We start from the raw sequence: 51,061 nt of genomic DNA on the forward strand, positions 1-51,061 counted from the left end.
GCGACGCCGCGGATCGTCACCGGGGTGGGGAATTCGGCTTCTCGGAAGCTTTCCGGCTGGTGCTTGAGTTCCAGCTTCAGCCGGGTGCCGGCAGGCATCTCGATGCCTCCGAGGCGGGTAGGGCGCTCGAGCACGGCGCTGTGCGCGGCTTCCTCGCGTGCACGTTCGCGCTCGTACTGCCAGAGACCGATCTCCAGCCAGGCGCGCAGTCCCAACGGGATCAGCAGGAGCAGCATCAGCAGGCCGCGGCTCGGCCAGCGGCGGCGCAAGCGCTGGCGCGCGCGCGGGCTGAAGGCCAGGAGCGATAGCCAGACCAGCAGCCAGATGCCGGCGACGAACGACGACAGGTAGATGAGCGGGACGATCAGGGGAATAGGGGCGACGGGGATCACGCGGGCGTCCTTGCGGGTTGGGTTCCATGACGTCTCCGGCGCGGCGTGCCGGGTACCTGCCAGAGTTTACAGGGCGCGTCCCGATGCCGCAGCGGCAAACTGTCTTCAGGCCTTGTCCGCCGGGGGCCACGCCCTGGAGAGGGAGGCGCTCGGGGATGGAGTCGGCGAAGTGCCGATTCAAGCCCAGGCGCGACGGGCCGATGGGGTGGTTATCGGTTTCTGTAGTCCAGTGGGGAAAAACCAATGAACGAAAGCGTCGCCAGGGTGTTCGATCGGATTCTACGGGGGCTCGGGTTGAAGACCCTGAACGCCCAGTTCCTGCTGTCCTATGCACTGATGTTCGGCCTGGCCGCCTGCGCCTCGGTGGCGTTGTACCTGAGCATGTCGATCTCGCCGGAAACCATCAACGTGGCCGGCGCGCAGCGCATGCTCAGCCAGAAGATGGCCCGCGAGGCGCTGCAATTGCGACTCGGCGCCGGCGACCCAAAGGCCCTGGCCGCGACCATCGCCCAGTACGAACGCTCGGCCGCCGATCTGGATGCGGGCAATGCCGAGCGCAACGTGAGCCGGATGGGCGCGCCGGAGATCGCCGCCCAGCGGCAGAAGGTGGCGCAGATCTGGGGCCGCTACCGGGCCATGCTCGACCAGGTGGCACAGCCTGCCAGTCAGGTCGATCTGCGCGGCTTCTCGCAGTATTCCACCGAGCTGTTGGGCGAGCTGAACAACCTGGTCTCGCTGATGAGCGCGCGCGCCGACAGTGTCCAGCACACCCAGATGTGGATCGCCTTCGGTTGCCTGTTGGCGATCCTGGTGCTGGTGGTGCTTGGCCGGCAGTTCGGCCTGGCGCCGCTGATGCGGCAGTTGCGTGGGTTGGAAGTGGCGCTGACCGAGGTCGGCGCGGCGAACTTCACCCATGCCCTGGCGGCGGGCCATGCGGACAACGAGATCGGCCGCATCGTCGCTGGCTACGAGCGGATGCGCCAGGACGTCAGCGGTTTGCTGGCGAACGTCAAGCGCAGCGCGGCAGAAACCGACAAGGACGTGGCCGAGGCCCTGGAGCAGGCACTCGGCGCCGGCGACCAGGTGGCGCGCCAGCACCAGGACCTGGACCAGGTGGCCACCGCGATGAACGAGATGAGCGCCACCGTGGCCGAGGTCGCCCGCCACGCCAACCATGCAGCGCATTCCACCCGCGACGCCGCGGCCCTGGCCCACGAGGGACGCCGTCTGGTGGAGCACGCCAGCAGCCAGACCGGTGCCTTGGCGGAGGAACTGGAACAGACCGCCCTGGCGCTGAACACCCTGCACCAGCACGCCGGCAGCGTCGGCCAGGTGCTTACGGTGATCAGCAGCATCGCCGAGCAGACCAACCTGCTGGCGCTCAATGCCGCCATCGAGGCGGCGCGGGCCGGGGAGGCCGGGCGCGGCTTCGCCGTGGTGGCGGACGAGGTGCGTTCGCTGGCCAACCGTACCCAGCAGTCGACCCAGGAGATCCAGGGGCTGATCGAGCAGTTGCAGGACGGCGCCAACGATGCGGTAGCCGCCATGCGCGGTAGCGCCAGCCATGCCCAGAGCAACCTCGCCGAGGCCGACAGCGCGGCCCAGGCGCTGGGGCGCATCGTCGCCACGGTGGAAGAGCTGGACGGCCTCAACCAGCAGATCGCGACCGCCGCCGAGGAACAGAGCCAGGTGGCCCAGGACATCGACCGCAACATCACTAACGTCTCCGGACTCTCCGAGCAGGCCCACGAAGGGACCGCCGCCGTGCTCTCGGCCAACCAGAGGGTCAAGGAGCACATGGCTGGCTTGCGCGTGGTGCTTGGTCGCTTCCGCACCTGAGGCTGGCTGCGGGCGTCGGCGCTAGTCGGCGGACAGCTCGCGGATCAGCGCCACCGTCAGGTACAGGCGCGGGGCGATGCTCGACAGTTCGAGGTATTCCGCCTCGCTGTGCAGGCCGGCGCCGACCACGCCGAGGGTTTCCAGCACCGCCGGCTTGTCGCTGCCGGGCACGTAGGCGTAGCCGGCGTCCGTGCCGAAGCGCATGGCGATCGGCTCGATGCGCTTGCCGATTCGGCCGTAGAGCGTCTGCGCGGTTTCCGCCAGGCGCTGCGAGGCGGGGTTCTTCACCAGGGGCGGACGACCCTTGTCGAGACGCAGATTGACTTCGGTATCGGCGATCAGGCGTTCGCCGGTCAGCTTCCGGGCGTCGGCCAGTACCCGCTCGCTCTCGGCCGGGTCCGAGTAGCGCATGTCGGCTTCCGCCGAAGCCTCGGCGGGAATGATGTTGCGCTTCTCGCCGCCCCTGGCGAGGGTCCAGTTCAGCGTGGTGCCTTTCGCCGGATCGCCGAGGTCCTTGAGACGCAGCAACTGGTGCGACAGTTCGAGAATGGCGTTGCGGCCTTGCTCGGGTGCCGAGCCGGCATGGGACGAGCGACCCTTCACCTCGAGCAGCAGGCCGTCGATGCCATTGGTGGCTACCGTCACTGCGTCCCGGTCCGGCGGCTCGTAGGAGAAGACGTAGTCCTGCTGCCGGGCCAGCTCGGCGATCAGTTGCTTCGAGCCGGCGGAGCCGGTTTCCTCGTCGGGATTGAACAGCACGGTGATCCGTCCGTAGTCCCTGAAGCCTTGCTGCCTGAGCAGCGCCAGGGCATGCAGCACCATTGCCACGCCGCCCTTGGCGTCGGCCACGCCGGGTCCGTAGGCGCGCTCCGCGTCCTCGCGGAACGGACGCTTCGCCGCGCTGCCGGCGGCGAACACGGTGTCGTAGTGAATCATCAGCAGGAAGCGCTTGCTGCCGGTGCCATCGAGGGTGGCCACCAGGTTGTCGCCGGCCGAGGGCGTCGCCGGTGCGCTGCGGACTTGCGCGCCGAGCGCCTGCAGGCGTTCGGCGAGCAGCGCGGACAACTGGCCGAGGCCTTCGGCCTGGCCGGTACCGCTGTCCACCGCGACCAGTTGTCGGAGCGTGTCGAGGTAGGCCGGGCGTTCGGCTTCGGCCTGGCGCAGCAGCTCGGCGGCTGGCGTGTCGGCAGCGAAGGCGGGGGGCGAAAGCAGGAAGGCGAGGGCGAACGGCAAGAGGCGGGGCAGGCGGCTGGCGTGCACGGAAGGTCCTCGTCTGGTGGGCGGAGGCGGTGCGGTTGTGCGCCGCGGTATCCGATTGACCTTAGGTCATGAGACGGTTTCCGCCAGCAGCGCCTCGACCTTGCGCCGCAATTCTTCCAGCAGGGCCCGTTCCTCGGCCGAATAGTCGCGCGGTCGGCTGTCGAGTACGCAGACGGTGCCGTACGGGGTGCCGTCGGGCGCATGAACCGGATAGCCAAGGTAGTTGCTCAGGCCGAACTCGACTTCATCCTCGTTGCCGGCCCATTCCGTCTCCTGGCGCGAGTCGCGCACGTGCAACGGGGCGTCGCGGTCGACCACGCGTTCGCAGTAGAGGGGTTTGGCGCCGTCTTCATGGACGCTCTTGCGGCCTTCGGCGCCGATCGGGTAGGTGTCCTCCAGGCGTCCGGCGGAGGCCTCGACGCGCATGTGCCGGGGCAGGGAACGCATGATCAGCACCGACGGCACGTCGAGCCGGCGGGCCAGTGCGTCGATATCCCGGCGCAGGGATTCGAATCGTTCGGAGGATTTCGCCATGCCCGGCCTCGCCCATGTCTGGTGGATGAACCGCGACTGTAGCGGCGAAAGGGGGCTTGGCCTAAATACCCTTTGGTGCGCTCCCCCTCGCTCGAGCGCATAAGCGCCCGGCTGTCACTCCTCGGTCGGACCGGGCAGGTACTCCAGCAGGTTTCCCGGCTGGCACGCCAGGTAGGCGCAGATGGCCTCCAGGGTAGCGAGGCGAATGCCCTTTACCTTGCCCTGCTTGAGCAGCGACAGGTTTTGTTCGGTGATACCGATGGCCTGGGCCAGGTCCTTGGACCTGGCCTTGCGCAGGGCGAGCATGACGTCCAGCCTGATTTCGATGGGCATGGCGGACCTCAGACGAACTGGCGGTTTTCCTCGGCGAGCAGGGCGGCCTTGCGCTGGATGCGCGCGATCACCATCACCGAGGCGGCGGCGAACAGGCTGACCAGTTCCGCCGAACCGAAGCTGAGACTGGCGATGCGTTGTCCCTGGGGTTGGAGGAAGGTGACCCAGACCGTCAGCAGCGGTTCCAGCAGGAAGTTCGCCAGCACCCAGCAAGCCAGGCACAGGCCGACCTTGCCGAGCAGCGCCGCGGCGTCTTCGCAGAAATACTCGCCGCGCCCGTAGTGCTGGAACAGCCTTCGCAGCGCCTGCAGTCCGCTGGCCAGGACCAGCAGCGGCAGGCTCGACAGGAGGATGCCGCCGAGGGCCTGCCAGAGCGGCATGTCCTGCGCCACAACGCCGAGGTCGCCGGCGACACCGGTGGCGGTGAGGGCGAAGCCGAGGCCGTGCTCGCTGGCGAGGTCGGGGAAGATCCAGCACGCGGCGTTGAGCAGCAGCATGCCGGCGATCAACAGCAGGGTCAGGGTAGCCATCAGGCGGCTGTAGCCGGCCAGGCGGTCGCTTGTCATCGGGGGTACTCCTGGGAAGGTGGGCAGGCCCCTCGGAAACGAGGGAAATTGGAGTGATCATAGTTTAATAATAAATTATCGTAAAACGATAATTTCATGATCGCTGCATCCAGCCTGGAGCGCTCCGCAAAATCCCCCCGTGCCTGCCGGGGGCACGGAGGGGAAGCGTCCTACTTCTGCAGCAACTGGACGTTGTCGATGAACATCGACTCCTGCTGGTTACCGCTGAGGATCATCAGTTCAGCACGCTTGATCGGCCCCTTCGGCAATTGCACCTGGCCGCGCAGGCTGGCCCAGCGGCCATTCTCGACCACCTTGTAGCCCAGGGGCAGGTATTCGCCGGGCCGACCCTGGCTTTCCAGGTAGAGGTAGGCATAGGTCATGGCCTGCGAGCCGCGACCGTCGCCGACCCGTACGTCCGCGCTGAACGCGTAGGTCCGGCCTGCTTCCAGGTTGCCCAGCAGGCTGGTGCTCGCGCCGGTGCCGGCGTAGCGCCGCTGGTAGGCTTCCAGGGCCAGCCGCCCGGCGCTGGCGACGCGCGTGGCGCGGGCGCTGGCATGCACGCCGCTCCAGCCGCCGATGCCGCTCTCGAAGTCGTAGGCGATGCGTTTCGGCGCCGGCGGTACGCTCGGCGGCGCGGCCTGGGCTTCCTGCAGGTTCATCTCGTCGACCAGCAGGCTGGCGCCGCTGTCGCTCCAGACCGCCACGTAGAGGTTGCGCTGGTCGGCGGCGGGACGGTAGTCGAAGGTCTTCTCCAGGCGACTGAACTCGTTGCCGCTGACCGACAGTTCGACGCTCTGCGCCGGGTTGTAGGCCAGGGCGCCATCGGCGCGTTCGCTGAGCAGCGCCATGCGCACGGTTTCACGGGTATTGGCGGCCTTGAGCATGACCTTGCCGCTCAGCCGGTAGCCGCTGCCGGCGCGCAGGGGGGCAATGGGGCGGACCAGCAGATCGAAGCCACGCACGTCGACCAGCAAGGCATTGTCGCGGCAGCCCTTGGCGACGTTCACCAGGCTCAGCTGGGCGTTGCCGGACCATGCGCGCCAGCCTTCCATGCTGGCGAACTCGCCATCGCCGAGCAGGCCGCCGAGCTTGGCTTTCGTGCACCATGGCAGGTCCGGCGGGGTCGGCGTGTCGCCGCCGGAGCCCGGGTTGAGCGTGCCGGGTACCTTGGTCGGGCGAAAGTCGGCGATCTGCGTGGCCATGCTGTTCAGCGCGCGTACGGCGTCGGCGTGTTCTTCGCGGCCGCAGGGCTGGTTGGCGCATTCGGCGTTGACCAGGCGCGGGTTGGCGAAGAACGGTGCCTGCTTGTTGGTGCCGAAGGCATGCGGGTAGGCCATCACGGTGGCGAAGCGCCCCTGCACGCCGTAGCCTCGGCTCCATTCGTAGGTGCCGCTGTGGGCGTAGCGCGGATCGTAGTAGCTGGACTCCAGGTCCTGCTCGTAGGAGTGGCGCAGGCCCATGTTGTGGCCGGCTTCATGGGCGAAGGTGTTGAGCCCGCAGTCGACCCCGGTGAGGTTGTAGGCAATGTCCTTGGCGTTGCCGTGGAAGCGCCCGCTGTTCTTATCGCCCGAGCCCATGTAGCCGATGCCGCAGGTGATGTAGCCGTTGCCGCTGTTCTGCGAGCGGTTGACCAGGCTGACCAGGTCGGCGCCGTACTGCTCGCGCAGGCGCTGCACCTGCGGGTCGCGCATGAAGCGATCGAGGTTGGTGCCGGTCACCGTCGGGTAGTCGGCCCAGTCCAGGCGCTGCTTGTGCACCAGACGCAGGCGCAGGTTGACGCCGCTCTTCTCGTAGGCGGTGTTGGCGAACTCGATGTAGCTGGCGATCCGCGCATCGATGTCGCGGCCATTTGCGGTCTGGGTCGCCGCGGGGGTGTAGAGGACCATGATGTCGACGGTCTTCGGCGCGGCCTGGGCGGCAGAGGCTACCGCCAGGGCTAGGGTGGAGCAGAGCAGGGATTTCTTCATGGGTTGCCTGTGTTCGGACAATAGGAAGCCATGGCGCCCCGAGGGCACCGCTGGGGAAACATGCTGGGAAGGTGGGCTCAGCCCTGGGCGGGCGGCGGCATCGGTGGCAGCTCGGCGAGCGGCGCGTCGACATGATCGCCATGCGGGTCGCTACGCGCGGCGATGTCGTTCTCGTCGATCACCCGGGTCTTGCCGCTGCGGTTGTCGACGATGATCGAGTAGCTGCCGTCGAGGGTGGCGACATTGATGTGGGTTTCCAGGCTGCCGCGCACCACGGTCAGGCTTTCCGCCTCGTCGCCGTCCACCAGGCCGCCGCGCCAGACCGGCAGGCCGGCGCTGTTATGGGTGCTGGCGAGGCGTGCCTGCAAGGGCCGCTCGCGACCCGGCAGGCTCATTTCCAGCACCTGGCCGAGCGCCAGCGTGTCGAGCAGGGCGGGTTCGACCTGCGCCAGGTATTCGGGAATGCCCTGGGCGCCTTCGCGGCTGCGCAGTTCGCCTTGCCAGAGCGTCACCCGCTCGCGTGGCGCGGGCGTCGTGACGGGGGGCGGGGCGAGCATGCGGGTAGCGTCCGCCGCCGGCGCCGCGAGCGCCGCTGTCGGGGCGGCGGCTGCCTGGGCGGCGGGGGACTGGCGGGCCTGCGGCGATGCCTCGGGCGGAGCCGGGTCGAGCAGCCAGCCGCCGATCAGCGCACCGCCGATGGCGGCGGCCGAGGCTGCGTAGATCCATGTCTTGGCCACGTTGTTTCTCCTCTGAGTGAACGTGGCGCGGAGTCTAGGAAGAAGCCTCTCCCAGCGTGGCGGCAACCGTTCACATTTGCGCCAGGCCGCGCGCCGGCGTGACGAAACTGCGAATCAGGCCGGAGCGCTGCGGGCGCCAGGTCACGTGCGCTCTGTGCGCTGCGGCAAGGCTGGCGTTCGGCCGCCATGCTGTTCGCGGCGGAAGGCTTCGGCGCACCTGGCCGTCCTCGCGCTTGAAGAACTGGACGAAGTTGCTCGGCTCGTCGAAGCCGATGCCATCGTCTACGGCAGCCCCACCTATATGGGCGGACCGGCCTGGCAGTTCAAGAAGTTCGCCGATGCCACCTCAAAGCCCTGGTTCGTCCAGCTGGCTTCGCTGACGCCTCGCGCCGGCTATGGGGTGTCGTCATCCCGGCCGAGGGTGGCATGTTCGCTCATCTCCAGGCAACCCGGTACGGCCTCTAGCCGCGCCGGGGCCTCAGCCTCGCGCCAGTTGCAGGAGACGGGCGCGCTCCTGCATCAGCGGCCGGCAACTGCGGATGCCTTCGACGATGCTGTAGAGGCTTTCGATCTGCTGCTGGCTGAGGCTGTTGTTCTGGGCCCAGCCGAGCAACTGCAGCCAGGTCCAGCGGGCGATGGTCTCGCTCTGCGTCTCGGCCTTCCTGCGGTCGTCCCCGTCGCTCTGTCCGACCAGGGTCTCCACCAGCCCCGAGGCGCACAACGGCAGCAGCTCCCGGTACTGCTCCGGGTGCGTGTCGCGTAGGCGACGCAGGGCCATTATGGCGGTGGTTATCGAGTCTGAATCCAAGCTTTTGTTCACAGTTCACTCCTTGTGCGTACAGGCTGGCGGCTGGTTGATCCCTGGGCCGCGAGCAACTGTTCGATGAAACGCGTCAGCTCTTTCTTGAACTCGGGTGTCAGGCTGGACACCTTGAGGATGAGCTCGGCCAGCTCGTCCTCGGGGCAATAGAGGTAGGCCATGGGGACCTGGAGGACCATGGCCAGCTGTTCGGAAGTCCGCATGTTGGGGGAGTGCCGTTCGCGTTCGTATTGGTTCATCCGTGCGCTGGCGGAAAACTCGTCCATTCCCACCAGCATGCCCAACTGTTTCTGCGAGTATCCCGCTCTGATTCTTGCGGCTTTTAGCCGGGTACCTAGCATCCATACAACTCCCGTCCCGTTGGCCCGCTCGCTCAAGGTTGGGCAAATCTGGACAAGATGGAAGCTCAGGAATCCTTAGTTTTCGCCGTGCCGGAGGCTCTGTCGTCCGGGGCGGCGCGCGGTTTCGACGCCGTGTACGAGGCTGCGGCGGGGATATGCGTCGATGTCGCCGAGATCGCGCATGCTCCGGTTTTCTCGCGGCGAGCCGGAGTATATGCGAATTGCATAAAGGCGGACGCCGTTTCGTCGCCTGGGGGCGGCGGGTCGTCGTCTCGCCAGAGGGGCGGGCATCGGCGCCGAGGCGGCGGAAAACGGCGATCGGGACGATACTCAGGAAAGGTGGGCGTTGCGGAACCAAGCCTCGCCTTCCAGGACTAATAGCCGGGTTTCACGCAGAGGTCATTCCCATGAGAACAACAACAAGCATCCGCCGTGTCGCTGCCGTCCTGGCAGCGCTGCACCTGCTCACCTTTGCCGAGGTTCCGCTCGCCCAGGCAGCGATGATCGGTACTGCGGAAGTCATGCAGCAACAACAGCACAACCTCGATCGCCAGCAACTGCTGAAGATGCTCGACGACCAGGGCGTCCAGAAGAAGCTGGAGGCCATGGGCGTGCCCCGCGACCAGGTGGCGAGTCGCATCAACAGCCTGACCAACGCCGAGCTGGCGCAGTTCAACCAGCAGCTGGACCAGGCGCCGGCGGGCGGCATCATCGGCATCATCGTGTTGTTCCTGGTGATCTTCATCATCACCGACATGCTTTGCGCCACGGATATCTTCAGCTTCATCAAATGCATCAATCGGTGAGGCGGCTGGCAGGGGCACTGCTGGTCTCCGCAATGCTCGGCGGCTGCGCGCAGCCGCCGAGACTGCCGCCGGAAAGCGCGGCGCTGCCCGCACGGGTGGAGCTGCGCGAAGTGCCGTTCTTCCCCCAGGAAGCCTACCAGTGCGGTCCCGCCGCGCTGGCCACGATGCTTGGCCAGCGCGGCCTGGCGTTGACGCCGGGGCAATTGAAGGACGAGGTGTTCATTCCCGGTCGCGAGGGTAGCCTGCAATTGGAGATGGTCGCCGCGGCGCGCCGCCACGGCATGCTGGTCTATCCGCTGCAAGGCGGACTGGAGAGCGTGCTCGAGGAGGTCGCGGCGGGCAACCCGGTGCTGGTGTTACAGAACCAGGCTTTCTCCTGGTGGCCGCGCTGGCACTTCGCGGTGGTGGTCGGTTTCGATCGGGAGCGCCGCGAACTGGTGCTGCGCTCGGGCATCACCCGGCGCTGGGTTACCGACTTCACCAGCTTCGAGTCGACCTGGAAGCGTTCGGGGCGCTGGGCGGTGCTGACCCTGCCGGGTGACCGCCTGCCGGCCACGGCAGCAGCGGTCCCGTGGCTCAAGGCCGCCAGTGACAGCGAGGAAACCGGCCACCCCAAGGTTGCCCGGCGCGCCTACGAAGAAGCCGTGCGACGCTGGCCTGAGGACGCCTTCGCCTGGTTTGCCCTGGGCAACAGTCGCTACGCCGCAGGCGATTCCGCCGCTGCCGAACAGGCCATGCTCACCAGCGTCGAGCGTCGCGTGGATTTCGCCGCGGGTTGGTTCAACCTGTCCCAGTTGCTGGCGGAACGCGGTTGCGCGGCGCCGGCGCGCCAGGCGCAGGCCTGCGCGCGGGCATTGCAGCCTGGGGAAGCCCGCTTCGCTGCGGCCTTGCCGCAGGCCGTCGCACCCGTGGCGCGGTGCGCCGAGCTGCCGGCCTGTCCCGTTGGCGCCCCGCCCCGCTGAGGCGGCCGAGCCGAAGGTTGTCGGAACCCCGTTCCAGCGAGACGGCTCTATACCTGGGAGGACCCCACTCAGGTGCAGAACATGGCCAACGACAAGCGGACTTCGCCCCCCACCCCCCGGCAACCGGCCAAGGGCGGTGCGGCGGGCAAGCGCCAGGGGCATGCGGCGGAGGGCGCGCGCAAGCCGCGTGCGCGCGGCGAGGAGCGGAAAGAGAAACCGGCCGACGGACGTTCGGCCACGGCGCTGACCGCCAACGAGCGGCGGGAGATCGACGACAAGCAGCCACCGCGCGCCGCTGTCCTGCACGAGGTGATTCGCGTCCAGGGCGAACACGAGTTGCAGCGCACGCTGGCGGCACTCTGGTGGTCGGCGGTGGCCGCGGGGCTGACCATCGGCCTCTCGTTGATGGGCATGGGCCTGTTCCGCGCTGCCTTGCCCGAGCAGGAGTGGGCGATCATCGTCAGCAGCTTCGGCTATCCCATGGGCTTCCTGGCAGTGATCCTCGCCCGCCAGCAACTGTTCACCGAAAACACCCTGACCGCCGTGTTGCCGGTGATGACCGAGCCGACCCTGGAAAAGGCCTGGCAACTGTTGCGTCTCTGGAGCGTGGTGCTGTTCGGCAATATCGTCGGTACGCTGCTGTTCGCCTGGGCGGTGCTGCATCTGCCGATATTCAATGAAGCGGCCGACGCGGCGTTCCTTGAGATCGGCCGCGAGGTGATGCACAACGACCTGGCGCAAATGTTCGCCAAGGGCATCGTTTCCGGCTGGATGATCGCCACCATGGTCTGGCTGATCCCGGCGGCGGAGGGCGCGAAGATCTGGATCATCGCGATGGTCACCTACCTGATGGCGCTGGGCAGCTTCACCCACATCGTGGTGGGCTCGGCGGAGGTAGGCTACCTGGCGTTCGCCGGGGAAATCGGCTGGACCGAGTTCCTGCTGAAGTTCGCCCTGCCTACCCTGGGCGGCAACATCGTCGGCGGTAGCCTGATCTTCGCCCTGATCAGTCATGCGCAGATCCGTAGCGAAGGTTGAGGAGCGGATGGAAAAAACGGCACCCCGGGGTGCCGTTCTGTCGACGCGGACTAGACCCCGAGCTTGTCGCGCAGGCTGTAGTACCAGGCGCCGATGGCGGTGAACGGTACGCGGAACAGCTTGCCGCCGGGGAAGGGGTAGTGCGGCAGGCCGGCGAAAGCGTCGAAGCGCTCGGCCTGGCCGCGCAGGGCTTCGGCCAGGACCTTGCCGGCGACGTGGGTGTAGGTCACGCCGTGGCCGCTGCAACCCTGGGAATAGTAGATGTTGTCGCCGATGCGGCCGACCTGGGGCAGGCGCGAGAGGGTCAGCAGGAAGTTGCCGGTCCAGGCGAAGTCGATCTTCACGTCCTTCAGTTGCGGGAAGGTCTTGAGCATCTTCGGCCGGATGATCGCCTCGATGTCCGCCGGATCGCGAGCGCCATAGATCACGCCGCCACCATAGATCAGGCGCTTGTCGCCGGAGAGGCGATAGTAGTCGAGCAGGTAATTGCAGTCTTCCACGCAGTAGTCCTGCGGCAGCAGGCTGTGGGCCAGTTCCTCGTTCAGCGGCTCGGTGGTGATCACCTGGGTGCCGCAGGGCATCGACTTGGCCGCCAGTTCCGGGACCAGGCCGTTGAGGTAGGCGTTACCGGCGACCACGATGAACTTCGCCTTCACCTTGCCTTGCGGGGTATGCACCACCGGGCTGGCGCCGCGCTCGATGCGGGTCGCCGGGCTCTGCTCGTAGATTCTGCCGCCGAGCGACTCCACCGCCGCCGCTTCGCCGAGGGCGAGGTTCAGCGGATGGATGTGGCCGCCGCTCATGTCAAGCATGCCACCTATATAGTTGTCGGTCGCCACCACCTCGCGGATGCGCTTGGCGTCCATGATCTCCAACTGGTTGTGGCCGTAGCGTTCCCACAACTGTTTCTGCGCGCGCAGGTGATCCATCTGCTTCTCGGTGAAGGCGGCGAACACCCCGCCGTCCTTCAGGTCGCATTGGATACCGTAGCGGGCCACGCGCTCGCGGATGATGCGCCCGCCTTCGAAGGCCATCTCGCCGAGCAACTGCGCTTCGCGCTTGCCGACGGTGCGCTCGATCACGTCGATGTCGCGGCTGTAGCTGTTGACGATCTGGCCGCCGTTGCGCCCGGAAGCGCCGAAGCCGACCTTGGCGGCTTCCAGTACGGTGACCTTGAAACCATTCTCCAACAGGAACAGGGCGGTGGAGAGGCCGGTATAGCCGGCACCGATCACGCAGACGTCGGTTTCGACCTCGCCCTGGAGTTCCGGGCGGGGCGGCGCGGGATTGGCCGACGCGGCGTAATAGGAGGAGGGGTAGGGGGTGTGCGGCATCTTGCACCTCTGTTTTTTATTTTTTACGGATGCCCGGATGCTACCCGAGTCGAAATCGGCCGGCTAGCCTCCGTGCAAAATTTTCAACGGACCCCCTGAAAATAAAAATTCCACTTTTTCAGAGAGTTAGCGAAAAAAAAGCTTGACGGTGTTTTTGGGGTCTGTAGAATGCGCGCCATCAGCAGGCACGTAGCTCAGTTGGTTAGAGCACCACCTTGACATGGTGGGGGTCGTTGGTTCGAATCCAATCGTGCCTACCAAACAAATCCCGCGCTGCTGGCGGGGCAAGAAAGGCGATCCGAAAGGGTCGCCTTTTTTCGTTTGCGCCCCGAAAAAGGCCGCTCGGCCCGTGCTCGCCTGGGCTCGCGCTTCATCGCATAGCCGCTATTGACAGCGGGGGCGGTCTTTTCCGACCCTAGCGCCTTCACGGATGATTCAGGCGACAAGGCTCATGACGTCCTCTTCCGGTTCGCGTATCGGCGGACTTCTTCACGCTTCCCTTTTTTCCCTGCTCGGACTCGGTCTCCTGCTCGCCGGCGGTTTCAAGACCGTCGATCGGTACCATTTCCTGCGTACTGCGCAGGAAGCCCAGGGGACGGTCAGCGCCTTGAATGCCGGCGGTTCGCATCCGCAGATCGATTTCACCAGCGTTTCCGGCGAGCGGATTTCCTATCCCCAGGGCGGCTTCATCTTCGGCTACCAGGTGGGCGAGTCGGTTCGCGTCCTCTACGAGGCTGGGCGGCCGGCGGCCAGCGCGATAGTCGACGATGCCGGCGCGCTCTGGGGAACCAGCGCTTTCCTCTGCGGCTTCGGCGCACTCTTCGGTATTGTCGGGTTCAGGGGATTGCTGGGCCTGCGTTCTTCCCAGCCGACCTCAAAAGGACATTGAAGTCATGTCGCAACTTCCCATTCCCTTGCCCCTCAACGAGAGTCGCTGGCGCTACGTGACGGCCAGTGGCGGAGGCATGACCGTGGCCTTCCTGGCGGGTAGCGGCGGCTCCATCACGTTGCTCTCGCCGGAGGGTGAGAACGTGTCCTTCCGCTATGGCGGGGTGGGCGGCGGGATCGGACTGGGCATGCGCCTGCCGCGCTTCGGCAAGGTCAACCTCAATGTCAAGGGCAAGAGCGTTGGCGGGGCCGGTGCGCTGGAGGCGTTGCCGAGCACCGGAACCGTCTTGGTCGCGGACGGCCTGGTGGGGCGCGACCTGTCCCGCGGCGACTTCACCGGGCCCTGCATGTACGTCGAACTCGGCGCGGGAGTCATCGCCGGCGGTTCGGGCACGGCGATTCTCTTCGGCCTCGATCCCAAGCTGCTGGCGGCGGTGGCGCTGGCGAGCGCCTCGCCATTGACCGCCGCGCTGGGCGCCAGCATGTCGCGGCAATTACTGCAATCGTTCCGTGGCGCCCTGTTGATGGCCGGGGTCAACGTCGGTGCACAGTTCGGCGGCGGCGCGGCGGCTTACCTGGGGGCGTTGTTCTGATGCAGGAGGGCGATCCGGGAGGATCGCCCTTTTTACCTTGCGCAGGCGTGCGGCGGCCAGGGCTCCGTTGAGTTCCATGGCCAGCGGGGCGGTGGCGGAAATCGTTACCGGCGCGGGGAACGGTCGTCGGAGATTCCGAACCGGCGTGGATCGGTTCTTTCCAAACAAGCCCATCCACTCGTTCGAGGTGTCGTGCTTGTGTCCAGGTTGATCATGCCCGGAGGGCCGTTGTCGCAAGAATCCGATGTCCGGATCTTCTGTTCACCCAAGGAGCGGCTGGACTTCTACCGGCGGGAAATCCACTACGAGACGGGCCAGCTATCCAGTCGGACCAACGCCTACCTGACGGCGCAGTCGTTCCTGGTCATCGCCTATGCCTCGTCGATGGCCAACCTGAACCCGGCCTGGGGCGAGCTGTTCACCCTGGTGGTGCCGGCGCTCCTGGCACTGCTCGGGATCGTCAATTCCCTGCATGCCTGGCCGGGCATCCAGGCATCCTCGGAGATCATCTGCCACTGGCAGTTCAAGCAGTCCTGCCTGTTGCACAGCGATCCGGAGATCGGCCTGGCCTACGATGATTCGCCATTGTTCAGCGAACGCGAGGTCAACCGCGGCAGCTTCGAGAAAACCTTGCTGTTCTCGCGACGCGTGCCGTTCCTGTTCGCCGGCTTCTGGTGTGCGCTGGGCGTGTTTTCGCTCTGGTTGCAACTGGCCGGTTAGCGCTGGTGGCCCATCGCTTCGGCAAGGCTTGGCGTTGGCGGAGGCTTGCCGGCTCGATAGGCGGGCGCCGTCGGATCCGGGAACGCCCGGCGTCAGGGCGCTGCCTGCTCGCAGAGATCGTTGCCGAGGAGGCGCGCGCCCAGGCCGCGAAGCAGGTAGGTCTCGACATGGCTGCCGTCCGGGCAGTCGACTCGGTAGCCGAGCGCCAGGCCGGCAGAGAGAAGAACGAACAGGAACAGGCCGATATGTTGCAGTTTGCTCATGGTGTTTTCTACGAAAGAGGCTTGAGGGCGCAGGCGCTGCGCCGGGCGATTCTAGTGCAATGAGGCAGGGGGAGGAGCCGATTTGCATGCCTAAGCGTTCTACATGGTCCAGGGCGCCCAGCGATTCGACAGTCGCCCTGCGCCGATCGACGGCGAGCCGGAGCGAATCCGGCTGCAACTGCGTCTGTACCTGGGTTGAGCCGTTGACGGGCGCTGTCGCTGCCTTTATAAGACCGCCTCACGCAGCCGGCAGGCAGTCGAAGATGAGCGACGAAGACGATATTCACGAACCCGAACACGATCACCTGCTGGATAACGATTACCTCGAGGACGAGCGTGACGAAGATACGTTCGGCGCGCTCGACGAGCCCGATGCCTGCGGAACCGGCAGGCGACGTTCCTGCGAATATTGCGACGCGGTCCAGGTGCCAGTCGATAGCGAGGGTTTCTCTATCTGCGCCGATTGCGCAGGGCTGGAGGACTAGCCCTGGTCAGACGCTGACCACCCGGTTGCGTCCGGCACGCTTGGCGTCGTACAGCGCGGCATCCGCCCGGGCGAGTGCCTGTTCCGGTTCTTCGCCGCTGCCGGCCAGGGTACAGCCGGCACTGATGGTCACCGGCACGGACGTGCCGGCACAGTCGATCGGGGTCGCTTCCATCAGTTCGCGGATGCGATTGGCGATCATGGTCAGTTCCGTGGTCTCGCGGACCCGGACCATCGCCACGAACTCCTCGCCGCCGAAACGCGCCAGGAGATCTTCCGGCCGCAGCGCCGCGCGCAGTCGCGAAGCCGCCTCGCGGAGGACGCTGTCGCCGGCCCGGTGCCCCAGGGTGTCGTTGATACGTTTGAAATGGTCGATATCGCTGTAGATGATGCCGATGCGCTGGTCGCTGGCCCGCGCCAACTCCAGTTCATGCTGGTGCAGCGCGTGGAAGCCGGCCCGGTTCCACAATTGGGTGAGGGGGTCGAGCAGTGACTTGCGCTGCTCCCGGTCGATCTCCTGGCGCAGGAAGCGGGTGTGCTCGGTGAGGCTGCGTAGCTGGAGATATCCTTCGGCCAGGATCGACAGTCGATTGAGCTGGCGTCCTTCCCGGAGATCCAGCAGCCGCGGGCTCGGGTCGATCAGGCAGAGTGTGCCGATGGCCTGGCCATTGCTGGCGTGCAGGGGCTCGCCGGCGTAGAAGCGGATGAAGGGCGGCCCGGTGACCAGCGGATTGTCGTGAAAACGCGGATCCCTGGAGGCGTCCGTCACCATCAGCGGTTCGCTGGCCAGGATGGCGTGGCCGCAGAAGGACAGGTCGCGCGGCGTCTGTTCGGCATCCAGGCCGATACGGGCCTTGAACCATTGGCGGTCGTGGTCGATCAGACTGATCAGCACGGTCTTCACCCCGAAGGTTTCCCGCGCCAGTTCCACCAGGGCGTCCAGGTAGTGTTCGGCGGGGGTGTCGACCAGCGCCATGTCGTCCAGGGCCTGCTGGCGCAGGGCTTCGTCGGGAGGGAGGGGGCAGGCGAGCATACTGGATCCTGATCACGGTGGAGACTTTCGGTATAGCTGCCGGACAGGCTGAAGGCCAGCCTGGCGTCCGCAGTCGGCGCAAGGGTGAAGAGGGCAAAAAAAATCCCGGCCGCGTGGAGCAGGCCGGGAAAGGATCCAGGGATGTACAGCGCCCACAGCTTATGTCGGCGGCGGTTTCGATGAAGCTGCCGGATCTGGTAGGCGCGATTTTCGCGTCGATGTGTGACCCGCTTCGCCGACTATCCTGGCAAGTGGGGTCGCGAACCAATAGGATTTGTGGGTTTTATTCAATCTGGGTGAATGCGTGCAGGAAATCTACTCTGAAGAACAGATGCGCAAGGCGCTGGGCCTTGCCGAAACGCGACCGAAAAAGGTCCGGACCGAGGCCAGCCAGCCGGTCCGCTACACCATCGTCGAACTGAGCGTGCGCAAGGGCGGGGCGGGATTGCCGCTGCGTTTCGAACATCGCTCGCGCTCCATCAGCAAGGTCACCGCGCAACTGGAAGCGGAGAAGGAAGCCAAGCGCCAGGGTTACCAGGTCTGGGCGCTGCTGGATATCCGTCAGATCTGAGCGAGGCGCCTGCGCGGGGCGCGGCATTGTCCTGGTCTCGGTCCGGCTGCTAAGGTGCGCAGCCCATCGATACAGGAGTCCGGAACATGGAACTGACGATCTTCCAGGTAGACGCATTCGCCGACAGTCCCTTCCAGGGCAATCCGGCGGCGGTCTGCCCCCTCGATGCCTGGCTGGACGACGAGCGTCTGCAGGCCATCGCGGAAGAGAACAATCTTTCGGAAACCGCCTTTGTCGTCGGCCGCGACGGCGACTATCGATTGCGCTGGTTCACGCCGCAGGTCGAGGTGGACCTGTGCGGTCATGCGACCCTGGCGACGGCCTGGGTACTGATCCACAAGCTCGACGACGCTTCCCCGGTACTGCGTTTCGCTACCCGTAGCGGTGAGCTGAGCGTGCGGCGCGAGGGCGACTCGCTGGCGATGGACTTCCCGGCCAAGCGTCCGGAGCCTTGCGCGACACCGGACGGACTGCTGGAGGCGCTGGGTATTGCCGAGGCGGAAGTGCTGAAGACCGACGATTACCTCGTGGTGGTCGACGACGAAAAGACGATCGCCGCCCTGGCGCCTGACTTCGCCCGGCTGAAGGGCTTGCCGTGCCGTGGGGTGGCGGTGACCGCGCGCAGCCAGCGCTTCGATTTCGTCTCGCGCTGGTTCGGGCCCAACGTCGGCGTCAACGAAGACCCGGTGACCGGTTCCGCGCATACCTCCCTGGCGCCGTACTGGGCGCAGCGCCTGGGCAAGACCCGGCTGAGCGCCGAGCAGGGCGGGGCGCGCAAGGGGCGCCTGGAATGCGACGTGCGCGGCGAGCGGGTGGTCATCTCCGGCAAGGCGGCGTTGTACATGAGCGGTACGCTCCATCTCTGATCCCGAAGCAGGAGTACGACGATGCCGGCACCGCAGGTAGGCGTGGGCGTCCTGATCTTGCGGGACGGCAAGGTGTTGCTGGGGCGCCGCAAGGGCAGTCATGGCGCTGGCTGCTGGTCGGCGCCCGGCGGCCATCTCGAGTTCGGCGAGGCGGTGGAGGACTGCGCCCTGCGCGAAGCCCTGGAAGAGACCGGCCTGGCGCTGAGCGAACTGCGCCACGGCCCGTTCAGCAATGACGTCTTCGAGGGGCGCCACTACCTCACCGCGTTCATCCTGGCCGGTTGCGCGGAGGATGCCGAGGCGCGCCTCATGGAGCCGGACAAGTGCGACGGCTGGGCCTGGTTCGATTGGGCCGATCTGCCGGAGCCGCTGTTCGCGCCCCTGGCGAGCCTGCGCCGGCGGGGCTATTCGCCCTTCGACCCGAAGCGCTGAGCGACAGGCAAAAAAAATCCCGACCGCGGGGGAGCTGGTCGGGAAATACCCTTGGGGTTCGCACACACCGTGAGCATAGGCCAGTCCGCAACGGCATCAAGAGGAGCCTGTTCGAACTGCTAGGCCCCTTTGGGGGCCGTTCCACTGTCGTCATCTCCGCTCGACGGCGAGCGAAGGGGTTGCCCGCTTGCGTTGCGGTATCCAGAACAGCATCAGCGGCAGCAGCGAGGCCCAGCCCAGCAGGACATCGCCGGCCAGGTGGATGTGTTCGCCGGGCATCAACAGTCCCTGCAGGAACATCAGGCCGAAGTGCGCGGCATTGGCTGCCACGGTGAAGTCGATGAACAGCCGGTGGCGGAAGGGCTGGCTGGCGGCGCGCCAGAGGAATGCGCCCCAGACCAGGTAGATCGTCGAGATCATCAGCTCATAGTGCTGTCCGCCGCCTTGCTGGTCGCCCCAGCGAACCAGGCGGAGCAGCAGGCGCCCGGCGTCGGAGTCGAGCAGCGACTGGTCGAGCCGCAGGAGCAGCGTGGCCAGGGCCAGGCCGAAGAACAGCAGGAAGCCGCCGGCCATCAGGCGAATGCTCAGGGTCAGCCAAGGCGTGGCGGAAACCGGGGAAGAGGAGGCAGTCATGCAGATCACCTGTAGGCCATGTCGATGGCGTTGCCTTCGGTCAGGTCGTCAAAATCCGCACGGCGGAAAGGGCGCTCTTCCCGGACGATGGTGCGCACCCGTTCGATGTATTCGCGCATGGCGCGGCGGGTATTGCCCTGGGAGGCGGCGGAGAGGAAACCGGCCTTTTCGCTGGCCATGCCCTCCGTCCAGTCGCGGGAAGCCGCCTGGTAGATCGAACGCTTGATCAGGCGCACCGCTTGCGGTGAGCGCCGGGACAGGCGTTGCGCCAGCGCGTCGGCGGCTTCCAGTAGCTCCTCCGCTGGCGCCAGCCCGTTGACCAGGCCCAGCGCAAGGGCCTGGCGCGGCTCCAGCAGTTGCCCTTCCAGGCACAGCTCCAGGGCCCTGGCTACGCCCAGGCTGCGCGCCAGCATCTGGGTGCCGCCGCCTCCCGGTATCAGGCCGATGAGTACTTCCGGCTGGCCGAGGAAGCGTTCCACCTGGTCGTCCTCGGCCATCAGGCGCAGGTCGCAGGCCAGCGCCAGCTCGCAGCCGCCACCCAGGGCCAGGCCGTTGATCGCGGCGATGAACACCTTGTCCATGCGGCGCATGTGCGCGGTGACCTCATGGAACAGGTTCATGTCGGCGACGCCTGCCAGCAGGGTGCGCCGCAGCAGCTTCCTCGCCCCAGGCAAGTGGCGCAGGAGGCTTTCGCTTTCCAGCAGCAGGCGTGTCAGCCAGGCCGGCATGGAAAAGGTGATGGGGGCGACGGCGCGCTCGATCTCGTCGACGTCGAAGTGGGTCAGGAAGACCCCGTCCGCCGCTCCGGAAAGGATGACGGCGCCGATGTCCTGGCGTTGCTCAAGGTCTTCCAGCAGGTCGGCCAGCTCCTGCATCACCGCCGTGGTGAGGAAGTTCGCCGGGGGATTGTCGAGCAGGACTTGCAGGACGCGTCCTCGTTGTTCTATGCGCAGGTGTCGCGGTGCTAGAGTCATTGCGGCTTCCTCATTGGATAACGAGCGTTATATAAAGATCATTATCCAATGTGACGACATCGTCTCCCCAACCAACGGATAGTCAGCATGCGCTACAAACCGGAACAGAAACAGGCCACCCGCGCCCTGTTGTTGAGCAAGGCCGCTCCGCTGGTGAAGCGCCAGGGCTTCGCCAGCACCGGCCTGGACACCTTGATGAAGGCGGCTGGTCTTACCACCGGAGCGTTCTACTCGCAATTCTCCAGCAAGGCGGAGTTGCTCGAAGCGATCCTGCAGCGCGAGCTGAGCGCCCAGCACGATGCCTTTCCGCTGGACAGCCTGGAGCAACTGGCCGGCGCCACCCGTCTCTACCTCAGTCGCGGTCATGCGCAGCATGCCGACATGGGCTGCCCGATTCCGGCGCTGGCCGCCGAGGTGGGCCGGGCAGGGCCCGAGGTGCGGGAAACCTTCGAACGCGCCCTGGAACAACGGCAACGGCGGCTGGCCGAACTGATGGGCGACGAGAACCGGGCCTGGGTGCTCACCTGCCTGTCGGTCGGCGCGGTGCTTCTCGCGCGTGCCCAGGCGAGCGAGGTGGCGCGCGACAAGGTCCTGGATGCGGCGCTGGAGCATGCGCTGGGCCTGCTTTCGGCGAGCGGAGCGGTTTCGCCGCAAGCGGACCGGGACTGATTGCACAACTGCAATGTTCGGCGTCTAGCGTCAGGCTTTCCCTCCGACAGGTAAGCCCATGAACGCCCATCATCTCGAACTCGCCAAGGCCCTGCTGGTGTTTGCCCTTGCCGTCGCCGGCCTGGTGGTCGGTCTCATGCCGATGGAGTTCTGAGCGACGCAGGTCCGGCTTCGCGCTTTTCCCTCGTCTTCGAGTGGTCTCTGGCGTTGCACCGGTTTAGGATGCGCGGGTATTTCGGAGCCGCTTCGCTTGGCGTCGCCCGCCGCTGCGCTCCGAAACCGAGCATTGCTCGAACCAGAACGAGATCGAAGGTGCATCGCCACGAGCGGCGCACGGCCTGATGATAGATGGAGGCAACATGAGCGCGGCTCAGCCAGGCATTCTCACCCCGATTCCGGTGGTGGGTCGCTACCTGTTTTTCAGCATTTCCCAACCCGAGCAGGTGGCCGCGACCTTGGCCAGCCTGGCCGCGGCCACCGATGGTTACCAGCTGGTGGTGGGTATCGGCCATTCGCTGATGCTCAGCCTCGGCAAGACCGTCGAGGGCATGAAGGACTATCCGGTGCTCGCCGCGCCCGGCATCGACCTGCCGTCCACGCCCTCCGCGCTGTGGTGCTGGCTGCGCGGCGAGGATCGCGGCGAGGTGACGCTGCGCTCGCACGCGCTGGAACGGTCGCTGGCGCCGGCCTTCCAGCGGACCGGCGCGGTGGATGCGTTCCTCTACGGCGAGGACCGCGACCTGTCCGGCTACAAGGACGGCACCGAGAACCCCAAGGGCGATGCGGCGCTCGAGGCCGCGCTGGTCTCCGGGCGCGGTGCGGGCCTGGATGGCGGCAGTTTCGTTGCTGTCCAGCAGTGGCTGCATGACTTCGACCGGATGCAGGCGATCCCCGGCGAGGAGATGGACAACATCATCGGCCGCCGCAAGTCCGACGATGAAGAACTGGAAGACGCGCCGGCCTACGCCCACGTTAAGCGCACCGAGCAGGAAAGCTTCGAGCCCGCCGCGTTCCTCCTGCGGCGCGGCGCGCCCTGGTCCGACGAGCACCGCGCGGGGCTGTTGTTCGCCGCCTTCGGCCGCTCGTTCGAGGCCTTCGAGGTCCAGTGGCTACGGATGATCGGCGTGGAAGATGGGGTGCTCGATGGCCTGTTCCGTTTCACCCGGCCGATCAGCGGCAGCTACTTCTGGTGTCCGCCCATGGCCGACGGCCGCCTCGACCTGTCCGCCCTCGGCCTCTGAGCCCGCCGCGGCAGCAGGCCAGGCCTGCTGCCGCGTCCTGCGCGGCGCTAGTGGGCGGTGGCCACGGCGGCCTCGTCGATCAGCGCCGCTACTTCCTTCGCTCGCGAGGCCAGTGACGCGTGGCTGGCATCGAGGGTGACGATCTTCCTCGGTGCGATCCGCGCGGCCATCCGCTCCTGGTTCTCCGGCGCAATCATGCGATCGGCGCTGGAAATCTGGTACCAGGAGGGCTTGCTCTTCCAGGCCGGGCTGCCGATGGCATCGCCAAAAGTGCTGGCCAGCGGAGCCTTCTGGGTGATGCTCATGACCAGCCCTTCGTCCGCAGCGAGATCCTGGCAGAAGCTTTCGTGGAACCTGTCCGCCTTCACCCAGAGATAGCCATCGCTGTCCGGCGCCAGGTTCGCTGCGGCCAGGGGCAAGTGCTCCTGGGTGATGCCACCGGGACTTTCGCCGCTGTCGGGGGCGAAGGCGGCGATATAGACCAGCCCGACCACATTCGGCTGGTTGCCGGCCTCGGTGATCACCGCGCCGCCATAGGAGTGTCCGACCAGCAGGACCGGCCCCTGTTGCTGCGCGATCATCTTGCGCGTCCGCTCGGCATCGTCCGCCAGCGAGGTCAACGGTAGTTCGACGGCATGCAGGTTGTCGTGGCCGAGGCGTTTCAGTTCGAGAATGACCTTGCTCCAGTGGGCGGCGCCGCCCCAGAAGCCGTGGACCAGGATGATCGCAGGCAGGTTGCTCATCGTGTTGCTCCCTTGTGGGTGAGGGTTGCTGGCATGAGGCATCGCCCGGCGAGCATACGAGGTCGCGATGGGCGGGCGATAGCGGGAGGCGAGGACGTTCGTCGAAAAGAACAACTCCTTGTTCCGGTAGGCGACGTGATATCGGCACGGCGGTATGTTGCAAGTCCGGACCCGACCGATCGGGTTGTCGCGACGGGCATGGAGGGGTGATCGGTCGGTCGGGTTCGCGTCTTTTCGGGGCACCCGAATCTGAAAAAATCTTGCTTCTCGCCATACCGGGGGAGCGGGGCGGGTAGATTTTCTTCCGAATCCTTCACTTTCTACCCGGTCATGGAAAAAGCTCTGAAATTGGCGTCATGCCTCTACGGCCTGCTGATCCTGCTCAGCCTGGCGATGGTCGCCTTCCTCAGCCAGTTTCCGTTTCTCCTCAGCTCGGGAGCGGAAAACCTCTCGATGTCGATCCTGCCGCTGCTGATCCCGCTGATGGTCGGGCTGGTCGTCTGCGAGGCGGTGCGGGCGGTGGTGCCGAAGAAGCGCTAGGCGCGGTGCCGGGATCAGCGGCCGAGAATGCGCTGGCGGCGCAGCCGGTACTGCTCGTAGGGAAGGCCCTGGCGGTTCAGCTCTTCCAGCTGGCGTTCGCTGGCGCTGCGGGAAAACGATTCCTCGACTATCGAGTCCGGCGTGACAGGCTGTGCGCAGGCGCTGACCAGCAGCACACCCAGGACCAGGACAATGCGTGGCATGCGATCTCCATGGACTACGGCAGAAGGGAAAAAAAGGCCATTACCAAGCGGGGGGAGGGTTGGTAATGGCCTGTACAAGGGACATTTGCCAGGCCTTGGGGATCTGGCGAAAAAGACGATATCAAGGGGGAATTTGATTAGCCAGCTAACAAAGTGGAATGAAGTTTTGCGGCAGGCGTAACAATTCTGTCCGAATCGTCATTCTTGCGTCACCGCCGGGACAGAGCGGTTTCGGCAGACTGCGGGGGAGTCGCCGAAGGAGATTCGTCGTGGACGATACGCTCAGGTTCGCCTCGCGCTTGTGCAAGTTCATCGTCGCCGCCAGCTTCCTGCTCGTGGCGGTCGCCAGCCTTTGCCTGTGGTGGACGGGCCAGGCCTACGAATACGCGGCGCTGGCGTTCTTTCCGTTCGCCGTACCCATGCTGCTGCTGATCATGGTCTGCGACCTGCTGGCAGCGCTGAATGGCAGGCGTCGCTGAGTGCCCGGGCCGCCTAGCGCTTTCAGCTAGGCGGATGTCGAACCCAGACAACCGGCACCCCGCGCGTGGCCCTATGGTGAGGCATTCATCCACTGCCTTCCTGGAGCGACCATGTCAGATTTCATCACCGTACTGCGCGATACCTGTCCCGTACCCGTGCTGGACGCCACCAAGTGGAAGCGGATCGACGGCGATCCGCATACCGTCAACCTCAACGCATACGCCTCGGCGGACGGCAGCAAGCTGATGGGCACCTGGATCTGCACGCCGGGCAAGTGGGAGGTGAACTACGAACGCTGGGAGTTCTGCCACTTCCTCGACGGCTACTGCATCATCACCCCGGAAGGCGAGCAGCCGGTGCACCTGAGGGCGGGCGACGTGTTCGTCATCGAGCCGGGCCTGCGTGGTACCTGGGAGGTAGTGGAGACGGTGCGCAAGTACTTCGTCTTCGCCTGACGGTATTGCCGCACGTCCGGGATGCCTGCCGGACGTCGCGCCTCAGTCCTGGTGGACGATGCGGCGGATGGTGCCGCCGCAGGACTGGTAGCAACTGCGGTACTCGTCCTGGCAGTCGTCGCCGAAATCGAAGTTGCGCTGCGGGTAGGGGCAGGACTTGCGCTTCTTCTTGTCGCTGTTCTGCATGCAGTAGTTGTAGGCCGTGCTCTGCGCCTGGTAGAGCGCCTCGTCCTGGCGCTGCTGCAGCTTGGCGAGGGTCTTGCACTGGCGCTTCTCGGCATTGCACTGGCTCACGCAGTGCAGGCCGGCATCGCTGGTCGGCGGAATGTAGGAGTAGCTGACGCTAGGGCCGCAACCGCCGAGCAGCAGGGCAAGACCGAGGAGGGGGAGCAGAAGGTGTTTCCGGAACGGCATTGTCGATATCGATAAGCAATGGCAAGCGAGAGCGAATGCTATCACTGGCTTTCCGAAGCTGTACGGCTCTACCCGATAAGGTTGAACTGGCGCACGAAACGCAAAAAAGAAAACCCCGGGACTGGCCCGGGGTTCTCGTCGCGCTCGCAGGTTCGATCAGAACACGCTGAACGGGTACTCGACGAAGGCACGGATTTCGTTGCCGTCGTCGTTGTACGAGCGGGCGTCGTTGGAGACACGCAGGAACGAGCTGCGCAGACGCAGGGTGAGGTCCTTGGCCGGACCGCTCTGCACCACGTATTGGACCTGGTTGAAGATCTCGCGCTCCTTGCCGTTGCTGGTCTCGGCGGTCTTGATGTTGTCGCCGCGCACGTAGGCTACGCGGTAGGTCAGGCCGGGCACGCCGTACTTGGCGAAGTCCAGGGCGTAGCTGACCTGCCAGGAACGCTCGTCCTCGGCGTTGAAGTCCGACCAGTAGGAGTTGGCCAGCCAGATGGTGGTGCCGCCGTCGCCGATGCCGCCGGCGTTCTGGTACCAGCCGTAGTTGTAGCCGGTGTCGCCGGTGTTGCGCTGGTGGGCGATCATGAAGGTGTGGGCGTCGATGGTGTAGGACGCCGCCAGGCTCCAGATCTTGTTGTCGCGGTTACCGTTGAAGTTCTGGTCGGCGAAGTCGCTGTCCAGCTTGGTGCGATAGCCGTTGAAGTCGAAGTTCAGCGACTGGTCGGCCTGCAGCGGGATGGTGTAGTTCAGGTTGATGTACTGCTTCTTCAGTACGTCCTCGACGTCGGAAGCGTACAACGAGGCGTTGAAGTGATCGGTGAAGGCGTACTTGCCGCCGAACACGTTGATGCTCTTCAGGCCGCCGCTGTCGCGCCCTTCGGCGCTCTTGCGGGATTCCGCGGTGAAGCGACCGGCGTTCAGCTCCAGGCCCTCGATCTCCTTGGAGGTGATCAGGGTGCCGCTGTAGCTTTCCGGGAGCAGGCGCGAGTTGTCGTAGCTGAGCACCGGCAGGCTGGGCATCTGGTCGCCGTACTTGAGCACGGTGTTGGAGATGCGGAACTTCACCGCCGCGCCGCCCTTGGACAGATCGTCCGCCGCGGAGCCGCTGTCGCCCTGCTTGAAGAAATCGATACCGGCGGCGCCGCTACGACCCTTGCCGCCGTCCAGGCGTACCGCGTACAGGCCGAACGCGTCGACACCGACGCCCACCGTCCCCTGGGTGAAGCCGGAGGTGAAGGTGGCAGTGGCGGCCTGGCCCCATTCGGCCTTGTCCTGCCGGCCATGTTTGTAGTCACGGCTGATGTAGCCATTGCGGAAGAACAGATCGAGGTGGCTGTCCTCGACAAACCCCTTTGCTGCTTCTTGGTCATTGGCCATCGCCTGGCTTGCAGTCGCGATGCCCAGTGCCAGCAGGCAAATCCTTTTCTTCAACATCTTATTGTTCCTGGTTGTTGGCTTGATGTGCGCTGAAATTGAAGGAAGCGCAAGGTTCGAAGTGCACGGGAGTCATTTGTCCCATTTACCGTGCGTGGCGGTTCTGGTTTCTTGTTTCTCCCGTTGGCGGCGCAACAATACCAGAACATTGTTCGATCCAAGAAAGCTTCGAGTCATTTGCTAATAACCAAAGTGCAAGGAGAGCCCCTTCCATAGGCTCTGAATCGGGCGTTGCCGGATCGCTTCGTCATGCGCCTGCAATATCAACCTTATCGATAAGTACCATGCCGCGAAGTCGCTGCAGTTCTCGCTTTGGGCGGTGATACCGTCGAATCGTGAACGGATCGACAAAGAGGGACGTGACATGAAGATTCTTATCGCTGTATTCGCCGCCCTGGCCCTGTCCGCCTGTGCCTCGCCTCCCGCTTCGAACGCCCCGGCGCTGGCCGCCAGCACCAGCAAGGCTCCCTACGATTACGCGATGTGCGTCTTGCCCAAGTGGCAACGCCAGGCGCCGGGCGTGGCGCTGGTGGAGGAAGGCCGCGGCTATCGCCTGGCGGACGCCGGTCAGTGGCTGGAGGTGCAGCCGGCGAGGGGTGGCAGCCTGGTGCGAATCCATGACCAGCAGCCCTGGGTCACCCGCGGGGCCTTCATCGATGCGGCCAGGACCTGTTCCTGAGCCGCGAGGAAGAGGGAAGAGCTCCGGCCCCCCTAGCATGAAGTGTCCGGAGCTCTACGGCCGCAAACGGAGGATGGCCGCAGAACGATCATCTGCCTATGGCTGGCGCTGCGCTTGATCGAGATCAAGTACTGGAGGCCGGGGAGCCGGCTTGTGCGGCGATTCGCGTGACGGGTCTCGTTTTTTCTGTGAAGTGCATTGCATAACGCTTCAATCGGGACGGGTGGCCAGCATGCCAACCAGTTCCTGGGCGGCCTTGCGCAATGGCTGGTTTTTCAGCCAGATAGCGTGGACAGGCAGTTTCAGCTCGTTCTTGGTATTCCTGAAGTCCAGGCGTACCAGCCTTCCCGTTGCCAGCAGCGGCGCGACCCGGGACAACGGGAAATTGCCCCAGCCGATCCCCGCCTCGACCATTTCCAGCGCCGTGCCCAGGCTGTCGGTGCGCCAGCAGGCGCCGGCAATCAGCGGACGGGTGTCGGCCAACGGCAGGTCGCAACTGGCCACCAGGATCTGCCGCACGTTCACCAGCTCTTCCAGGTACAGCGCCTGCCCCGGCTTCTGCAGGGCGGGATGGCGCGGCGAGATGGTCGCGACCAGCGATTCCGCGCCGACATACTGGAAGCGCTCCTGCGGGTTCACGCTGATGCCGGCGAATCCGAAGCACAGGCTGATGCGGCCCCCATGGAGCAGGGCGAGGGCATCGTCCTGCGCCGCGCTGAGCACCTCGACATCGAGCAGCGGGTAGCGCTCGGAAAGGGTGCGGAGGGCGCCGAACAGCCGCCCGCTGTCGATGTCCGCAACCACGCCGAGCGACAGGCGGCTTTCCAATCCCTGGGAGAGTTCCAGCGCATGCACCTGCAACTGGGCGAGCTGCTCGGCGATCATCCGCGCTTGCGGTGCCAGGGCCCTGGCCAGCGCCGTAGGACGGGCTTCGCGGTGGGTTCGCTCGAAAAGGGCGAAACCCAGTTCCGCCTCCAGGTTGGCGATGCCCATGCTCACCGCCGAAGGCACTCGACCCAAGGCACGGGCGGCGCCGGAAAAGGAGCCGCGGTCGAGGACGGCGAGGAACAGCTCGATGGTATCGCTGGAAAAGTTCATGGCAATTCTCCTATCAGCAGATCTGAAAGCTGCTGACTTTTTCTGTCAAGAAAATTGATCCAACCTTGCCCGCCTTTCCGCTATCACGCCCAAGAGGTCCACGTGCAAGGCATCAAGCGCAAATTGGTCTACGTGACCGCCTACGAATTGATCGGGATGAGTATCTCGACCCTGGGGCTGGCCCTGCTCGCCGGTTCCACGCCCACTACCACCGGCCCCCTGGCGGTGGTGATCACCACCGTCGCGGTGACCTGGAACTTCATCTACAACTGCCTGTTCGAGTTCTGGGAGCGGCGCCAGGCCGTGCGCGGACGCAGCATTGCGCGGCGGGTGGCGCACGCCATCGGCTTCCAGTTGACCCTGGTGGTCTACCTGATCCCGCTGATCGCCTGGTGGATGGGGATTTCCCTGCTGGAGGCGTTCTGGCTGGACCTGGCGCTGATCGTCCTGATCCCGTGCTACACCTTCCTCTTCAACTGGGCCTTCGATCGCCTGTTCGGCCTCCCGACTTCCGCGTTGCCGGCCGGCGAGGCGGCCTCCGTCTGAGGATTTTTTTTCTTCAGCGCCATTCGCGCTCGCCTTGGCCGGGGCAAATCGCCTACCTTAGACGGACGTGCGCTGTGGTGCCGGTTCAGGGAGGAAGTACGACCGCAAGCCATGAAGGTCTGCCCCGGCGAGGATGGGGTGCGGCATTTCGATGAACGGATTGGGGTCACTATGCGGATTTTGGGGATGCTACTGGGGACCGTCTTGCTGGCGGGTTGTTCGACATCGACGCCCTCGCTCGACGAGACGGACCAGGTACCGAAGGAGCGTTTGTACAACTACCAGTTCCGTGACGACGGCGACGCCTTCCTGGTGGTTTCCCGGGACCGCGAGTTTCTCGGCAGCGTCTGCAATACCCGCTTGATCATCGATAGCCGCCTGGCCGCCGAGATCCAGGCCGGCGAGAGCGCGCGTTTCCGTCTTCCGGCGGGGCTGCGGGTGGTATCCGTGCAGGGCGATGGGATCTGCCGCGGCGAGGCGCCCAAGCAGGTGGTGCATGTGCAGAACGGGCAGACCACGCATTACCGGATCACCGTGGACTCCGGCCTGAACATCGGCCTGGTGCCGGGCTGACGCCGGCGCAACGAAAAAAGCCGCCCGTGGGCGGCTTTTTCATGCGCGGCGTTTATTCGCTGACCGCTTTCTCGACCTTTTCGGACGCCGACCAGATCCGATAGCGGACCTCCACGTCCTTCGGCGCATAGACCACGATCGGCAGCTTGCTGTTGTAGCGCAGCAGGAAGCCTTCGCCGACCACCGGGATGAAACGCTGCTCCTTCTTCTGGCCGGGGCAGGCCATCATCGTGCTCATCGGCCCGCTGACCTTGTCCAGGCGGTAGTAGGAGTAGCCCCAGCCTTCCAGGGTGTGTTCTTCCAGCTCGCCGCCCAGGCGCTGCTGGTTGCAGTCGGCCTCGAGGGTCTTGCCGGCGATGATCTCGACCTTGAATGCGTCTTCCGCGTCCTGTTTCGGCAGGTGGATGACCTGGCGGGTGAAGCCGGCATCTGCCTTCGGGTAGGGAACCTTTTCATCCAGTTTGGCGGCCATGGCGGTGCTGGAAAGAGCGGCAACGCCGGCGGCGATCAGTAGTGCTTTCATGTCCTTGAGGTTCTCCTTACGTGGTAACGCGAGCAGGGTAAGACACCGAGGCACGGGTGAAAAGTTCAGTGGGGGACGTAACGGAATGTTCCATGTCCTGGGCCAGCCGGTCGGGGCACGGCCGAATCGCGGGCAAAAAAAAGACCATCTGCGGGGGAGGGCGATGGTCTTCAAAGGAGCGTCGGGGACTTGGGGTTCTCCCGACGCCGCTACGATCTCACGCCGCTCCGCTGGGGAAAAATGCTTTGGACTGATAGTGGCTATCGATGCCGGTGACTTGAAATTCCCCGCCAACTCATAGCAAGTTCCGCACGATAGAGCCGTCAGCGCATCAGTTTGCGTTTTTTCAGCGGGTCAGTTGCAAGGCCAGTTCATCGACCTGTTCGGCCCAGTCGGAGTCCTCGGCCAGGGCCTCGCGCAGGAAGCTGGCCTGGGCAGGGTTCCAGAATGGCGCATCGGGCAGCGCCGTGCCCTCCTCGAGGTGGTGCCGGGCGAGAAAGGCGACGATGTCGTCCCGCCCAGCGGGGAGCCCCAACTGGCGGAACAGGTTGGAAAAGGTGTGCGGGCTGGTGTCCATGACGGTTCCTCCTGGATTCGCTGTTTTTCCACTATAGCCGGCGGGACGGCAGGGCCGCCGTGGGAGCCGGGGGTGGGTAATTTTGTCGCAGATGAAAAAGACTGTTGTGCGCGGCGTGCTTCATGGCGAAGGGGCGGGCGCTTATTATTAGCAAGCTAATGATAACCGGAGTCAGCCTATGTCCAGAATCGAAGTCGCCGTGCTGGTGGGGACGTCCGTTCCCGAATCGCTGCGCAGCAAGGGATTGCTGGCCTGTTGGATCCTGATGGTGGACGGCGCCATGTGGGCCGGCCCCTTCACCAGCCGTGACGAGGCGGAAGCCTTGAAGGGAACCTGGGAACTGAGTTGGCCGCTGGAGGCGGCGATCTCCGCCTGAGCCAAGGCCCTTGCCTTGCCGAAAAGCCCGCCGAGCGCGGGCTTTCTGTTGCCTGCGGAAACGCCCTAGCGGCGGCCCACCAGCAGGCCGAGGAGGAAGCCGGCGCCGGCCGATACGGCGATGGTCTGCCAGGGATGGTCCTCGACGTATTCCTCGGTCGCTTCGGCGGCCGCCTGGCTGCGTTGCACCACGCCGCGGCGGGTGCGCTCGATGGCGTCGCGACCACGATGCAGCACGGAATTGATCTGTTCACGCAGGTTCGCGCCCTCCTTGCCGGCCAGGCTGCCGGTGCCGCTCATCAACTGGTCCACCTCGGCGATCAGGTCCTGCAGTTCGGCCATGGCCTGGTCCTGGATAGCCTGCTTGGCGCGAGCGGAGCGGGTTTTCAGAGTCATGTCGGTCTCCTTGACGAGGATGGTTACCTAGGTATGGAGTCGCCCGCTTCGCTGAAAGTTGCACGGCATGGCCTGCGTCGGGGGCTTCCGTAGCATGCGGGAGAGCCGTTTCAGGATGCCCCGGCCTCGCCGCGCAGGTAGCGGTCGAGGTCGATCGCTTCGCCGCTCTTGAGTTTCAGGCGTCGGCGCAGGTCGTCGAACATAGCGTCGTACTCGCGGCGCTGGCGCACGATCGGTCCCTGCCGCAAGCGCAGGCCGTGGCGCCGGGCCAGGCGACTGGCACGGCTGGCGAAATGCACGGCGGCGTCGCGCGGCAGTTCGAAGCTTTCGCTGAAAGGCTGGCCGTCGATCCGGCCTTCCATGTCGAAGTGTACGGCCACCGGGCGGGCCTCGGCCTCCAGGACCCGGTAGCGCAGGTGGATATCGAATGCCTGGCGGTCGACTTCGCTGGCCGAGGCGAGATGCAGATGGCCGGGAATGAACATGGCCTGCCTCCTTTTCGGATAACCGGGGAAATGCCCTTGCCTGCCAGGGTATGCTTCGCCGGCCTCGGGACGGCTGTCCCAGGTCAGTTTTTTTCGGATTGGAGTGGGGATGCGAATGGCGCTGGGAGCGTTCGGTGTTGACTGACTGGGCCGCGTACGCCGGGCTGTTCCTCTCGGCGTTCGGTTCGGCGACCCTGCTGCCGTTGCAGTCGGAAACCGTGCTGGCCGCCTTGCTGCTGCGCGGCGGCCAGTCGGTCGCGTGGCTGCTGGCGCTGGCCATCGTCGGCAATGTGCTGGGTTCCTGGGTCAACTGGTGGCTGGGTCGCTACCTCGAGCATTTCCGCGGTCGCCGCTGGTTTCCCGTGGGCGAGGTGCAGTTGCTCAGGGCGCAGCGACACTATCGCCGCTACGGCCGCTGGACCCTGCTGCTCAGTTGGGTGCCGGTCATCGGCGATCCGCTGACGCTGGTGGCCGGCATCATGCGTGAGCCCTGCTGGAGTTTCCTGCTGATCGTCGGCCTGGCCAAGACGCTCCGCTACCTGGCCCTGGCTGCGCTGGTGCTGGGCTGGGCCGGCTGAGCGCTTCGTCGGCGAGCGTAGAACTATTTTTCGCGGGGCAATGTCCATTGCTGCGAGGTGTAACTGCCGCCTCATCGCCCCCGGGGCCTTTAGTTGCCGCTGTGGTCCCGGGGGCTTCTCTTTTCCTGCCTGTTTCCGGCGATGCGAGGTGCGCAATGTCGAGGGTGGTTGCGGGATCGCTGGTCTGCCTGCTGCTCGGTTCGGCGCCGGCCTGGGCTTCCACGGCCGAGGCGTGGCAGGCGCACGACGCCATGGTGCGTGCCGCCTGCCTGAAAGCCAGCGGCTTGCGCCAGGTACGCGCGGTGGGGCAGGTACTGCCCTTCGACGATGAGGTGGGCTATTCGGCGCTGCTCCTGCAGGGCCGCTATCCGCAGCCGCACATGCAGGGCCGCCAGGGCCGCGAGCTGTGTCTGTACCGGCGCGCCACCGGCAAGGCCAGCGTCAGCGAGGCCGACGCCCTGCTCAAGCCTTGAGTTCGGGGTCGTCGTTGTCCGGAAGTTCGCGTTCGCCAGGGTCCTTGCCGTCTTCCGAATGGTGTTCGATCACCGCGTTCAGCTCGGCGCCGAACAGCACCACTGCCGCCGACAGGTAGAAGTACAGCAGGAGGATGATGATCGCCCCGATGCTGCCGTACATGGCGTTGTAGTTGGCGAAGTTCTTCACGTAGAAGCCGTAGGCGAGGGACGCGGCGATCCAGGCGATCACCGAGAGCACCGAGCCTGGAGTGATGAAGCGGAAACGCTGCTCGACATCCGGCACCAGGTAGTAGAACAGCGCCACCGCGAGCATCAGCAGGAACACCGCAAGAGGCCAGCGCAGCCAGGTCCAGAGCGTCACCAGGTACTGTTCCAGGCCGACCAGGCCGGCGATCCAGGCGATCACCTGCGGCCCGGTGACCATCAGGCCGGCCGCCACCAGCAACAACAGGGCGATGCCGAGGGTGTAGAGGATCGACAGGGAGAAGCGCTTCCATACCGGGCGGCTCTCCTTCACGTCGTAGGCCGCGTTGAGCGCGATCATCATCGAGCGGATGCCCGCCGAGGAGGTCCACAGCGCCACCGCGATACCGATGGACAGCAGGCCGCCTTTCTGCTGCTGCAACTGGTCGATCACCGGGTTGACCTGATCCATCGCCTCGGGCGGCAGCAGCAACGCCGCCTGCTCGCGCAGCCAGGCGAAGAACTCCGGCAGGTGCAGGTAGCCTACGAGGGTGATCAGCACCAGCAGGAACGGAAACAGCGAGAACAGCATCTGGTAGGCGAGGGCCGAGGCGTAGGTCGGCATGTCGTCCTCGAGGAACTCGTTCACGGTGCGCTTGACCAGGCCGAACAGGCCTATTTCCCGATAAGCCGTACGGAACATTCCATCTCCTTGCTGTGTGCGTGCCGATGACGATCGACCACCGATGGCCGCTTGCCGCCAGGCGTTTTCCGTTGAGTGAAATTCGTCGCGTCCTTTCTGGGACGCCACGGCGGGCGAATTGGTTCGTCGACGGCGTCATCATTCGGTCGCATCCGTTAGCCAGACTGCGCCTGCCCGCCGCGCGGCGGGCCTCCGTCCAACTTCTCAGAAATGGAGCGCACCATGTCTGTCGACCTGAAGAAAATCGCCGCTGCCTTTCCCGAGTTCCAGTTGTCCAGCAAGAGCCGCCACGACGGCGCGCTGTTGTTGCAGTTGCAGGCCGCCGACGGCCGCTACGTGGCTCGCACCATACCCTCGCCGCAGCTCAGCGCGCCGCCGGAGACCGAATGGCTGATCCGCAGTATCCGCCGGGAACTGGCCGTGCCGGGCATGGAAATGGCGATGGCGGCACGTTGAGTTTTTTCGCCGCGGGAACCGATGATGCGATAATTCCGCCTTTCCACACAGCTGACGGGAAGGCAATGAAGCGCGAGAAGGTTCGGGACAGGCAGGCGGCAGGGAAGATCTCGGCGACCCACATCATCGCCAATCCCACCCTGGCCAGGGAATGGATCGTGTTCTTCAAGAAGGACGGCGGGCGCAGCTATTTCCTGGTCGACGAGAGCGACGAGGTGATGTCGTTCCGCCGGCTCGACGACGCGGTCAAGGAGCTGCGCGGGCTGGGCATCAAGTTCGCGGAGATTCATCTCTAGGAGCGGCGTCGCGCGGTCGCCACTGGCCAGCCTTGCGCGCCCGCGCTTCTTCCTCGGCGAACCGGTACTGGCCGCGCGCCTCGGCCGTCTGGCCGCTGTCCGGCGCGTCGCGCCAACTGGCCAGGCCAATGGTCAGCAGGGCCAGCCCGGCATCCAGGGTATGTCCGCAGGTGGGGCAGTCGGCCGGGGTCACCCAGGCCGCCCCGAGGATGCGGAAGCGCGCGTCGCGGCCTTGCTCGCGGATGGTCGCCGATTTGCCGAGCAGCATGTCTTCCAGGGCTTCCCGGGCGCGCCGACGCCAGGGCTCGGCGGCCGGTAGCTCGACGGCGTCGAGCTGGATGCGCAGCGCCTTGTTCGCGCCGGGCAGGCGGCAGCCCAGGCTGGCGTCGTCGTGTATCGCCACCACCGTGCAGTCGAAGCGGCGCTCCCCGGCGTCGGCGGCGAACGCCAGGGCGGCGCAGAGCGGCAGCAGGGCGAGGGTGCGGAAGATCATGGGCTACTCCGGCGGAGGTCAGCGTCGACGCGAGGATAGGTTGCTGCAGGTCGCCAGGTCCACCGGGCCGACATAGGGATTACCCCAGCCCATCACGCAGCCGACCATGTGGTTGCGCTGGCGCTCCCAGGTCTGTGGCGGGTACTGCTTGTGCCAGGCGTTGTAGAGCTGGCGATCCTGCTTCGACAGGCGCAGGCCGTAGCGGTCGCTCATGTAGAAGTAGGTGCGGGCGATCATCCCGCGAATCTGCGGGCGTGGCATCGCCTTGCGCGCCTTGAAGTCCACCACCATCGGGCAGGCACCGTATTGCTGGGGTTTCTGCGGCAGCCAGCCGAAGCCGAAGTTGCTGCGGTCGCCGTTGACCTCGCCGATGCTCGGCACCAGGTTGTGCAGGTCGGCCTCGGCGCGCTGGTAGGTGCTGTCGTGCCTCGCGCAGTTGCTCCGCCCGCCGTTCTGCCAGCAGCGTCGCTGGTGACCGATCACCCAGGCCGGGACGATGTGTTCCCACTCGATGCGCCGCGCGCGGTTGGCGTTCTTCCTCGGCTGGTAGCCGCAACTGGCGAGGTCGACACGATTTCCCGAGTAGCGACAGCCGCAGTAGAACTCCACGGATTGCCGGGCGTAGAGCTTCCAGCCGATTTTCTTCGCTTCGGAGAACGTGCGCGGGGCGTTGGCCTGGCCGGCGCTGGCGAGGAGGAGGGCGAAAAGGCCTACAAACAAACGGGAAAGCATGCGGCAACTTCCAAAAAAATCCGCATGTTACTGATTTTGCAGGAGATGCCAATCGTGGCCAGTCCATGGCCAGGCGAGGGGCGGACCTTCCCGTTTGCGCCGCGTCCATGCGATGGTTAGTATACGTTCCGTATATGTTTTGTAGTCGAGGTGTAGTGTGGGCCTGGTGAAGATTTCCGAGCAATTGCACGAAGAGGCGCGCATCGCCTGCAAGGCCATGTCGCGCTCGATCAATGCCCAGGCCGAGCACTGGATGCGCATCGGCATGCTGATCGAAGCCAATCCCGGCCTGACCTATGCGCAGGTGCTACGCCAATTGATGGACGAAGCGCGCGAAAGCGACCGCCGCGAGCAGGACGCGGCGAGGATCTCGGGATGATCAAGAGCGCGGAGGAAATCCAGCGCATGAGCGTGGCCGGCGCGCTCACCGCGAAAGTCCTCGAAGCCCTCGACGAGGTGGTGCGGCCAGGCATCAGCACGGCAGAGATCGACCGCTTCTGCGAGCGCTACATCGTCGACACCCTCGCGGCGATTCCCGGCAGCAAGGGGCAGTACGGCTATCCGTTCACGGTGAACACCTCGGTCAACGAGGTGGTCTGCCATGGCTGGCCGTCGGCGCAGCAGATCCTCCGCGACGGCGATATCGTCAACGTCGACGTCACGGTGATCAAGGACGGCTATTTCGGCGACAGCAGCAAGATGTACCGGGTCGGCGCCATCGACCGCCAGGCGCAGAAGCTGCTCGACGTCACCCGCGAATGCCTGTACCGGGCGATCCGCGTGGTGCGCCCGGACGCCACCCTCGGCGATATCGGGCATGCCATCCAGAGTCACGCCGAAGCCAACGGTTATTCGGTGGTCCGCGAATACTGCGGGCACGGCATCGGCCGCAAGATGCACGAGGCGCCGCAGGTCCTGCACTTCGGTCGCGCTGGCGCGGGTGCGCGGCTGAAGGCCGGGATGACCTTCACCATCGAACCGATGATCAACCAGGGCGGCCACGCGGTGAGGCTGCACAAGGACGGCTGGACCGTGACCACCCGCGACCGCCGCCTGTCGGCCCAGTACGAGCACACCGTGCTGGTCACCGAGCGGGGTTGCCGGGTCCTGACCCTGCGCGAAGAGGAGCGCGAGGCGCTGGCCGACCTGGCTGGCTGATCGACGCCCGGCCTGGTTACACTGCGACGACTTTTCCGAAGGGAGGCTGGCGGGTGTCCGGCAGGCGTTTTGGCGAGTTCGAACTGCGCGCCACCTGGTTGCGCGAGGACAGTGGCTATCTGGCCGAGATCGAGATAACCAGCATCGACGACGGACGCACCGAATGGCTGGTGCTGCCGGGCCAGCCGCCGTGCGAGAGTCCGGCGGCCGCGCTGTCGCTGGCGGAAGCGGCGCTGTACCGGGTGCGCGGCTTCGATGCGCGGGGCCGGCCGCTGTTTTCCGACTGAGCCTGCTGGCAAATCGCATGATGCATTTCGCACGATCTTGCAGTTTGCACGGACCGCTTCGCTGAGTATTTTCACAAGTTATTGATTTTGAATGGTTTTAATTTTCCATGTGGCTGGCATGAAAGCTGCCACCTTTCCCCGTGTTGCGGCTGCGCTGAAGTTCGCGGTCGGTTTTCATGCAAGAGGGGATAAACGATCATGGAAAAGTCCATCAAGATGCTGTTCGATGCCTTCCAGGCCACCTTTGCCGTATCCACCCAGATGCGTCCGGACGGCGGCGCCCTCCTGACCCTGCGCAACGGCGAAGAGATCGTGACCCGTCGCGTGGTGTCCGCCGCCCAGTTGGCCGACGAGAAGCGCATGTACTGGTTCATCAACGCCGTGCGCCGTGACCTGGCCCTGGAGGCGGGGAGCCTGCCGGTGGATGTGGTCGGCACCCTGCGTCGTCTGCAGGAGCGCGGCCTGCCGAGCTACATGGCGGGCTGAACGGTTCGTCCGGAATCCTGGCGGAGACCTCCGGCAGGGTGGGCGAGAGTGCTAGAGTGAAGCTTCGAGGGGGCTGGGCGAGGATCGACCGGCCCCCGCTCGTGTCGGAAGGGAAGGCCAGGGCTGGCCTGCCCGTTCGGCGCTTCGGCAGGCTGGCGCAGAACGATGCAAGGTCGTTCGGGTCAGTATCAGGGATGAAATGACTGACAGGAGTCGGGATGCTGCGTTACGTCGTGGGTTTTCTCGCGTTCACCGTGCTGGCGGCCTATCTGTTGCTGGGGGTTTCCCAGCACGCCTTCCTGCCGTGACCGGTCGGCATGGCGGCTTCAGCTGCGCTGCGGAAGAGGCTGTGGCGGCCGTGCGGGATGCCGGTTTTCGGCTTGCCGTGCCTTGCGTTGCAGGCGTGCGCGCCGACGCGGCACGCGCAGGAAGGCCCACAGGGTGACGCCGGCGAGGCCCAGCCAGGCGACGATCAGCAATGTGACGAAGGATTCGGGAGTCATGGTTCGTCCTCCTCTTACCCAAGGATAGACCCTGCGGGAAGGGGAATTACTGCAATCGGTCTTCGACCATGGTCTGAAACGCGGTCATTCGGGGCCGGCACCGACCAGGGCCAGGCAGCCGGTCAGGCTGGTCAGCAGGGGCAGGGCGAGCAGGAAAGCCAGCCAGATGGCTTCCATGCGCAACAGCGTGGCGCCGAGGAACAGCGCGACCAGGAGGATGGTCATGAGCAGGGCGGTCCAGCCGAAGTACATGGCGAAGTTGTCGATGCCCAGGCCGATGCCCCAGCCCAGCAGCAGGGCCCATACCCCGGCCAGTGCCAGGCCGAGGGCCAGCATGCTCGCCAGGGTCCGGGCGGACGGGGCATGCAGCGGGTGGTTGCGGAATAGCTCGTAGAAGATCGGCGTATTCATCGGCGTCACCTCCGCAGGGGAACTTACAGCCTAGTCCAGCGGGCGAGACGGCCCTAGACCTATTTGTCATTACGGGGCGTGACCTCAGGCCGTTAACATCCATCTTTTCCAGGCGATGCCGTGCATCGGGCTGTGGGCCCGCTCACCGTTCGTCGCGCTGAGTCGAAAAAGAAACCGAAAGGGTTGCGTGCATGAGTGGCGAACTCGCCTCGTTCGAGGTGGATGGGTATCAACTGGTCTATCAGGACCTGGGCGAGGGCACGCCGGTGCTACTGGTCCACGGTTCGCTGTGCGACTACCGCTACTGGCAATGGCAGTTGCGCAGCCTCGGCGAGCGCCACCGGCTGATCGTGCCGAGCCTGCGTCACTACTACCCCGAGCGCTGGGACGGGCAGGGCGCGGACTTCACCAGCGCCCGCCACGTCGCCGACCTGCTGGCGCTGGTCGAGCGGCTCGGCGAGCCGGTACACCTGCTCGGCCATTCCCGTGGCGGCAACCTGGCGTTGCGCCTGGCGCTGGCCGCTCCGGACGCCCTGCGTTCGCTGAGCCTGGCCGATCCCGGCGGCGACTATGCCGCCGAGGTCTACGCCCACGCCGGCCTGCCTGCGCCCGAGGAACCATTGGAACGCAACCAGTTCCGGCGCCAGGCGCTCGAATTGATCCGTGGCGGCGAGGCGGAACGGGGACTGGAACTGTTCGTCGATACGGTGAGCGGCGCCGGGGTATGGAAACGCTCGTCGGCGACGTTCCGCCGAATGACCCTGGACAACGCCATGACCCTGGTCGGGCAGGTGGCCGACCAGCCGCCGGCGCTGGCGCTGACGGAACTGCGCTCGATCGACCTGCCGAGCCTGATCCTCAATGGCGAACGCAGCCCGCTGCCATTCCCGGCCACCGCCGAGGCGCTGGCGGCGGCCCTGCCGCGCGCCGAGCTGCAACGCATCCAGGGCGCGTCCCATGGCCTCAATGCCACCCGTCCGGCGGCTTTCAACCGGTCGGTACTGGAGTTCCTGGCGCGCGTCGATGGCGTTGCGCCGGACGTGGAAACGTCCTGAAGCGAGGCCGGGCGAACTGACCGCTCGTCAGCTCGCCGCGGATGCTTTATCATGGGCGCTTCGCGCCGGATCAGCTCCGGCGTTTTTCGTCAGTATCCATTCCCAGTGATCTCCGTCCGCGCGCTTCGGCGCAGGGGTGCCGCAAGGCGCCTGCCACTGTGAGGCAGGCCGGCCCGGCGGGCGACGCTTACTGGCACATCCCAACCCACGTGGCCTTTGGTAGGGGTCACCACTAGGAGAGGAGGCGCCATGCCCATCATTACTCTTCCCGACGGCAGTCAACGTTCCTTCGATCACCCGGTCTCCGTGGCCGAGGTGGCCCAATCCATCGGCGCGGGCCTGGCCAAGGCGACCCTCGCCGGCAAGGTCGACGGCCGCCTGGTCGACGCCTGCGACACCATCGATCGCGACGCGACCCTGCAGATCATCACGCCCAAGGACGAGGAAGGACTGGAGATCATCCGCCACTCCTGCGCCCACCTGGTCGGCCATGCGGTCAAGCAGCTCTATCCGACCGCGAAGATGGTCATCGGCCCGGTGATCGAGGAAGGCTTCTACTACGACATCTTCTTCGAGCGCCCCTTCACCCCCGAGGACATGGCGGCGATCCAGCAGCGCATGCGCGAGCTGATCGACAAGGACTACGACGTGATCAAGAAGATGACCCCGCGCGCCGAGGTCATCGAGCTGTTCAAGTCCCGTGGCGAAGACTACAAGCTGCGCCTGATCGACGACATGCCGGACGAGAAGGCCATGGGCCTGTACTTCCATGAGGAGTACGTGGACATGTGCCGCGGCCCGCACGTGCCGAACACCCGCTTCCTCAAGGCGTTCCAGCTGACCAAGATTTCCGGCGCCTACTGGCGCGGCGACTCGAAGAACGAGCAGTTGCAACGCATCTACGGCACCGCCTGGGCCGACAAGAAGCAACTGGCGGCCTACATCCAGCGCATCGAAGAGGCCGAGAAGCGCGACCATCGCCGCATCGGCAAGCAGCTCGACCTGTTCCACCTGCAGGAAGAAGCGCCGGGCATGGTGTTCTGGCACCCGAATGGCTGGAGCGTCTACCAGGTGCTCGAGCAGTACATGCGCAAGGTCCAGCGCGACCATGGCTATGTCGAAGTGCGTACCCCGCAGGTGGTCGACCGCATCCTCTGGGAGCGTTCGGGCCACTGGTCGAACTACGCCGAGAACATGTTCACCACCTCCTCGGAAAGCCGCGACTACGCGGTCAAGCCGATGAACTGCCCGTGCCACGTGCAGATCTTCAACCAGGGCCTGAAGTCCTACCGCGACCTGCCGCTGCGCCTCGCCGAGTTCGGCGCCTGCCACCGCAACGAGCCGTCCGGCGCGCTGCACGGGATCATGCGCGTACGCGGCTTTACCCAGGACGACGCGCATATCTTCTGCACCGAAGAGCAGGTGAAGAAGGAAGCGGCCGATTTCATCAAGCTGACCTTGCAGGTTTACCGCGACTTCGGTTTCACCGACATCGCCATGAAGCTGTCGACCCGTCCGGCCAAGCGCGTCGGTTCCGACGAGCTGTGGGATCGCGCCGAAGGCGCGCTGGCCGATGCGCTGAACGAATCCGGCCTGGCCTGGGAGTACCAGCCGGGCGAGGGCGCGTTCTACGGGCCGAAGATCGAGTTCACCCTGAAGGACTGCCTCGGCCGTAACTGGCAGTGCGGCACCCTGCAGTACGACCCGAACCTGCCGGAGCGCCTGGACGCCAGCTACATCGCCGAGGACAACAACCGCAAGCGCCCGGTGATGCTGCACCGCGCGATCCTCGGGTCCTTCGAGCGCTTCATCGGCATGCTCATCGAGCACTACGCCGGAGCCTTCCCGGCCTGGCTGGCGCCGACCCAGGCGGTGGTGATGAACATCACCGACAAGCAGGCCGATTTCGCCGCCGAGGTGGTGCGGATCCTCGGGGAAAGCGGATTCCGTGCCAAGTCCGACTTGAGAAACGAGAAGATCGGCTTTAAAATCCGCGAGCATACTTTGCTCAAGGTTCCCTATCTCTTGGTTATTGGAGATCGGGAAGTTGAATCGAAGGCCGTCGCGGTGCGTACGCGCGAAGGGGAAGACCTGGGCTCCATGCCCGTCACCCAGTTCGCTGAGCTGTTGGCACAGGCGGTTTCCCGGCGTGGTCGCCAAGACTCGGAGTAATCATTATTAAGCGTGAAATGAGACAGGATAAGCGAGCTCAACCGAAACCCCCGATCAACGAGAACATCTCGGCTCGTGAGGTACGGTTGATTGGAGCTGATGGCCAGCAGGTTGGTGTTGTTTCGATCGATGAGGCGATCCGCCTAGCCGAAGAGGCGAAGCTGGACCTGGTTGAGATTTCGGCCGACGCGGTGCCTCCTGTCTGCCGCATCATGGACTACGGCAAGCACCTGTTCGAGAAGAAGAAGCAGGCTGCGGTCGCCAAGAAGAACCAGAAGCAGGCGCAGGTCAAAGAAATCAAGTTTCGTCCAGGGACGGAAGAAGGGGATTACCAGGTAAAACTACGCAACCTGGTACGTTTCCTTAGTGAAGGGGACAAGGCCAAGGTATCCCTGCGATTCCGCGGCCGTGAGATGGCTCACCAGGAGCTGGGGATGGAGCTGTTGAAGCGGGTCGAAGCCGACCTCGTGGAGTACGGCACCGTCGAGCAGCATCCTAAGCTGGAAGGACGCCAGCTGATGATGGTCATCGCTCCCAAGAAGAAAAAGTAACCACCAGGGCACTGGCAGGCCTTGCGGTTATGCGTAATCACTCAATGCGGAGTATCCGAACATGCCAAAGATGAAGACCAAAAGTGGCGCGGCCAAGCGCTTCAAGAAGACTGCTGGTGGCCTCAAGCACAAGCACGCCTTCAAGAGCCACATCCTGACCAAGATGACCACCAAGCGTAAGCGTCAACTGCGCGGCACCTCGATGCTGAACAAGTCTGACGTTGCGCGCGTAGAACGCTCCCTGCGTCTGCGCTGATTATTAAGGTAGAGGATTAATTCATGGCTCGTGTTAAGCGTGGCGTTATCGCCCGTCGTCGTCACAAGAAAATTCTGAAGCTCGCCAAGGGCTACTACGGTGCACGCTCGCGCGTGTTCCGCGTTGCCAAGCAGGCGGTGATCAAGGCTGGCCAATACGCCTACCGTGACCGTCGTCAGCGCAAGCGTCAGTTCCGCGCACTGTGGATCGCCCGTATCAACGCTGGTGCTCGTCAGAACGGTCTGTCCTACAGCCGCCTGATCGCCGGCCTGAAAAAGGCGGCCATCGAGATCGACCGTAAGGTCCTGGCCGATCTGGCAGTGAACGAAAAAGCGGCGTTTACCGCGATTGTCGAGAAAGCGAAGGCAAGCTTGGCTTAAGCCCTACGACAATCACCGGACTTCGGTCCGGACGTAACGTCACCGATAGGGGAAGAGCCTTACCGCTCTTCCCCTATTTTGTATCTGGAGTCCATACATGGAAAACCTGGATGCGCTGGTCTCTCAAGCATTGGAGGCTGTGCGACACACCGAAGACGTCAATGCCCTGGAGCAGATCCGGGTTCACTACCTCGGCAAGAAAGGCGAACTGACCCAGGTGATGAAGACCCTGGGCGACCTGCCGGCCGAAGAGCGGCCGAAGGTCGGCGCGCTGATCAACGTGGCCAAGGAAAAGGTCCAGGATGCGCTGAACGCGCGTAAGACCGAGCTGGAAGGGGCCGCGCTGGCCGCCCGGCTGGCCGCGGAGCGCATCGACGTCACCCTGCCTGGTCGTGGCCAGCTGAGCGGCGGCCTGCATCCGGTCACCCGCACGCTGGAGCGCATCGAGCAGTGCTTCAGCCGCATCGGCTACGAAGTCGCCGAAGGCCCGGAAGTCGAAGACGACTACCACAACTTCGAGGCGCTCAATATTCCGGGCCACCACCCGGCGCGTGCCATGCACGATACTTTCTATTTCAATGCGAACATGCTGCTGCGTACCCACACCTCACCGGTGCAGGTGCGGACCATGGAGTCCCAGCAGCCGCCGATCCGCATTGTCTGCCCGGGGCGCGTCTACCGCTGCGACTCCGACCTGACCCACTCGCCGATGTTCCACCAGGTGGAAGGCCTGCTGGTGGACGAGGGCGTCAGCTTCGCCGACCTCAAGGGCACCATCGAGGAATTCCTCCGCGCCTTCTTCGAGAAGCAGCTCGAAGTGCGCTTCCGTCCGTCCTTCTTCCCCTTCACCGAGCCCTCGGCCGAAGTGGACATCCAGTGCGTGATCTGCAGCGGCAACGGCTGCCGCGTGTGCAAGCAGACCGGCTGGCTGGAAGTCATGGGTTGCGGCATGGTGCACCCGAACGTGCTGCGCATGTCCAACATCGATCCCGAGAAATTCCAGGGCTTCGCCTTCGGCATGGGCGCCGAGCGCCTGGCCATGCTGCGCTACGGGGTGAACGACCTGCGTCTGTTCTTCGATAACGATCTGCGCTTCCTCGGACAATTCCGCTAGGCCAGAACGCAACCGGATTCCTTAGGAGAACAGGATGAAATTCAGTGAAAAGTGGCTGCGGAGCTGGGCAAATCCGCAGGTTTCCCATGACGAGCTGGTCGCTCGCCTGTCCATGGTCGGCCTCGAGGTCGACGCCGACCTGCCGGTCGCCGGCGCCTTCAGCGGCGTGGTGGTCGGCGAGGTGCTCTCGACCGAACAGCATCCGGACGCCGACAAGCTGCGCGTCTGCCAGGTCAGCAACGGCAGCGAGACCTTCCAGGTCGTCTGCGGTGCGCCCAACGTACGCGCGGGCCTGAAGATTCCCTTCGCCATGATCGGCGCCGAACTGCCGGGCGACTTCAAGATCAAGAAAGCCAAGCTGCGCGGCGTCGAGTCCTTCGGCATGCTCTGCTCGGCCAAGGAATTGCAGATCAGCGAAGAGAACGCCGGTCTGCTCGAGCTGCCGGCCGACGCGCCGGTCGGCCAGGATGTCCGCACCTACCTGGAGCTGGACGACTACACCATCGAGGTCGGCCTGACCCCGAACCGCGGTGACTGCCTGTCGCTCGCCGGCCTGGCCCGCGAAGTCAGCGCTATCTACGACGTCCCGCTGGCGCCGGTGGCGGTGGACGCGGTCGCCGCGCAGCACGACGAGACCCGTCCGGTCGAACTCGCCGCGCCGGCCGCCTGCCCGCGCTACCTCGGCCGGGTGATCCGCAAAGTCGACCTGAGCCGGCCGACCCCGTTGTGGATGGTCGAGCGCCTGCGCCGTTCCGACATTCGCAGTATCGATCCGGTGGTCGACGTCACCAACTACGTGATGATCGAATTGGGCCAGCCGATGCATGCCTTCGACCTTGCCGAGATCAACGGCGGCGTGCGCGTGCGCATGGCCGAGGACGGCGAGAAGCTGGTCCTGCTCGACGGCCAGGAAATCACCCTGCGCGCCGACACCCTGGTGATCGCCGACCACCAGCGCGCCCTGGCCATCGCCGGGGTGATGGGCGGCGAGCACAGCGGCGTCAGCGACAGCACTCGCGACCTGTTCCTCGAAGCCGCGTTCTTCGACACCATCGCCCTGGCCGGCAAGGCCCGCTCCTATGGCCTGCACACCGACTCCTCGCATCGCTTCGAGCGCGGCGTCGACAGCCAGCTGGCGCGCAAGGCCATGGAGCGCGCGACGCGCCTGATCCTCGACATCGTCGGCGGCGAGCCGGGGCCGATCGTCGAGCAGGTCAGCGAAGCGCACCTGCCGAAGGTCGCGCCGATCACCCTGCGCGCCGAGCGCGTGACCCAGATGCTCGGCATGCCGCTGGACGCCGCCGAGATCGTGCGCCTGCTGCAAGCCCTGGAGCTGACGGTGGTAGCCGACGGGGAAGGGCAGTGGTCGGTCGGCGTACCGAGCCATCGCTTCGACATTTCCCTGGAAGTCGACCTGATCGAGGAGCTGGCCCGTCTCTACGGCTACAACCGCATGCCGGTGCGCTACCCGCAGGCGCGCCTGGCGCCGAACAACAAGCCGGAAGCGCGCGCTGCGCTGCCGCTGCTGCGTCGCCTGCTGGTCGCCCGCGGCTACCAGGAAGCGATCACCTTCAGCTTCATCGATCCGGCCCTGTTCGAACTGTTCGATCCGGGCACCCAGCCGCTGACCCTGGCCAACCCGATCTCCGCCGACATGGCGGCGATGCGTTCCAGCCTCTGGCCGGGCTTGGTCAAGGCGCTGCAGCACAACCTCAACCGCCAGCAGTCGCGGGTCCGCCTGTTTGAAAGTGGCCTGCGCTTCGTCGGTCAACTGGAAGGCCTGAAGCAGGAAGCCATGCTCGCCGGCGCCATCTGCGGCAAGCGCCTGCCGGAAGGCTGGGCCAATGGTCGTGACGGCGTGGACTTCTTCGACGCCAAGGCCGATGTCGAGGCAGTGCTGGCCAGTGCTGGTGCCCTCGGCGACTTCAGCTTCGTGCCCGGCGAGCACCCGGCGCTGCACCCGGGGCAGACCGCACGCATCGAGCGGGAAGGGCGGCTGGTCGGCTACCTGGGGGCGCTGCATCCGGAATTGGCGAAGAAACTCGACCTCGAGCAGCCGGTGTTCCTCTTCGAGCTGCTGCTGGCCGAAGTGGTCGACGGCCACCTGCCGAAGTTCCGCGAGCTGTCGCGCTTCCCCGAAGTGCGCCGCGACCTGGCGCTGCTGGTGGATCAGGACGTGCCGGCACAAGACATCCTGACACAAATCCGTGCGGCGGCCGGCGAATGGCTGACGGACCTCAGGCTGTTTGATGTGTATCACGGTAAAGGCATTGATCCGCATAGAAAAAGCCTTGCCGTCGGCTTGACCTGGCAGCATCCATCGCGCACTCTTAATGACGATGAAGTCAATAGCACGACGCAGAACATCGTCACGTCGTTGGAAGAAAGGTTCAATGCCACGTTAAGGAAATAGCGTATGGGGGCTCTGACGAAAGCTGAAATTGCGGAACGTCTGTACGAAGAGCTGGGCCTGAACAAACGGGAAGCCAAGGAGTTGGTGGAGCTGTTCTTCGAAGAGATCCGCCAGGCGCTGGAGCATAACGAGCAGGTCAAGTTGTCCGGTTTCGGCAACTTCGACCTGCGCGACAAGCGCCAGCGCCCCGGACGCAACCCGAAGACCGGCGAAGAAATCCCGATCACGGCCCGCCGCGTTGTCACCTTTCGTCCAGGGCAGAAACTGAAGGCCAGGGTTGAGGCATATGCTGGAACCAAGTCATAACGACGAGCTGCCACCGATTCCCGGCAAGCGCTACTTCACCATCGGCGAAGTCAGCGACTTGTGCGCGGTCAAGCCCCACGTGCTGCGCTACTGGGAGCAGGAGTTCCCGCAGCTCAACCCGGTGAAGCGCCGCGGAAATCGCCGCTATTATCAGCGCCAGGACGTGCTGATGATCCGCCAGATCCGCGCGCTCCTCTACGACCAGGGCTTCACCATCGGCGGGGCGCGCCAGCGCCTCTCCGGCGACGAGGCCAAGGACGACGTCACCCAGTACAAGCAGCTCATCCGCCAGATGATCGCCGAGCTGGAAGAAGTCCTGCTGGTCCTGAAGAAGTGACGGAAGCAAAAAAAACTTCCACTTATCAGAAGCTTAGTATATAGTGCGGCTCACTTCGGAAGCACAGCCACTGAGCTCGGAAGTACAGTCGGGGCGTAGCGCAGCCTGGTAGCGCACTTGCATGGGGTGCAAGGGGTCGAGTGTTCGAATCACTCCGTCCCGACCAAAAATCCCTAGAAAATCCAGTCACTTAGCGGTGACTGGATTTTTTTATGCCTGATGCTTTTGTACTGCTCCTGAATTTTGCCCCACTTTTTGCCCCACCCGAGAATATGGCCTGCTATCTCTCTTCTTTTGATGGTGAGCCGGTACGTTCAAACACAGGTGAGGTGAGGTGCGCTGCGCTTCCTGACCAAAACGCTACCCCGAATCAGCATGCAGTCGCTGGCGCAGGGTTCGCTCGGTCAGGCGTTGGTGCTGGGTCATGCTCTAGGTGGCAGGGTAGGGGGGCAGTGAGTCGAGCGGCGCCCCGATGTGCGCCTTGGGCCTGCCCATTTCTACTTCCAGCAGCGCGTTGAGGCTGTCGCAAGAGGGGCACGGCACGGCTCGGGCGGTGGCAGTCGGCAGGTCGATCGGGCCGGGGTCTACTGTGCAGCCCCTCGGCGCTGATGGGGATGAGCTTATCCTTGAGGTCGGCCAGGAGCCGATTCTCGATTCCTTGCTCGCGACGATCTGGGTGTAGTTTTGGGGAGGTGCCGATGATGGCGTGCAGCTTCTTCGGCGATAACTTGAAGCCGGTATCAGTCTCGCCCTTCCGTGCATCGGCCGCCGAATTGTCGAGGGTGAAGGCCAGCTCGTCGTGGTTGGTCTGCAGCAGGTCGAGGTTTCCCACCGAGGCCTCGCGGCCCTTGATGCCGTGCTTCTAGATCTGCGATAGGAATCCCTGTGGGATGGCTATCCCGCTGCTGGCGTCGGTGGGGATATCTATGAGAAAGGCCTAAGATAGTGCTGCCAACTGACATAGCCCATTTCATGAAGAGACGCCTTGCATGCCCGAAGACGACCGCAGTGCTCCACGCCTGATCAAGAAATACACCAATCGCCGCCTATACGACACCCACACCAGTGCCCATGTCACCCTTGCCGACATCCGTCGACTGGTCATCGATGAAGTGCCGTTCCAGGTAGTAGACGCGAAGAGTGGCGAAGACCTGACTCGAAGTATCTTGCTGCAGGTTATTCAGGAGGCGGAAAGCGACGGCGAGCCGATCTTCTCTAGCGACATGCTCAAGGGCATCATTCGCTTCTACGGCCCGTTCCAGGGCATGCTCGGCAACTATCTGGAGAAGAGCATCCAGACCGTGATCGACATCCAGACGCAGACAGGGGTGCAATCCTCTCAGGCCTGGAGTGACTTTATGCACAAGCAGGTGCCTGTCATGCAGGATCTGATGAGCCAGTATGTCGAGCAGTCGAAGAAGCTCTATCTGGGCACCCAGAACTTGTTCGGATTGTTCGGTGGCATTCCGCCCGGCAATTCTGGGCAGAAGAAAAAAGGCGGTGATGACCAATGAAGGCCATCACCGCCCTTGGTGCAGTTGCCTTGTCTTACTTGCGCCCGCCCGCAGTCTTGCTGGCTTCACGGGTGGCCTGACCTGCCGCGGAAGCGGCAGCCGCGATGCCGTTCTCGGCGATCTCGGCTGCCTGTTTGGCCGCTTTCTGTGCGCTTTCATAGACACTGCCGGCGCTTTCCAGTGCCGACTTGAGGACGGCTACCGCCGGCTCTGCGCCCGCCGGGGCGTTCTTGGCGATGACGTCCACCAGTTCCCGCACATGCTTGGCGCCGGCCTCGACTTGGCGTTCGGCAAGCTTGGCGATATCCGCCTGAGTGCTGGAGACCAGGTCATACACCTCTCGATTGAACTCCAGCAGGCGCTCTGCCTGAGCAGCTGGCTGAGTGAAGGACGCCTGCGCCTCGGCGAAGGCCTGCGGGTCACGCACCGACAGCAGCTTGCGTAGGCTGTCGAACTGCTCACTGCTGGATGCGCGTAGCGCCTTGAATTGCAACTGACTGAGCTGCTCGACGCTCTCGAATACTTTGCCACTGATCTGCTGCAGCAGGTCAAGGTTGGCTTTCTGTGCGCTTTGCAGTTTTTCCGAATCAAAAAAAGACATGGTCGGGTCTCCTGGCAATGGGGAAGGCCGCTTGCGGCCTAGCACGCGAAAACCATCCATGATGGAGCCGCTGCGCTAGCAAAATGTTGCACTGCACAAAGAGAGATCGCAAGCGCTTTTGTGCGCCGCAAAAAAACTTTGCTCAAGTCGAAGCGATTCGCTATAAAACTTGGCCTGAAAGCCATGGCTCCTCTTCATGGAGAGGATCGAACGAGGGCTTTGCCCACGTCCCTGCTATAGGAAACGCTCATGAGCCAGGAAAGTTTTTTTGCAAAGCGAGAAGAAAGTTTTTCCTCATTCCATAATCTGTTCGAACACCTCGGACGCCTACAGCAGCTGCACGGGAAGCTCCTGCTCGATGCCTTTGGTCAACGCCATGAGACTCTGCTTGCGCCACTGAGAGAAGGTCGCCTGCGTGTCCCCAGCGCAGGCGACTGCTGGGAATATCTGGTCGACTTCGGACAGCGCGGCCTGCTGTTCTGGGATGCACTGCGCCAGCGTGGCGACAATACCCTTGCCCACGAGCGTGCCGGCTATCCCCTACTGCTCAAGTTTCCCTATGAGGTGCTGATCGACGGCCGTGATCTGCCCCACCCGGTCAACTACTCCCTGCTGCACATCGTTCCACGGGATGACCAGCCGAGCGATACCACGCGGCAGCCGGTCATCGTTATCGACCCACGCGGCGGTCACGGCGCCGGCATCGGCGGCTTCAAGCAGGATTCTGAAATCGGCGAAAGCTTGCGCGCTGGGCACCCGACGTATTTCATCGCTTTCAGCCATGCACCCGCACCCGGCCAGACCTTGATCGACATCGCCGAGGCCGAGGCTCGCTACATCGAAACGGTCAGCGCGCGCCATCCGGAGGCCGGGAAGCCAGTGGTGATCGGTAACTGCCAGGCCGGCTGGGCACTGATGGGGCTGGCTGCCGCGCGTCCGGAGCTGCCAGGTCTGGTGATCGTCAACGGTGCGCCGCTGTCCTACTGGGCCGGAGTCAACGGGCGCAACCCGATGCGCTACGCTGGCGGCCTACTCGGCGGTGCCTGGATGACCCGCTTGGGCAGTGACTTGGGCAATGGCCGTTTCGATGGCACCTGGCTGGTCAGCAACTTCGAGAGCTTGAATCCGGCCAACACCTACTGGAGCAAGTACTACAAGCTGTTCAGCAACGTCGATAGGGAAACCCCTCGCTTTCTCGATTTCGAGCGCTGGTGGGGCAGTCCAACCCTGCTCAACAGCGAGGAGATCGAGGTGATCGTCGATGACCTGTTCATCGGCAACCGCCTGGCTGGCGGTTCTGGGCGCAGGAGCAGCAGCATCGACTTGAAGCGCATTGAGGCGCCCGTGGTGGTGTTCTGCTCATATGGCGACAACATCACCCCACCGCAGCAAGCACTGAACTGGATAGCCGACGTCTATCCCAGCGACTTAGCGCTGCGCAACGCCGGACGCACCATTGTTTACCTGCAGCATGCCAGCATCGGCCACTTGGGTATCTTCGTCTCCGGTAAGGTAGCCCGTCGTGAGCATAGGGAACTGCTCGGCGCTATCGATGCCATCACCATGCTGTCGCCGGGACTGTACGAACTGGTGATCGACGACCTGCCAGCATCCGCCAGTGATGACCAGGCGTATCAGGTGCATTTCGAATCCCGGCGCATAGCCGACATTCTCTGCCAAGATGAGGATGACCTTAGCGACGAACTTGAATTCGCCCTGGTCGACCGTGTCTCCGGATTCAACAGCACTCTCTACGACTGGCTAGTCCGCCCCTGGATGC

68 protein-coding genes and 2 tRNA genes (2 of these 70 cut by a window edge) are annotated in these 51,061 nt (G+C 64.7%); 42 read left to right on the forward strand and 28 right to left on the reverse strand.

The genetic code is table 11. From position 1 onward, the window contains the following. A protein-coding gene (locus tag JHD77_RS02605) for a hypothetical protein (protein WP_003160537.1) crosses the window boundary here: on the reverse strand, positions 1-392 show its 5' end (the start). It extends 688 nt beyond the left edge of the window; the window shows 392 of its 1,080 coding nt (coding positions 1-392); its start codon is at positions 390-392; the stop codon falls past the left edge of the window. A 243-nt stretch (positions 393-635) separates the two neighbouring features. Here JHD77_RS02605 and mcpN point away from each other — a divergent pair, with 243 nt between their 5' ends. Then, positions 636-2,231, forward strand: coding sequence for a nitrate chemoreceptor McpN (gene mcpN / locus JHD77_RS02610; protein ID WP_003452307.1), 1,596 nt, complete (start codon positions 636-638; stop codon positions 2,229-2,231). A 21-nt stretch (positions 2,232-2,252) separates the two neighbouring features. On the opposite strand, the gene JHD77_RS02615 is transcribed toward mcpN, so the two are convergent. From JHD77_RS02615 to bamI, 6 genes are all read right to left on the reverse strand, one after another. Beyond that, on the reverse strand, positions 2,253-3,491 hold the full coding sequence (locus JHD77_RS02615; protein ID WP_049950133.1) for a M20/M25/M40 family metallo-hydrolase: 1,239 nt from the start codon (positions 3,489-3,491) through the stop codon (positions 2,253-2,255). Positions 3,492-3,557: 66 nt separating this feature from the next. Continuing rightward, positions 3,558-4,025: a GAF domain-containing protein gene (locus tag JHD77_RS02620; RefSeq protein WP_003104034.1), complete on the reverse strand. Its 468-nt coding sequence runs from the start codon at positions 4,023-4,025 to the stop codon at positions 3,558-3,560. A 114-nt stretch (positions 4,026-4,139) separates the two neighbouring features. Further along, a complete protein-coding gene (locus JHD77_RS02625; RefSeq protein WP_003104033.1) occupies positions 4,140-4,358 on the reverse strand; it encodes a helix-turn-helix domain-containing protein in 219 nt (72 codons plus the stop codon). Between the two features lie 8 nt (positions 4,359-4,366). Beyond that, entirely contained in the window at positions 4,367-4,924 is a 558-nt protein-coding gene (locus tag JHD77_RS02630) for a DUF2975 domain-containing protein (RefSeq protein ID WP_031690135.1), read from the reverse strand. A 170-nt stretch (positions 4,925-5,094) separates the two neighbouring features. After that, positions 5,095-6,894: a metalloendopeptidase Mep72 gene (gene mep72 / locus JHD77_RS02635; protein ID WP_019486200.1), complete on the reverse strand. Its 1,800-nt coding sequence runs from the start codon at positions 6,892-6,894 to the stop codon at positions 5,095-5,097. Positions 6,895-6,971: 77 nt separating this feature from the next. After that, positions 6,972-7,631: a biofilm-associated metzincin protease inhibitor BamI gene (bamI, locus tag JHD77_RS02640; RefSeq protein ID WP_025271157.1), complete on the reverse strand. Its 660-nt coding sequence runs from the start codon at positions 7,629-7,631 to the stop codon at positions 6,972-6,974. 154 nt (positions 7,632-7,785) lie between these two features. On the opposite strand from bamI, the gene JHD77_RS02645 reads away from it, so the two are divergent. Further along, a complete protein-coding gene (locus tag JHD77_RS02645) occupies positions 7,786-8,394 on the forward strand; it encodes a flavodoxin family protein (RefSeq protein WP_071557651.1) in 609 nt (202 codons plus the stop codon). A gap of 53 nt (positions 8,395-8,447) precedes the next feature. Here JHD77_RS02645 and JHD77_RS02650 read toward each other — a convergent pair whose 3' ends face one another. Then, entirely contained in the window at positions 8,448-8,792 is a 345-nt protein-coding gene (locus tag JHD77_RS02650; RefSeq protein ID WP_003115217.1) for a helix-turn-helix domain-containing protein, read from the reverse strand. Positions 8,793-9,199: 407 nt separating this feature from the next. Here JHD77_RS02650 and JHD77_RS02655 point away from each other — a divergent pair, with 407 nt between their 5' ends. The 3 genes from JHD77_RS02655 to JHD77_RS02665 all read left to right on the forward strand — a co-directional run bounded on the left by JHD77_RS02655 (position 9,200) and on the right by JHD77_RS02665 (position 11,598). Continuing rightward, positions 9,200-9,598: a PA2779 family protein gene (locus JHD77_RS02655; protein ID WP_003090843.1), complete on the forward strand. Its 399-nt coding sequence runs from the start codon at positions 9,200-9,202 to the stop codon at positions 9,596-9,598. 32 nt (positions 9,599-9,630) lie between these two features. Next, positions 9,631-10,560 (forward strand): PA2778 family cysteine peptidase, encoded by a 930-nt coding sequence (locus tag JHD77_RS02660; RefSeq protein ID WP_003107207.1) that lies wholly within the window; start codon positions 9,631-9,633, stop codon positions 10,558-10,560. A gap of 81 nt (positions 10,561-10,641) precedes the next feature. Beyond that, positions 10,642-11,598 (forward strand): formate/nitrite transporter family protein, encoded by a 957-nt coding sequence (locus JHD77_RS02665; RefSeq protein ID WP_031755484.1) that lies wholly within the window; start codon positions 10,642-10,644, stop codon positions 11,596-11,598. Between the two features lie 50 nt (positions 11,599-11,648). Here JHD77_RS02665 and JHD77_RS02670 read toward each other — a convergent pair whose 3' ends face one another. Further along, entirely contained in the window at positions 11,649-12,932 is a 1,284-nt protein-coding gene (locus JHD77_RS02670) for an NAD(P)/FAD-dependent oxidoreductase (RefSeq protein ID WP_003114430.1), read from the reverse strand. A 183-nt stretch (positions 12,933-13,115) separates the two neighbouring features. Here JHD77_RS02670 and JHD77_RS02675 point away from each other — a divergent pair. The 4 genes from JHD77_RS02675 to JHD77_RS02690 all read left to right on the forward strand — a co-directional run bounded on the left by JHD77_RS02675 (position 13,116) and on the right by JHD77_RS02690 (position 15,133). After that, positions 13,116-13,192, forward strand: a tRNA-Val gene (locus JHD77_RS02675). Between the two features lie 191 nt (positions 13,193-13,383). After that, positions 13,384-13,821 (forward strand): type VI secretion system immunity protein Tsi4, encoded by a 438-nt coding sequence (tsi4, locus tag JHD77_RS02680; protein WP_031755486.1) that lies wholly within the window; start codon positions 13,384-13,386, stop codon positions 13,819-13,821. Between the two features lie 4 nt (positions 13,822-13,825). After that, positions 13,826-14,413 (forward strand): type IV secretion system toxin Tse4, encoded by a 588-nt coding sequence (tse4, locus tag JHD77_RS02685; RefSeq protein ID WP_014602752.1) that lies wholly within the window; start codon positions 13,826-13,828, stop codon positions 14,411-14,413. 198 nt (positions 14,414-14,611) lie between these two features. Further along, on the forward strand, positions 14,612-15,133 hold the full coding sequence (locus JHD77_RS02690; RefSeq protein ID WP_003122551.1) for a hypothetical protein: 522 nt from the start codon (positions 14,612-14,614) through the stop codon (positions 15,131-15,133). A gap of 92 nt (positions 15,134-15,225) precedes the next feature. On the opposite strand, the gene JHD77_RS02695 is transcribed toward JHD77_RS02690, so the two are convergent. Further along, complete coding sequence (locus JHD77_RS02695) at positions 15,226-15,396, reverse strand: hypothetical protein (protein ID WP_003099153.1); 171 nt, start codon at positions 15,394-15,396, stop codon at positions 15,226-15,228. Between the two features lie 263 nt (positions 15,397-15,659). On the opposite strand from JHD77_RS02695, the gene JHD77_RS02700 reads away from it, so the two are divergent. After that, complete coding sequence (locus JHD77_RS02700; RefSeq protein WP_003114427.1) at positions 15,660-15,881, forward strand: hypothetical protein; 222 nt, start codon at positions 15,660-15,662, stop codon at positions 15,879-15,881. A gap of 6 nt (positions 15,882-15,887) precedes the next feature. Here the strand turns inward: JHD77_RS02700 and JHD77_RS02705 are convergent, their stop codons facing one another. After that, positions 15,888-16,913: a diguanylate cyclase gene (locus tag JHD77_RS02705; RefSeq protein WP_023089256.1), complete on the reverse strand. Its 1,026-nt coding sequence runs from the start codon at positions 16,911-16,913 to the stop codon at positions 15,888-15,890. A 331-nt stretch (positions 16,914-17,244) separates the two neighbouring features. On the opposite strand from JHD77_RS02705, the gene JHD77_RS02710 reads away from it, so the two are divergent. From JHD77_RS02710 to JHD77_RS02720, 3 genes are all read left to right on the forward strand, one after another. Further along, the gene (locus JHD77_RS02710) at positions 17,245-17,484 is read left to right on the forward strand and encodes a hypothetical protein (protein WP_003114425.1); all 240 of its coding nucleotides are present in this window, start codon (positions 17,245-17,247) and stop codon (positions 17,482-17,484) included. A gap of 86 nt (positions 17,485-17,570) precedes the next feature. Continuing rightward, the gene (locus JHD77_RS02715) at positions 17,571-18,350 is read left to right on the forward strand and encodes a PhzF family phenazine biosynthesis protein (protein ID WP_003114424.1); all 780 of its coding nucleotides are present in this window, start codon (positions 17,571-17,573) and stop codon (positions 18,348-18,350) included. 21 nt (positions 18,351-18,371) lie between these two features. Continuing rightward, positions 18,372-18,782 carry a nucleotide triphosphate diphosphatase NUDT15 gene (locus JHD77_RS02720; RefSeq protein WP_003099138.1) on the forward strand — a complete coding sequence of 137 codons (411 nt, stop codon included), beginning with the start codon at positions 18,372-18,374 and terminating at the stop codon, positions 18,780-18,782. A 150-nt stretch (positions 18,783-18,932) separates the two neighbouring features. Here JHD77_RS02720 and JHD77_RS02725 read toward each other — a convergent pair whose 3' ends face one another. Both JHD77_RS02725 and JHD77_RS02730 read right to left on the reverse strand, forming a co-directional pair. Continuing rightward, entirely contained in the window at positions 18,933-19,415 is a 483-nt protein-coding gene (locus tag JHD77_RS02725) for a DUF6632 domain-containing protein (protein ID WP_016263376.1), read from the reverse strand. Between the two features lie 5 nt (positions 19,416-19,420). After that, a complete protein-coding gene (locus JHD77_RS02730; RefSeq protein ID WP_003099134.1) occupies positions 19,421-20,389 on the reverse strand; it encodes an enoyl-CoA hydratase/isomerase family protein in 969 nt (322 codons plus the stop codon). An 87-nt stretch (positions 20,390-20,476) separates the two neighbouring features. On the opposite strand from JHD77_RS02730, the gene JHD77_RS02735 reads away from it, so the two are divergent. Both JHD77_RS02735 and JHD77_RS02740 read left to right on the forward strand, forming a co-directional pair. Next, positions 20,477-21,058 carry a TetR/AcrR family transcriptional regulator gene (locus JHD77_RS02735; RefSeq protein WP_003090825.1) on the forward strand — a complete coding sequence of 194 codons (582 nt, stop codon included), beginning with the start codon at positions 20,477-20,479 and terminating at the stop codon, positions 21,056-21,058. A gap of 341 nt (positions 21,059-21,399) precedes the next feature. Then, positions 21,400-22,299 carry a Dyp-type peroxidase gene (locus tag JHD77_RS02740; protein ID WP_003119903.1) on the forward strand — a complete coding sequence of 300 codons (900 nt, stop codon included), beginning with the start codon at positions 21,400-21,402 and terminating at the stop codon, positions 22,297-22,299. Positions 22,300-22,346: 47 nt separating this feature from the next. On the opposite strand, the gene JHD77_RS02745 is transcribed toward JHD77_RS02740, so the two are convergent. Further along, complete coding sequence (locus tag JHD77_RS02745; protein WP_003119904.1) at positions 22,347-23,042, reverse strand: alpha/beta hydrolase; 696 nt, start codon at positions 23,040-23,042, stop codon at positions 22,347-22,349. Positions 23,043-23,390: 348 nt separating this feature from the next. On the opposite strand from JHD77_RS02745, the gene JHD77_RS02750 reads away from it, so the two are divergent. Beyond that, positions 23,391-23,582, forward strand: a complete 192-nt coding sequence (locus JHD77_RS02750; protein ID WP_003099127.1) for a hypothetical protein — start codon at positions 23,391-23,393, stop codon at positions 23,580-23,582. Between the two features lie 14 nt (positions 23,583-23,596). Here the strand turns inward: JHD77_RS02750 and JHD77_RS02755 are convergent, their stop codons facing one another. After that, positions 23,597-23,785, reverse strand: a complete 189-nt coding sequence (locus JHD77_RS02755; RefSeq protein ID WP_031755488.1) for a hypothetical protein — start codon at positions 23,783-23,785, stop codon at positions 23,597-23,599. Between the two features lie 269 nt (positions 23,786-24,054). Here JHD77_RS02755 and JHD77_RS02760 point away from each other — a divergent pair, with 269 nt between their 5' ends. Together JHD77_RS02760 and JHD77_RS02765 are read left to right on the forward strand one after the other, a co-directional pair. Further along, the gene (locus JHD77_RS02760; RefSeq protein ID WP_003090820.1) at positions 24,055-24,264 is read left to right on the forward strand and encodes a hypothetical protein; all 210 of its coding nucleotides are present in this window, start codon (positions 24,055-24,057) and stop codon (positions 24,262-24,264) included. 111 nt (positions 24,265-24,375) lie between these two features. Beyond that, positions 24,376-24,720, forward strand: coding sequence for a cupin domain-containing protein (locus JHD77_RS02765; protein ID WP_003090818.1), 345 nt, complete (start codon positions 24,376-24,378; stop codon positions 24,718-24,720). Positions 24,721-24,762: 42 nt separating this feature from the next. Here the strand turns inward: JHD77_RS02765 and JHD77_RS02770 are convergent, their stop codons facing one another. Both JHD77_RS02770 and JHD77_RS02775 read right to left on the reverse strand, forming a co-directional pair. Continuing rightward, a complete protein-coding gene (locus JHD77_RS02770) occupies positions 24,763-25,134 on the reverse strand; it encodes a hypothetical protein (protein WP_003160518.1) in 372 nt (123 codons plus the stop codon). 156 nt (positions 25,135-25,290) lie between these two features. After that, positions 25,291-26,568 (reverse strand): OprD family porin, encoded by a 1,278-nt coding sequence (locus tag JHD77_RS02775; protein ID WP_003099122.1) that lies wholly within the window; start codon positions 26,566-26,568, stop codon positions 25,291-25,293. A gap of 364 nt (positions 26,569-26,932) precedes the next feature. On the opposite strand from JHD77_RS02775, the gene JHD77_RS02780 reads away from it, so the two are divergent. Further along, positions 26,933-27,247, forward strand: a complete 315-nt coding sequence (locus tag JHD77_RS02780) for a hypothetical protein (RefSeq protein ID WP_003090814.1) — start codon at positions 26,933-26,935, stop codon at positions 27,245-27,247. A gap of 210 nt (positions 27,248-27,457) precedes the next feature. Here the strand turns inward: JHD77_RS02780 and JHD77_RS02785 are convergent, their stop codons facing one another. Then, a complete protein-coding gene (locus tag JHD77_RS02785) occupies positions 27,458-28,345 on the reverse strand; it encodes a LysR family transcriptional regulator (protein WP_003099119.1) in 888 nt (295 codons plus the stop codon). A gap of 102 nt (positions 28,346-28,447) precedes the next feature. Between JHD77_RS02785 and JHD77_RS02790 the strand changes: the two genes are divergently transcribed. Together JHD77_RS02790 and JHD77_RS02795 are read left to right on the forward strand one after the other, a co-directional pair. Beyond that, the gene (locus tag JHD77_RS02790; RefSeq protein WP_003090812.1) at positions 28,448-28,891 is read left to right on the forward strand and encodes a PACE efflux transporter; all 444 of its coding nucleotides are present in this window, start codon (positions 28,448-28,450) and stop codon (positions 28,889-28,891) included. A 186-nt stretch (positions 28,892-29,077) separates the two neighbouring features. Then, positions 29,078-29,464: a hypothetical protein gene (locus tag JHD77_RS02795; protein ID WP_003114417.1), complete on the forward strand. Its 387-nt coding sequence runs from the start codon at positions 29,078-29,080 to the stop codon at positions 29,462-29,464. Between the two features lie 52 nt (positions 29,465-29,516). Here the strand turns inward: JHD77_RS02795 and eco are convergent, their stop codons facing one another. Then, a complete protein-coding gene (gene eco, locus JHD77_RS02800) occupies positions 29,517-29,987 on the reverse strand; it encodes a serine protease inhibitor ecotin (protein WP_003090808.1) in 471 nt (156 codons plus the stop codon). Positions 29,988-30,333: 346 nt separating this feature from the next. Further along, on the reverse strand, positions 30,334-30,564 hold the full coding sequence (locus JHD77_RS02805) for a DUF2789 domain-containing protein (protein ID WP_003090806.1): 231 nt from the start codon (positions 30,562-30,564) through the stop codon (positions 30,334-30,336). 178 nt (positions 30,565-30,742) lie between these two features. Between JHD77_RS02805 and JHD77_RS02810 the strand changes: the two genes are divergently transcribed. Further along, complete coding sequence (locus tag JHD77_RS02810) at positions 30,743-30,940, forward strand: hypothetical protein (RefSeq protein ID WP_003090804.1); 198 nt, start codon at positions 30,743-30,745, stop codon at positions 30,938-30,940. A gap of 65 nt (positions 30,941-31,005) precedes the next feature. Here JHD77_RS02810 and JHD77_RS02815 read toward each other — a convergent pair whose 3' ends face one another. Both JHD77_RS02815 and JHD77_RS02820 read right to left on the reverse strand, forming a co-directional pair. Continuing rightward, entirely contained in the window at positions 31,006-31,335 is a 330-nt protein-coding gene (locus JHD77_RS02815) for a DUF883 family protein (protein ID WP_003090802.1), read from the reverse strand. Between the two features lie 110 nt (positions 31,336-31,445). Next, positions 31,446-31,820: a DUF5064 family protein gene (locus JHD77_RS02820; RefSeq protein WP_003090800.1), complete on the reverse strand. Its 375-nt coding sequence runs from the start codon at positions 31,818-31,820 to the stop codon at positions 31,446-31,448. Positions 31,821-31,954: 134 nt separating this feature from the next. On the opposite strand from JHD77_RS02820, the gene JHD77_RS02825 reads away from it, so the two are divergent. Together JHD77_RS02825 and JHD77_RS02830 are read left to right on the forward strand one after the other, a co-directional pair. Further along, positions 31,955-32,398, forward strand: coding sequence for a YqaA family protein (locus JHD77_RS02825; RefSeq protein WP_003099113.1), 444 nt, complete (start codon positions 31,955-31,957; stop codon positions 32,396-32,398). Between the two features lie 155 nt (positions 32,399-32,553). Then, positions 32,554-32,871 (forward strand): hypothetical protein, encoded by a 318-nt coding sequence (locus JHD77_RS02830; protein WP_003108875.1) that lies wholly within the window; start codon positions 32,554-32,556, stop codon positions 32,869-32,871. Here JHD77_RS02830 and JHD77_RS02835 read toward each other — a convergent pair. After that, entirely contained in the window at positions 32,861-33,760 is a 900-nt protein-coding gene (locus tag JHD77_RS02835) for a YihY/virulence factor BrkB family protein (protein WP_003090797.1), read from the reverse strand. The two genes, JHD77_RS02830 and JHD77_RS02835, sit on opposite strands and share 11 nt — an antisense overlap. 222 nt (positions 33,761-33,982) lie before the next feature. Between JHD77_RS02835 and JHD77_RS02840 the strand changes: the two genes are divergently transcribed. Then, positions 33,983-34,216, forward strand: coding sequence for a DUF3509 domain-containing protein (locus JHD77_RS02840; RefSeq protein ID WP_003090796.1), 234 nt, complete (start codon positions 33,983-33,985; stop codon positions 34,214-34,216). Positions 34,217-34,281: 65 nt separating this feature from the next. After that, positions 34,282-34,512: a hypothetical protein gene (locus JHD77_RS02845; protein WP_003090795.1), complete on the forward strand. Its 231-nt coding sequence runs from the start codon at positions 34,282-34,284 to the stop codon at positions 34,510-34,512. Here the strand turns inward: JHD77_RS02845 and JHD77_RS02850 are convergent. Together JHD77_RS02850 and JHD77_RS02855 are read right to left on the reverse strand one after the other, a co-directional pair. After that, the gene (locus tag JHD77_RS02850; protein ID WP_031755490.1) at positions 34,487-35,005 is read right to left on the reverse strand and encodes a thermonuclease family protein; all 519 of its coding nucleotides are present in this window, start codon (positions 35,003-35,005) and stop codon (positions 34,487-34,489) included. The genes JHD77_RS02845 and JHD77_RS02850 overlap by 26 nt on opposite strands. An 18-nt stretch (positions 35,006-35,023) precedes the next feature. After that, positions 35,024-35,737, reverse strand: a complete 714-nt coding sequence (locus tag JHD77_RS02855) for an endonuclease (protein ID WP_031755492.1) — start codon at positions 35,735-35,737, stop codon at positions 35,024-35,026. Positions 35,738-35,894: 157 nt separating this feature from the next. Here JHD77_RS02855 and JHD77_RS02860 point away from each other — a divergent pair, with 157 nt between their 5' ends. The 4 genes from JHD77_RS02860 to JHD77_RS02875 all read left to right on the forward strand — a co-directional run bounded on the left by JHD77_RS02860 (position 35,895) and on the right by JHD77_RS02875 (position 37,668). Then, on the forward strand, positions 35,895-36,116 hold the full coding sequence (locus JHD77_RS02860) for a ParD-like family protein (protein WP_003090688.1): 222 nt from the start codon (positions 35,895-35,897) through the stop codon (positions 36,114-36,116). Then, positions 36,113-36,895 carry a type I methionyl aminopeptidase gene (gene map / locus JHD77_RS02865; RefSeq protein ID WP_031755493.1) on the forward strand — a complete coding sequence of 261 codons (783 nt, stop codon included), beginning with the start codon at positions 36,113-36,115 and terminating at the stop codon, positions 36,893-36,895. Before JHD77_RS02860 ends, map begins: the two co-directional genes overlap by 4 nt. A 53-nt stretch (positions 36,896-36,948) precedes the next feature. Next, positions 36,949-37,182 (forward strand): hypothetical protein, encoded by a 234-nt coding sequence (locus JHD77_RS02870; RefSeq protein WP_003090686.1) that lies wholly within the window; start codon positions 36,949-36,951, stop codon positions 37,180-37,182. Between the two features lie 198 nt (positions 37,183-37,380). After that, entirely contained in the window at positions 37,381-37,668 is a 288-nt protein-coding gene (locus tag JHD77_RS02875; protein WP_003090684.1) for a DUF3509 domain-containing protein, read from the forward strand. Between the two features lie 326 nt (positions 37,669-37,994). On the opposite strand, the gene JHD77_RS02880 is transcribed toward JHD77_RS02875, so the two are convergent. Continuing rightward, a complete protein-coding gene (locus JHD77_RS02880; RefSeq protein ID WP_003099098.1) occupies positions 37,995-38,171 on the reverse strand; it encodes a hypothetical protein in 177 nt (58 codons plus the stop codon). An 84-nt stretch (positions 38,172-38,255) separates the two neighbouring features. Next, positions 38,256-38,582 carry a hypothetical protein gene (locus JHD77_RS02885; protein ID WP_003090681.1) on the reverse strand — a complete coding sequence of 109 codons (327 nt, stop codon included), beginning with the start codon at positions 38,580-38,582 and terminating at the stop codon, positions 38,256-38,258. Positions 38,583-38,773: 191 nt separating this feature from the next. Between JHD77_RS02885 and JHD77_RS02890 the strand changes: the two genes are divergently transcribed. From JHD77_RS02890 to phaR, 11 genes are all read left to right on the forward strand, one after another. Continuing rightward, entirely contained in the window at positions 38,774-39,637 is an 864-nt protein-coding gene (locus JHD77_RS02890; protein WP_024928562.1) for an alpha/beta fold hydrolase, read from the forward strand. Between the two features lie 249 nt (positions 39,638-39,886). Next, positions 39,887-41,809, forward strand: a complete 1,923-nt coding sequence (gene thrS, locus JHD77_RS02895) for a threonine--tRNA ligase (RefSeq protein WP_003090677.1) — start codon at positions 39,887-39,889, stop codon at positions 41,807-41,809. Next, positions 41,809-42,360, forward strand: coding sequence for a translation initiation factor IF-3 (gene infC / locus JHD77_RS02900; protein ID WP_003119938.1), 552 nt, complete (start codon positions 41,809-41,811; stop codon positions 42,358-42,360). Before thrS ends, infC begins: the two co-directional genes overlap by 1 nt. A 61-nt stretch (positions 42,361-42,421) precedes the next feature. Continuing rightward, the gene (gene rpmI / locus JHD77_RS02905; protein ID WP_003090673.1) at positions 42,422-42,616 is read left to right on the forward strand and encodes a 50S ribosomal protein L35; all 195 of its coding nucleotides are present in this window, start codon (positions 42,422-42,424) and stop codon (positions 42,614-42,616) included. Between the two features lie 23 nt (positions 42,617-42,639). Then, a complete protein-coding gene (rplT, locus tag JHD77_RS02910; protein WP_003099086.1) occupies positions 42,640-42,996 on the forward strand; it encodes a 50S ribosomal protein L20 in 357 nt (118 codons plus the stop codon). Between the two features lie 97 nt (positions 42,997-43,093). After that, on the forward strand, positions 43,094-44,110 hold the full coding sequence (gene pheS / locus JHD77_RS02915) for a phenylalanine--tRNA ligase subunit alpha (RefSeq protein ID WP_003090666.1): 1,017 nt from the start codon (positions 43,094-43,096) through the stop codon (positions 44,108-44,110). Between the two features lie 34 nt (positions 44,111-44,144). Next, complete coding sequence (gene pheT, locus JHD77_RS02920) at positions 44,145-46,523, forward strand: phenylalanine--tRNA ligase subunit beta (protein ID WP_031755495.1); 2,379 nt, start codon at positions 44,145-44,147, stop codon at positions 46,521-46,523. 3 nt (positions 46,524-46,526) lie between these two features. Further along, positions 46,527-46,829, forward strand: coding sequence for an integration host factor subunit alpha (gene ihfA / locus JHD77_RS02925; protein ID WP_003090661.1), 303 nt, complete (start codon positions 46,527-46,529; stop codon positions 46,827-46,829). Further along, on the forward strand, positions 46,810-47,166 hold the full coding sequence (locus tag JHD77_RS02930; protein WP_003090655.1) for a MerR family transcriptional regulator: 357 nt from the start codon (positions 46,810-46,812) through the stop codon (positions 47,164-47,166). The genes ihfA and JHD77_RS02930 overlap by 20 nt, the downstream gene beginning before the upstream one ends. An 89-nt stretch (positions 47,167-47,255) precedes the next feature. Then, positions 47,256-47,332: transfer RNA gene (locus JHD77_RS02935), tRNA-Pro, on the forward strand. 823 nt (positions 47,333-48,155) lie between these two features. Next, positions 48,156-48,680: a polyhydroxyalkanoate synthesis repressor PhaR gene (gene phaR / locus JHD77_RS02940; protein WP_031690869.1), complete on the forward strand. Its 525-nt coding sequence runs from the start codon at positions 48,156-48,158 to the stop codon at positions 48,678-48,680. Between the two features lie 34 nt (positions 48,681-48,714). Here phaR and JHD77_RS02945 read toward each other — a convergent pair whose 3' ends face one another. Beyond that, entirely contained in the window at positions 48,715-49,281 is a 567-nt protein-coding gene (locus tag JHD77_RS02945) for a phasin family protein (RefSeq protein WP_031690871.1), read from the reverse strand. A gap of 249 nt (positions 49,282-49,530) precedes the next feature. Between JHD77_RS02945 and JHD77_RS02950 the strand changes: the two genes are divergently transcribed. Continuing rightward, positions 49,531-51,061, forward strand: the 5' portion of a protein-coding gene (locus tag JHD77_RS02950; protein ID WP_031690873.1) for a DUF3141 domain-containing protein. The gene runs 1,016 nt beyond the window's last position; 1,531 of the gene's 2,547 nt are visible here — the first part of the coding sequence; it begins with the start codon at positions 49,531-49,533; its stop codon lies off the right edge, out of view.

The sequence above is a fragment of the Pseudomonas sp. P20 genome, from assembly GCF_016463925.1.
Classification (GTDB): Bacteria; Pseudomonadota; Gammaproteobacteria; order Pseudomonadales; family Pseudomonadaceae; genus Pseudomonas; species Pseudomonas aeruginosa.

What these genes read in the sequence shown, in the direction of transcription:
- JHD77_RS02805 (WP_003090806.1), bottom strand. Translation starts at nt 30,564, where the DNA reads ATGGACACCAGCCCGCACACCTTTTCCAACCTGTTCCGCCAGTTGGGG.
- JHD77_RS02820 (WP_003090800.1), bottom strand. Translation starts at nt 31,820, where the DNA reads ATGTTCATTCCCGGCCATCTGCATCTCGCCTCGGCCAGCGAAGTCGAC.
- JHD77_RS02655 (WP_003090843.1), top strand. Translation starts at nt 9,200, where the DNA reads ATGAGAACAACAACAAGCATCCGCCGTGTCGCTGCCGTCCTGGCAGCG.
- JHD77_RS02845 (WP_003090795.1), top strand. Translation starts at nt 34,282, where the DNA reads ATGAAGCGCGAGAAGGTTCGGGACAGGCAGGCGGCAGGGAAGATCTCG.
- JHD77_RS02885 (WP_003090681.1), bottom strand. Translation starts at nt 38,582, where the DNA reads ATGAATACGCCGATCTTCTACGAGCTATTCCGCAACCACCCGCTGCAT.
- ihfA (WP_003090661.1), top strand. Translation starts at nt 46,527, where the DNA reads ATGGGGGCTCTGACGAAAGCTGAAATTGCGGAACGTCTGTACGAAGAG.
- JHD77_RS02730 (WP_003099134.1), bottom strand. Translation starts at nt 20,389, where the DNA reads ATGACTCTAGCACCGCGACACCTGCGCATAGAACAACGAGGACGCGTC.
- JHD77_RS02670 (WP_003114430.1), bottom strand. Translation starts at nt 12,932, where the DNA reads ATGCCGCACACCCCCTACCCCTCCTCCTATTACGCCGCGTCGGCCAAT.
- JHD77_RS02715 (WP_003114424.1), top strand. Translation starts at nt 17,571, where the DNA reads ATGGAACTGACGATCTTCCAGGTAGACGCATTCGCCGACAGTCCCTTC.
- rpmI (WP_003090673.1), top strand. Translation starts at nt 42,422, where the DNA reads ATGCCAAAGATGAAGACCAAAAGTGGCGCGGCCAAGCGCTTCAAGAAG.
- map (WP_031755493.1), top strand. Translation starts at nt 36,113, where the DNA reads ATGATCAAGAGCGCGGAGGAAATCCAGCGCATGAGCGTGGCCGGCGCG.
- JHD77_RS02815 (WP_003090802.1), bottom strand. Translation starts at nt 31,335, where the DNA reads ATGACTCTGAAAACCCGCTCCGCTCGCGCCAAGCAGGCTATCCAGGAC.
- rplT (WP_003099086.1), top strand. Translation starts at nt 42,640, where the DNA reads ATGGCTCGTGTTAAGCGTGGCGTTATCGCCCGTCGTCGTCACAAGAAA.
- mep72 (WP_019486200.1), bottom strand. Translation starts at nt 6,894, where the DNA reads ATGAAGAAATCCCTGCTCTGCTCCACCCTAGCCCTGGCGGTAGCCTCT.
- JHD77_RS02770 (WP_003160518.1), bottom strand. Translation starts at nt 25,134, where the DNA reads ATGCCGTTCCGGAAACACCTTCTGCTCCCCCTCCTCGGTCTTGCCCTG.
- JHD77_RS02850 (WP_031755490.1), bottom strand. Translation starts at nt 35,005, where the DNA reads ATGATCTTCCGCACCCTCGCCCTGCTGCCGCTCTGCGCCGCCCTGGCG.
- eco (WP_003090808.1), bottom strand. Translation starts at nt 29,987, where the DNA reads ATGAAAGCACTACTGATCGCCGCCGGCGTTGCCGCTCTTTCCAGCACC.
- JHD77_RS02735 (WP_003090825.1), top strand. Translation starts at nt 20,477, where the DNA reads ATGCGCTACAAACCGGAACAGAAACAGGCCACCCGCGCCCTGTTGTTG.
- tsi4 (WP_031755486.1), top strand. Translation starts at nt 13,384, where the DNA reads ATGACGTCCTCTTCCGGTTCGCGTATCGGCGGACTTCTTCACGCTTCC.
- JHD77_RS02700 (WP_003114427.1), top strand. Translation starts at nt 15,660, where the DNA reads ATGAGCGACGAAGACGATATTCACGAACCCGAACACGATCACCTGCTG.
- phaR (WP_031690869.1), top strand. Translation starts at nt 48,156, where the DNA reads ATGCCCGAAGACGACCGCAGTGCTCCACGCCTGATCAAGAAATACACC.
- JHD77_RS02780 (WP_003090814.1), top strand. Translation starts at nt 26,933, where the DNA reads ATGAAGATTCTTATCGCTGTATTCGCCGCCCTGGCCCTGTCCGCCTGT.
- JHD77_RS02720 (WP_003099138.1), top strand. Translation starts at nt 18,372, where the DNA reads ATGCCGGCACCGCAGGTAGGCGTGGGCGTCCTGATCTTGCGGGACGGC.
- JHD77_RS02625 (WP_003104033.1), bottom strand. Translation starts at nt 4,358, where the DNA reads ATGCCCATCGAAATCAGGCTGGACGTCATGCTCGCCCTGCGCAAGGCC.
- JHD77_RS02765 (WP_003090818.1), top strand. Translation starts at nt 24,376, where the DNA reads ATGTCAGATTTCATCACCGTACTGCGCGATACCTGTCCCGTACCCGTG.
- JHD77_RS02875 (WP_003090684.1), top strand. Translation starts at nt 37,381, where the DNA reads ATGGAAAAGTCCATCAAGATGCTGTTCGATGCCTTCCAGGCCACCTTT.
- JHD77_RS02620 (WP_003104034.1), bottom strand. Translation starts at nt 4,025, where the DNA reads ATGGCGAAATCCTCCGAACGATTCGAATCCCTGCGCCGGGATATCGAC.
- JHD77_RS02835 (WP_003090797.1), bottom strand. Translation starts at nt 33,760, where the DNA reads ATGTTCCGTACGGCTTATCGGGAAATAGGCCTGTTCGGCCTGGTCAAG.
- JHD77_RS02880 (WP_003099098.1), bottom strand. Translation starts at nt 38,171, where the DNA reads ATGACTCCCGAATCCTTCGTCACATTGCTGATCGTCGCCTGGCTGGGC.
- tse4 (WP_014602752.1), top strand. Translation starts at nt 13,826, where the DNA reads ATGTCGCAACTTCCCATTCCCTTGCCCCTCAACGAGAGTCGCTGGCGC.
- JHD77_RS02740 (WP_003119903.1), top strand. Translation starts at nt 21,400, where the DNA reads ATGATAGATGGAGGCAACATGAGCGCGGCTCAGCCAGGCATTCTCACC.
- pheT (WP_031755495.1), top strand. Translation starts at nt 44,145, where the DNA reads ATGAAATTCAGTGAAAAGTGGCTGCGGAGCTGGGCAAATCCGCAGGTT.
- JHD77_RS02810 (WP_003090804.1), top strand. Translation starts at nt 30,743, where the DNA reads ATGTCCAGAATCGAAGTCGCCGTGCTGGTGGGGACGTCCGTTCCCGAA.
- JHD77_RS02755 (WP_031755488.1), bottom strand. Translation starts at nt 23,785, where the DNA reads ATGCCACGCATTGTCCTGGTCCTGGGTGTGCTGCTGGTCAGCGCCTGC.
- JHD77_RS02855 (WP_031755492.1), bottom strand. Translation starts at nt 35,737, where the DNA reads ATGCTTTCCCGTTTGTTTGTAGGCCTTTTCGCCCTCCTCCTCGCCAGC.
- JHD77_RS02695 (WP_003099153.1), bottom strand. Translation starts at nt 15,396, where the DNA reads ATGAGCAAACTGCAACATATCGGCCTGTTCCTGTTCGTTCTTCTCTCT.
- mcpN (WP_003452307.1), top strand. Translation starts at nt 636, where the DNA reads ATGAACGAAAGCGTCGCCAGGGTGTTCGATCGGATTCTACGGGGGCTC.
- JHD77_RS02890 (WP_024928562.1), top strand. Translation starts at nt 38,774, where the DNA reads ATGAGTGGCGAACTCGCCTCGTTCGAGGTGGATGGGTATCAACTGGTC.
- pheS (WP_003090666.1), top strand. Translation starts at nt 43,094, where the DNA reads ATGGAAAACCTGGATGCGCTGGTCTCTCAAGCATTGGAGGCTGTGCGA.
- JHD77_RS02930 (WP_003090655.1), top strand. Translation starts at nt 46,810, where the DNA reads ATGCTGGAACCAAGTCATAACGACGAGCTGCCACCGATTCCCGGCAAG.
- JHD77_RS02775 (WP_003099122.1), bottom strand. Translation starts at nt 26,568, where the DNA reads ATGTTGAAGAAAAGGATTTGCCTGCTGGCACTGGGCATCGCGACTGCA.
- JHD77_RS02630 (WP_031690135.1), bottom strand. Translation starts at nt 4,924, where the DNA reads ATGACAAGCGACCGCCTGGCCGGCTACAGCCGCCTGATGGCTACCCTG.
- thrS (WP_003090677.1), top strand. Translation starts at nt 39,887, where the DNA reads ATGCCCATCATTACTCTTCCCGACGGCAGTCAACGTTCCTTCGATCAC.
- JHD77_RS02830 (WP_003108875.1), top strand. Translation starts at nt 32,554, where the DNA reads ATGTCGAGGGTGGTTGCGGGATCGCTGGTCTGCCTGCTGCTCGGTTCG.
- JHD77_RS02945 (WP_031690871.1), bottom strand. Translation starts at nt 49,281, where the DNA reads ATGTCTTTTTTTGATTCGGAAAAACTGCAAAGCGCACAGAAAGCCAAC.
- JHD77_RS02840 (WP_003090796.1), top strand. Translation starts at nt 33,983, where the DNA reads ATGTCTGTCGACCTGAAGAAAATCGCCGCTGCCTTTCCCGAGTTCCAG.
- JHD77_RS02745 (WP_003119904.1), bottom strand. Translation starts at nt 23,042, where the DNA reads ATGAGCAACCTGCCTGCGATCATCCTGGTCCACGGCTTCTGGGGCGGC.
- JHD77_RS02710 (WP_003114425.1), top strand. Translation starts at nt 17,245, where the DNA reads ATGCGCAAGGCGCTGGGCCTTGCCGAAACGCGACCGAAAAAGGTCCGG.
- JHD77_RS02650 (WP_003115217.1), bottom strand. Translation starts at nt 8,792, where the DNA reads ATGCTAGGTACCCGGCTAAAAGCCGCAAGAATCAGAGCGGGATACTCG.
- JHD77_RS02665 (WP_031755484.1), top strand. Translation starts at nt 10,642, where the DNA reads ATGGCCAACGACAAGCGGACTTCGCCCCCCACCCCCCGGCAACCGGCC.
- JHD77_RS02705 (WP_023089256.1), bottom strand. Translation starts at nt 16,913, where the DNA reads ATGCTCGCCTGCCCCCTCCCTCCCGACGAAGCCCTGCGCCAGCAGGCC.
- JHD77_RS02795 (WP_003114417.1), top strand. Translation starts at nt 29,078, where the DNA reads ATGCTACTGGGGACCGTCTTGCTGGCGGGTTGTTCGACATCGACGCCC.
- JHD77_RS02725 (WP_016263376.1), bottom strand. Translation starts at nt 19,415, where the DNA reads ATGACTGCCTCCTCTTCCCCGGTTTCCGCCACGCCTTGGCTGACCCTG.
- JHD77_RS02785 (WP_003099119.1), bottom strand. Translation starts at nt 28,345, where the DNA reads ATGAACTTTTCCAGCGATACCATCGAGCTGTTCCTCGCCGTCCTCGAC.
- JHD77_RS02660 (WP_003107207.1), top strand. Translation starts at nt 9,631, where the DNA reads ATGCTCGGCGGCTGCGCGCAGCCGCCGAGACTGCCGCCGGAAAGCGCG.